Source organism: Dubosiella muris (assembly GCF_004793885.1).
GTDB classification, from domain to species: domain Bacteria; phylum Bacillota_I; class Bacilli_A; order Erysipelotrichales; family Erysipelotrichaceae; genus Dubosiella; species Dubosiella muris.
On the sequence record NZ_SRYG01000007.1, the window covers coordinates 56544 to 105600 of the forward strand.

Below are 49057 nucleotides of genomic sequence, written 5' to 3' on the forward strand. Positions count from 1 at the left end.
GTAGTTGACGCCGAGAAAATCGGGTTTGGCGCTTGCCAAAAGATCCATGTCGCCGGCTTCCATGCGGGGAACGAGTTCTTTTTCCTCCATATACGCCCACGCGATCGGGTTGTAGACGCCTTTGACGGCGACGTCCAAATACAGCCAGTTGCGGATGGCTTCCCAGTTGTCGGCGGCGACGACATCTTCGGGTTTGCACGTTTTCGGATACACGGCGATGATGTTCGGGGCCGGGCCGATTTTGCCTTCGGGCACGAGTTCATGGCATAGATTAGTCGCGATCGCGCCCGCCAAAAGCATGTGGTGGTTTTGCTGGTAAAGCTCTTTGTTCGTTGGCGTCTTGCCTGGATTCATCGCGGCGGGATGGTTGATCATGACGTTTTGCTCGTTGATGGTCAGCCAGTATTTCACTTTGTCGCCGTACTCCTGAAACAGGGTTTTGGCGTATTGCGCGAACGCGTCGATCGTTTCCCGGTTGCTCCAGCCGCCGTTTTCATACAGGGCGAGCGGCAAATCGAAGTGGTACAAGGTCACGACGGGCTCGATGCCGCTGGCGACGAGTCGGTCGATGAGCGTGTGGTAAAACGCGACGCCTTCCGGATTGATTTCCCCTTTCCCTTTTGGAAAGATCCGGCTCCACGAAATGGAGAACCGGTACGCCTTGAGGCCAAGCTCCTTCATGAGCGCCACGTCCTCCTCGACGTGGTGGTAGTGGTCGCTGGCAACCGAGAAGTCGGAAAGATCGGCGGGATGGTGCAGATCCTGGATGGATGGCCCTTTGCCGTGGCTCTCGCTGGCCCCTTCGACCTGGTAGGCGGATGTGGACGCGCCCCATAAAAAGTCGTTTGGAAATGGTTTTGGTGTGGTGTGGAACATAAACTTACCCCTTTCTTTTCAAGACGTCCTGCCCGGCTTCAACGCGGCCCTGCCCGACGAGTTCGATGTCTTCATACATAGCGGAATTGGTGACGATGACCATCGTCTGCGTATTGTATCCTTCCTGTTCAATGGCTTCGCGGTCGAAATGGACGAGCGGTTGTCCGGCTTGGACGTGTTCGCCTTGCTCGACAAACGTTTCGAAGTGTTTTCCGTTGAGTTCGACGGTGTTGATGCCGATGTGGATCAAAATTTCCATGCCGTCTTCGGCCGTGATGCCAATGGCGTGCTTGCTTGGAAACAGCGCGCTAACCATGCCGTCGACCGGTGAGAACACGTCGCCGGATTCCGGTTCGATGACGAGTCCTTTGCCGAGCGCCTCGCTGGCGAACGCTTCATCTTTGGCTTGCGAGAGCGGTTTGACAAGACCGGCTAGCGGCGCGGCGGCGACGCCGGGTTTCGTATGCGTCTGGATAGCTTCGATCGTTTTCGCTTCCTGTCCCTTTTCTGCATGGAGCGAGAAGATGTAGGTGAGCGCAGCGGAGACGACGCAGCTGATGACGATGGCGATGATGATGTTGTAGAAGAACGTCATCGTGTTGTCGCCGATGTACAAGAGCACGGCGGGCAGGCCGCTCGATCCGGTGGCGAAGCGGTGGGTGTGCGTCAGGCCGGCGTACAATCCGCCGCACGCGCCGCCGATCATGCTGGCGACAAGCGGATATTTCTTAGGCAGGTTCACACCGTAGAGGAGCGGTTCGGTGATGCCCATGTACGCGGTGATAAAGCCGGATGTGGCGATTTGTTTTTCCTTTTTGTTTTTGGTGCGTAAGGCGACGACCAGTCCCGCGGACGCCTGAGCCATGTTGGAGCAGACGCATCCGGGTCCAAAGATGGAGTCGTAGCCGAGGTTGGCCATTTGCATGACGCCTAGAGGCGCGACGCCGTTGTGGATGCCGAACATGACCATGACAGGCAGCAGCCCGCCGATGAGCAACGCGGGCGCCCAGGCGGCGTTTTCAGCCAGGTAGTTGAAGACGACGGCGAGCCACGATCCGACAATGTTGCCAAGTGGCCCAAGCACCGAGAACGCGAGCGTTCCCATGATGAGGAAGACGAGCAATGGCACGAAGACGAGGTTGATGGCTTTAGGCACGACGCGGTTGAGCCACTTTTCAACGTACGACTGCACGAAGACGATCAGCAGGATCGGGATGACGCTGTTGGCGTAGCTGACAAGCGGGAACGGGATGATTTCAAAGAAGCGCACCCCTTCCTGGGCGGTTACGAACGCGTTCCATGTCGGGTGCATGAGGATGCAGGCGACGCCGGCGGCCAGGATCGGATTGCATTTGAGCTTCTGGGCTTCGGTGAACGCGAGCAGGACCGGCAGGAAGTAGAAGATCGCGTCGGCGAACATGTTGAGCAGCGCGTACGTTTGCGACTCGTTGGAGATGAGTTTGAAGACGACGAGCAGCGCGAGCACGGCTTTGACCATACCGGCTCCGGAGAGCGCGGGGATGATGGGCTGGAACGTGCCGGCCACGAAGTCGATGATCGTGTTGACGATGCCCTTCTTTTCGACGGGCTGGCTGTCGTTTCCTTTTTTGAGGTCGACTTTCTTTTCGATTTCCTCGAAGACGTCGGCGACGTGGGTGCCGATGACGACTTGGTAGACGCCGGCGTTGATCATGACTTTGGCGACGCCGTCCATCGCTTCGAGCGCTTTCGTGTCGGCTTTCGATTCGTCTTTGAGTTTGAAGCGAAGCCGGGTCTGGCAGTGATACACATCGTTGATGTTTTCTTTTCCGCCGACTTTTTCAATGATTTGTTCGGCGAGCTGGGTGTACTTTTTCGACATAATTTTTTTCCTCTCTTTGTTGACACCCATAAAATACCAAAGGAAAACAGCGGAGAAAACAGACGAAGGAGCACTTAAAACTTTGTTTTATGAAAACGATTTCAGCGCGGTCTTTTGACGAAACTTCGCGAAAAAAAAACACCAATCATTCTTTGAGATCGGTGTTTTTGAGGCGCCCTTGTTCGAGCTGTCTTGCGCTGCGCTGGCGGTACGCGTCGTTTTTTTCGTACTGGCGTTCGAAGACGGACGCGAACAGGACGTTGAATACGTAGTTGAGCGATTCCTCGGTCGAGAAATTGGCAACTTTGGTGTAGAGGCGCTCGCGCGAGCACATGGTCAGGATCGTGTCGGTGCTTTGGCGCAGCAAGTTGTCGCCCCCGCTTGTGATGCCGATGAGCGGGACGTTGTTTTCGCGTAAATACGGCACGATGTTGAGGGGCTCGACGCTGGCGTTGTTGCCGGAATACGACACGATGATGGCGACGTCGTGCTGGTCGAGGCGCATGGCTTGCATGCCCATTTCCCGGGAATTGGAAATTTCAACGACTTTGCCGATGGAGAGCATCTTGCGGCGAAAGAGTTCGGCGACGCCGGTGTTGGGCGAGATGCCGAAGATCATGACGCGGCGGGCGCGGACGATCAAATTCGTGCAGCGAACGACCTGGTCGAGGTCGAGATGGTCGCGTGTGTCTTCGATCGTTTTGATTTGCAGGCTGGCGATCTTGGTGGCGATGTCGCTGGTCGTGTCCCCTTTTTGAAACGGATAGTTGAAGTCGACATCGGCCATTTCCTTTTCGACTTGCCCTTCCCGAATCAAATCTTTTTTGAGGTCTTTCCATCCTTCGTAGCCAAGCGTTTTGGCGAACCGGACGATGGATGCCTTGGATGTGTACGTGTGGGTGGCGATTTCCTGGATCGAATACGTGTGGATCGTGTCCATGTTTTTTAAGATAAACTCGCCAATGTTTTTGCGGCCGTCATCGTACGTGACGACGAGCTCTTCGACTTTTTGAATTAGAAACATATCTTCTTCCCCTTTATTTTTTTCTATCCCTGTTCTGATTTTAGCGGATATGGGTTGAAAAACAAGGGATTTTATCAAAGATACTTTCTAGCATTTTTTAATAACTTGTTTTTGTCTATGAATATCGCATCAGAAAAAGCGAGAATTGTCAATTAGGACTTCTTACATATTCCTCTAATCCTTGGCGTGTACTATACCTAAAGAATCTAAAGCTCTTGTGTAAGATATGTATTTTTCATTGTTTGACATTTCATCTGTAAAACTCAAAACATATTCAAATTCTAAACCTTTTTCCTCTCCATAAGTAAATTCTTCTTTATTGCTATTTATGATTTTTTGAATATTATCTCTATTTTTATAAATTAAAATGGCACATCTAGCTCGAGGATTTTAATTCCTGAGAAGAGCAGTCAAATTGATCAATCATTTCTCTATAACTCTCTCATCATTCCTCCATCGCTTCATAAAGTGCTTCCTCACATTCTTCTTCAGAATCGTAATCACTTGGGTCGATTTCATAGTCGATATACGCTGAATCATGAGAATCATACCAAGCCAATTTTTCTTCGTATAACGCCTCATCGTAATCCTCTTCCGTTTCATAATCTTCCGGATCAAGGTCGGCAAAAAAGAAGCAGTCATCTTCCCGTTCTTCGCGCCAGCCGTATTTCATTTCATAAAGCGCTTCGTTGTATTCCTCCTCCGTTTCATAATCTTTAGGGTCGATCTCATACGACCATTCATAATCGCATGTGTCCCTCCACCCATACTTCGCCTTTTCCAGAGCTTCCTCGTATTCTGCTTCGGTTTCATAATCTTCCGGATCAACATCGTAATTCAAATCAATTTCACAGTAATTTCGCCAGGCTGTTCTTTCCTCTTCTAAAGCTTCTAAAAATTCATCCTCTGTTTCATAGTCTTCTGGATCAAGATCGCAATCGCTATAATCTTCACGCCAACCATACTTTGCTTCATAAAGATCGTCCTCATAGTCTTGTTCCGTTTCATAATCATTTGGATCAAGACCATATATATCACCATCCTCGCAATTTAACCTCCATTTATATTTTTCCTCAGCTTTTCTTTTCTCAAACAGTTTATACATAAAGTAAACTTTTAACCAGGTAATGTCATTTTTTTTCCTTTCCATAAAAATTCTCCTTTTTTATAAAAACCTTCTTACAACCTCAATGCCACATAAAACTTCTGTACATAGTTATTGTCCATCGCCACCTGTAACTTCTCATGATATTTTGGATCCTTTACGATTTCTACGAGCCCCTTGTTTCTTTCTTCCAGTCTTCGAATGACTTCCTCGGAAGGGACGGAATTGCTTTTGGAAGAGTTGACCGATTTTGATGTAATGACCAAATTCCAAATGTCATCACTATACATGAAGGACCACGGTATGACATGGTCAATGGAAATGTCATTGGCTTCAAGAACTTTTCCGGTATAGAGGTCAATGATGTTTCCGTCTTCCGTTTGCGTCAACAAAATGTGCTTGAACTTCGAGAGATTGTTTCGTCGTATTTTGGCATCCGAAATTCCTTTTACCTTTAACGCGATTTTGGGCGCGCTATTGAACTTTTCAAGCAACTGGGCCCACTTGTAGTTTAAAAGCTGTGACAAAATGAACGCGTATTCTTTGATTTCTTTCACCTGCTTTCGAGTAAACATGACATGCATGTTTGACCGGTCGAGTTTGTAAATCTCGTTCTCGACAGTCTTTCCATCCTTTTTCGTGTTTTTAAACCGCCAGCACACATCCACCTTCAATGTTTTCGCGATTTGTGAAATGCGTTCCGCGTAAAAAGCAGGATTCGACATTAAGTCCTGCTGCGCCCGGTCAAACCATACTGGAATATTCGAACGTCGCAAATCCTTCACAAACTCGATGCATTTTTCCGTTTCCTGCACAAGGATCGGCCTTTTGTTTGGATTTGGACTTTGCTTTAAATTGAAAAAATATGTCTGATTCCAATAGTATTTGAGCATCTTCTCGGCAATTTGAACAAATGGAATTACCAGATCATGGTTTTCATCTTTCGATTCATAAATGATCTCGATCAATGCGCGTCCCCAAGCCAGCTTGTACGTGTTCTCGTTGTTCATGTTCTCGATAATGTCCAGCCACAAATTGATATAATCGGTCATCGTTTACTCCTCGATCACATATTCCAAAAAGATCTTCTTTTCAAACTTTCCATTCGATTTTGTCTTTTGGTTGACAAGATCTCATTTAAATCCAATCCGTAGCTTTTCTGCAACGCTTCCAACACCTCGAGCACATCGGCCATTTCCAAAATCATCGCTTCTTTTGAAGGTGCATCCCTGAGCTCATTCACTTCCTCTAACAGTTTTTGCTTGAGCGTTTTTCGATATGCCGTTTCATCCAGACTGCATATCTGGCAAGTTTTTCCATCTTTCGTGATCATTTCCGGAATCCGGTCACGCACCAGCTTGTTATAAACGATTTTCATCTTGTTTATCCTCGATCAATTATCCTGTAGAATAATGTCTCTTTGCACGATTGCCTCATATTGCCCAAGAGATTCTATTTCAACTTCCATAGATTGATGAATGGATGGAAACTTCCACATTTTCTTCATTCCCTGCTGATATTTATTTTTGTTTTTCTGAGCCATCGTTTTCTTCATTTTCACATCCTATTTCTCTCTTTATAAAAAAATAATAAGCAACAATCATCCTCTTGCGAACATCATTGCTTATTGTGAAACAAAATATCGTAATTTTTGTATTACTTTTTTTAAATATTATAGCAGGGTTTGTAAGCGCTTTAAAGAATAATTGATGATGAATTATCTTGATTGGCCTAATGATCAAGTACCCGCTATATCTTGGATCTAAATGTTGTAGTCCATCATAAATAAAAATTACTTTCCAACTACAGGAAAGAGAGGTGTTGATCATACACCTTTTACACCGTCAATCGCAGCAAACTATCATACACAAATAATTCCCTTTATTTAAAGCTGATTTACATTTTTCTAGGGGAAAGTCTAACCATATTTCACACTTTTCTAGGGGAAAATCGCGTAAAAAAAGTGGCATCCATCTTTCTTCTCCGGTTTTAAAGAAAGAAAATTTCTACCACTTTTATTCCAATTACTCTACACCTAACGCTTTGAATACCGCGTCCTTCGGATCCGTATAAAAAATTAATTGAAAATGACCAATCAGTTCTGCCGGTACTGACGCCAGATCCGCAGCCGATACGATGGGAAGCAACACTTTTTTGGCTCCGCAATCCAAACACAACTGCAACGTATGCGCGAGCTCATCCACTTTATGGAGGGTTCCGGCAATCGAAATATCGCCAAGAACAGCAGTACCGCTGATGACTGATTTTCTTAAGCCAATCGACACTAAGGAAATCGTCGCCGATAACGACAACGTATCCGTCATCCCAATGCCTTGCAAGTCTTGCACATTCAAAACAAAATCATTGTTGGCCATGGACAAGGAACGGCTCATTGTGCTGACGTTCGCTTTTAAATAGTTATAGGCTGTATTTACCGCTTCTTTCGCTTTTGAATCAAAGGTATGACCTTGTCGGACGTTTCTTAATCATTGAAAACAATCATCCTCAATTCTACCTTCAACATGTTTGGTGATGAACCGGAGTAAGTATATACTGTTCGACTCGGTTAAACTAATACATATAACAAATAATTTATTTAAAGCATCAAATTACTCTCGTGATAAGAAAAGGCTTCGTGAAATCCTTTTCTTATGAATAGAAAGTTAAAAATTTAAATATTTATTCCTCAATGTTAGCTTCAAAGATGCATTCGTCAAGATTTGTTGTTTCGCTTTTTCTATATAATCATTATCAAGTTCCTTATTCGCAAGTCCTTTTGATATTTCTTTTTTCAAATTACAAATCAACAATAGTTTCTCATAATCCCTTTCTTGAATGATTTCTTTAATTTCTAATATCTTAGATTCATATACACCCTCTATATTAAAATTTGTAATCTCCTGCAAATTGGATTTCATCCTTTCTAAAGAACTATCTTCTTCTATTTTTTGAGTGGCTAATTTCTCATCAATTGCAGTTTTGGTACTCGTTAATGCTATTCTTTCTATTTTTTTTTCTACAATAGAGAAAAACTTATTTTTAAATTCTTTTATCCTATCGCTATAGTCTTGCGGAAAAAATATCTTCAGCACACCATTTAAAACGCTATCGTCTAGTAATAGCATTTCAATTTCATTAACCGGAATAACTACTATATTATTACTTTGGGCATTCTCTATATATCCCTTCGAATGATTATCTCCATCAATTATTCCATACGCTTCAGCATTTAACCATGTCATTTTAGATAAAACGCTTCGATATCTCACAACTTCATGATGTCCTCCCACTGGAATAATAGTATATTTTTCTCCCAAAATAGCTCGGTAGATATAATAATCTAAGCTTGATTTATCATCTCCTTCGCAAAACACGATTGGTTTATTGCTACCCAATATCTCTGTCATTAATGTTTGAGGAAGTTCAAAGTTATTATCTAAAAAATCAAATTCCCATTTATTAGGGTATTCGAACTCTTTGATCCAAGCAATTTGAATTCCATTTCTTCCAAGAACAAAGTCAATTGAATGAGTAATAAAAATAAACTGGCAATCCTTCCTTTCTTCTAATAACAAATCCCATAAAGTATTCGTTAAAGAAGGATTTAAATATGTTTCAGGTTCATCTACAACAATAAAGCTATCTTTTTTAGCCATTAGAACACTCATGATATAATATAAAACTGACTTTTCTCCTTCAGAAAGTCCATTCACATGGTAATGTTTATCTCCTTTTTCACAAAATAAATGTTGGAAGGACTCTGGATTATATTTCAATTGAATATTAGGAAAAAGTGTATTAAAAATCCTTCTTGTTTTATCAAAGACAGTTTTATCATTCTCAGATTTAATTCCTTTATCATGACATTCCGTTAAATATGAAACATGATTTGCTCCCATAGCTATAATTAATTTAGTAAACTGATTATTTTGAAAACAGAAATACTCATAATCATTAAACGTTTTGCTTTTGTTAATATTATTTTCTAGCAACATTTTCTCTAAATCTAACATTCTTGTAGTCAACACATTTGAATCATTCAATGAAAAGAATAAATTTTTTTGTGCTGGAATAACCGAGATATATTGCTTATCTTCACCTTTTAAAGCATTTGCCAAACTTGTCTTTCCACTTCCGTTACCGCCGATTAAAACAATATCATTCTTATATTTCGAAAAATCTTGTAACAAAATTATACTTGCAAAGATTTTAGATAAATCCTCGTAATATAATAACTCGTAAAATATATATTGATTTCCAAATACTAACAGTTCTGAATCATTAGATGATAGAAGATTATTTTCATTTTGCATATAATCTGATTGTAAATATTGATTATACAGTAATATACATTCATCTATCAAATTATTCATATGTTTGCTCAACATATTTTCTTTTACAATATCTAAATTAATTAAAGAATTTAAGAACTCGATTTGTCTATTTACATAACCACAATCATTTTTATAGAGTTCATCAAATCTATCTTCGGAATAAATTACTGGCTTCCCATTTACATTATCCGTCGTTCTCAATTTGAAAGTGTCTAAATAAAATCCTTTTAAAATATCATAATTATCGTTCAAATACTTCTTATACGCCTCCCAATAGTATTGGATTTTATTTAATTGCTGTTTTTTATCTTCCATTTTCTTCACCTATGTATCACTTTTATAATCTATCATTTTTTGATTGATTTATTTTTATTTCCTTTTGGTCCCAGATTGCGAATAGCTTGAGCGCAAATCTCTGTTAACGGTTCGCCAATAGCTGCTTTATAATTAAATCCAAGCAATTGCATTGTTTTAAGAGTATCGACAGTTATCAACTCTTTAATTTGTTCAAAACTATTAAGTTGATCATTTTCATCAAATTCTCCAAATTTTTTAAAAATATCTAATGCTTTCGTAATTGTAGCCTGTAAATGTTTTATATCTTCTTCACTAATATTAATTCTCTCTACTTCCGATCTATACTCTTGTGCAATATGTACTGCTTCTTCTCTCTCGGTAAGTAATTCGCTGATTATTTCATCATATGCATTACGAATATCTTCAATATTTTTTTCGTTTTTTATTACTTTAACTCTTTTTCTTACAGCCGAAGCAGTCCCTTTTACAGCCATTTTTCCAAGTTCTACGCCTAATTCAGCTATATGTTGAGCATATAAATCATCCATTTTTTTCTTTCTCCTTCTTATTTATCAAAATACTCCAACTCTTTTAATGACAAGCCTTTTACTAGGATTTGCTTATCCTTTTCTTCAATTGGTTTTAATTTCTCTAGTGCTTTAAAATAATCGAGATCACCAAAAATGCTATTATTTGAAGCACTGACTAAAATCATCTTCCATTCCGTTACTCCGTCAACATGTCGGTCTTTCGGTAAGCCCGCATCTGTATCTTCGATTAGAATAAGGTCCCCTTGTTTTCCTTTTAAATAAACTCATAACATCAACACACAAACGGAATCAAATGGTATTTTACTTTCCGCTCGTACTCTTTATATCCATCTGATATTTTTTATAATATCTTCGTTTTATTCTCGATTCGCTTCACCAGAATGAGAGGATAGGTCAAAAAAATCAGAAATGAATATGAAGAACCGAGGACTAATAGCATTGATAAGAACAAGAACACGGTTATCATATACATCGGATGTCGAACAATCCCATATAACCCGGCATCAATGACTTTTTGATTTTTTTGACCTTCAATGATGGGGGATAAATATATATTCTCTCTTAATACTTCCGCATCAAAAGATACAATCCAAAGAAAAAGAGGGTTCCAAATCAAATTACCCAGTTTGGCAAAATCAACCATTGATAACGCACATTCAACCCGGCAATCGTAAAGCCAGCCACAAACATGACTCCACTCAATACGATCGTTGTTCTTTGTTCCAATTTTTCTTCTTTTACCTTCAGCCGTTTAGCAAGTAACATGGGATTTTTAACTATTATAACAAATCCTGCAATAAACATTGAGATAAACAAAACCCCTATAAATAGTTAACCATTACAATAACCGGATGTTCTGGCACATCCAAATCAAAATCCTATTACTAGAAGCACTCCAGCTACAAAACGAACTAAGCCTCTTATCAATAATTTTGTTTTCATCTTCTTATTCCACAATTGAAATTCCCGAATCAGCAAACACGCCATTCACCTGCTCATCAAGCCACTGTTTTGTAAACAACGTCGAATACTGCCGCTGCGAATGCGCCTGCGCCAGCTGTTCCGTATAGTCTTTCAACGGATAAATGTGAAAGTTCGTGTACTCCCCCTCAAAATGATTCACGATCGGAATGATTTGCGGATCCAGCACTTCCACCTGTTTTTCACCCGTCTTCTTCAACGTAAACTGCGCAATCGCGCCCACTTCGTACATATCCTGAAACGTCTCGTCGGCCCGGTCCACCAAATACGCCGAAGAAATCAAATTACCCAGCGAATAAAAGCACAACGTCTTGTTACCATTGGCCCCCGTCAACCAGGTCGCCGACTGAATCGTGTGTGGATGGTTGCCCACGATCACATCGGCTCCCGCGTCCGCGATCTGCTGCGAAAGCACGGTCTGCGCCTCGTTCAATTCATACGTAAACTCCGTGCCCCAATGCATGCACACAATGACGCAATCGCTTTGCGCCTTCGCTTTGGCGATATCGTCCATCAACACCGCGATCCTGTCGCTGTACGCGTCCCAGAAAATATTGACCCGCCAGTCCGTATCCGCCGGCTGGTTCGTCGCGTATGTCCACGAAACGACACCGATCCGGATCCCGTTCACATCCGCGAACGATACAGCGTCCCGCTCTTCCGGTGACAAAAACGCCCCCGTATGGCCAATGGACTGCGCGTCCAGATTTTGAATCGTCTTCTCCAATCCTTCCACGCTGCGATCCATCGCGTGGTTGTTGGCCAGCGTCACGTATTCAATCGAATTGTCCTTCATGTTTTTTGCCGTCTCTGCCGGCGCGTTAAAACAATAATCCGCGCCCGCCAAACCAAGCGCCTCTCCCGCGATTGGCACTTCCAGATTCGCCAGCGTCCAGTCGTCGTTGGCAAAATACGGCGAAAGATCCGCCATATAGTCGCCCCAGCCTCCATTGCCAAACGCGTTCACGAAGCCATCCTCCAGCAGCAAATCCCCCGTCACCGTGATCCGCGCCGTATCCGCCGGTTCTTCTTTTTGCTCGACCACATCCTCGTTCTTCGCCGTTGTCAAACGGGAAGAAACAAACGCGTGGACTCCCCAAACGATCCCGCCCGTCAACGCGAGCGCAACCCCCGCAACCAGCGCGATTCTTCCTTTGTGTATTTTTCTTTTTCTCTTCATGGATAAAAACCTTTCCTTATCCATTATAAGATCGGTTCCGTTTCGTTTTCAATCCTCGACTTTTCCACAATCTCCATCTCCACCACCTTCAGCAAGTCGATTTTCCGTTTCACGATATCAATACGACGTTCTTCCAGGCAAAAACGCGACACCATCCCTGTCACTTCCACAAACACATCCTCGCTTTGAAACACGACCCGCAGTACATCGCCAACCCGCACTTGCGCCAGCGTCACATCCAGCTGCTCCCGCTCATCCTCCGAAAGAACGCGCGGGGGCACGATCACTTTTTCCTGCTGCGCCAGCAAATCCCGGAAGCCAGCCAGCGCGTCAAACGACTGAAAGAGCTGCGCCCGGGCCGCGCGGTTGCCCTTATTCATGATGGCCTCCAATGAGCGTGTTTCGCGTTTTCGCTGTCGCTTTTTCCAATGCGTCCGTTCCCCGCCATATCGCGTTGCGACCATATTTCTGTTTGATCTCCACAAGAACTTCCTGCATTTTTTTCTCCTTTTCCAACGCGTCCACATCCGTGAACAAATCCCATTGCTCCATTTCTTCCTCGCAAAGATGTCCAAACGAAAGCCATAACCGGCGAATAGGACGATCCTTTTTTACGATTCGCCAAAACAAACCGACGCATTGCTCCCGCAGCACGCGGTAGGAGCTAGTCAAAACAGCCAGCGTTTGACTGCCATGGGAGGAAGAGCCGGCCCCTTTCGCATAGCCAATACCTAAAGAAAGATGCCCCGTCACCAAATGCCGTTCCGTCAGCTTCAAAACATTGTCATCCACCATTTCCTTAACAACCGTCAACGCGTCTTCCGCGTTGTATTCCTCGAATAAAATTTGCGACGCGGAAAGACTATGCGAACGGGGGACATATCGCTTGATATCCGCGATCTCCACTGGTTCGCGTCCCCACGCGTGGTCGATCAAATATTCCGCGTTGACGCCAAATTCCTTATATAAAATTTCAGGATCGCACCGCGTCACGCCATACAAATCGTAAATTCCATGCTGTTCCAGCCGTCTGGCAATGCCCCGGCCAATCATCCAAAAATCCGTCAAAGGCCGATGATGCCACAACGCCTCGCAAAACCGCCGCCGATCCAAAACACCGATTCCTTCGGGATCGTGTTTCGCCATGATATCCAGCGCGACTTTCGCCAAAAACAAATTCGTGCCAATCCCGCACGTCGCGACGATTCGTGTCGACGCGTAAATATCCGCAATCATCATTTGCGCGATTTGTTTGGCGTTCTTTCGATACATTCGCTGGTACGATGTCACATCCACAAACGCCTCGTCAATCGAATACACATGGACATCGTCGCTGGAAACATACTTTAACAAGATTTTGTAAATTCTTGCCGAATACTCCATGTAGCGCTTCATCCGCGGTCTGACCGCGATATACGGCACCGTCTTCGGAATCTCAAACAGCCTGCCCCGGCTTTTCACGCCAAAGCGCTTGATGGCCGGCGTGGCCGCCAGCGTAATCGCGCCAGGGCCTCTGGAGGCGTCCGCCACGACCAGGTTGACCGCAAACGGATCCCAGCCCCGGTCCGCGCACTCCACCGAAGCGTAAAACGATTTTAAGTCGATACATAAATACACTTTATCCATATTTCCACGATCCTTTTCTTTATATTATCAAAAAATATGGATTTTATAAATATAAATACAGAAATAATCATAAAAAGAAGGCGATTCAAAGCCTTCCTGTATTTTTCAACCCTTTCGATTTCACCGAATTGTCTTGTTCGCCTCCAAAATCGGCGGCACTTCCAATACGCTCGATACCATCCAATACGATTGTTCCATTTCCCTTCCCTTTTTTAAATGAGCCCGATTGACCCATATCTTCCGCCAGCCAAGCTTGCTTGCCGGCACGATATCCCACCAATACCCTTTGGCGATATGAAAATGCTCCCTGGTCCTCAAATCAAATTTTTGTTCGGCCATTTGAAAAAAGCGCAAATCCGGCTTGTAGCACTTTGTATTTTCCGCCACCAGCCAGTCATCAAACCAATGTTCCAGCGCTTCCACATACCAACGCATCATCTGGTGCGTCGTATTCGACAAAAGAACGAGTTCATACCCCATTTCTTTGAGGACGCGAAGGGCAGCCAGCACATCCGGGAACGGTTGAAACGTTTTATGAACCAGAATCACCCGCTCATATTGCGAAGCAAACCCATCGCAATTCATTTCCATATCGCAATACGTAAGAGCCTGCAAAAGCAATTCGTCATACTTCATAAAAGATTCCCCATACATGAGCCGATCCTCGTAGCTTGAAAAAATATGGATCGCCTTTTCGCTAGACAACCCCTGTTCTTTCGCGATCTGGCCAATCAAACCATACAAAGGGGACGGATCCAACAGCGTTCCATAGCAATCAAAAGTCAAAATTTTCTTCATAATCCACTCCCGTATTTCTCCTGATTTCATTTTACCATTAAAAAACCGAAGCTCTGCAAAACTTCGGTCAAGAGAAAAAGAAAGTAAATTCACAAAACCAGTCAACGCTCCAAAATCACGAGCACGTCGCGATGGAACGGATGCATCGGAAGCGTATCCGTATCCTCAGTAAATTCGTTGATCGAAATATAGCGCGTTTCCAAGTCGACGATCGTTTCTTTGTACCCTTTTAGCGAAATCGTCGTCTTCAACGCGATATTGTATGGAACATACAACGCGTAGCCATTGCTCGTTTTCGCCACCCGGACCCGCTCGTTTTCCTTGGCTAGTAGCGTCTCATCCGGCACCAAGTCGTACAAATCGTACAAACCGATCAAATACGCCATATAGCCATAGTCCCAGGCCCCCTGGAAATGAATCGCCTCCTGCCATGGCTTTGGCGTGGCGAATCCCTCGCCAATCGAGGAGCCAAACGTCGTTCCTGCCAAATGCCAGCTGTATATTCCGGCCGCTCCGTACGTGATGCCGGCTCCGGCGCCCGAAAGCACGCTTTCCCACGCCGCCCGGACAATATCCTCCCGGTGCCAGCGTCCGCTTTTGCCGCCCGAAAAGCCCATCTCCTCATAACAAGGCTCGCTGTTGATCAGCGGCTTGCCCGGATATTTTTCCATCATCTCCAAAGCGAGCTTGTACGGCATCGCCAAGTCGTTGTGGTTGTGGCCGCTTTGATACCACAGAAGATCCAGATTTTGCTCCAGTTCTTTCGGAATGTACGTGTAGCGGCCTTTGATATGCGTCGTATACAGACAATCCGGCGCGAGCTGCCGCAAACGGTTCGCCGCCTCGACATAATACGATTCGCAAAGCGGCGTGTTGAAATCTGTATCCCCGCTAATCACGTAAATCGGATCGAACTTCGTAAACGTTTCATGCACTTTGTCGACATAGGACTCGATCGCCTCAAACGGCATCGTCCCTTTGGCGTAAAATTTGCTCGCCCACGTGTCGGGCACATAGTTGCACCACAAGACGACAAGCGCCAGTTCAAACCCGTATTCCTTCGCGACGGCGCACAACTTGGCCGCATGGTCGAAATACGCGTCGTTCAAATGAAAGTAGTCCCACTTGCCATCCACTTCCAAAAACGGATCATACCGAAGAGAAGTCGGCGAGGCGTCCCACTGCGGCAAAATATTGATTTGCAGCGCGTTGAACCCTTGCTCCTTTCGCTTTCGCAAATAATAGATCCAGTCCTCGTCGGTAATGTTCGTAAACGCCGACCAGCACGTGTCCGCCAAGTAGAAGAACGGCTTTCCATCTTTTAAAAGATTGGTCTTTGTCGCTTTCAGCATCTTACTCTCCTCTCAATACGGCATCCATCGCCGCGTCTTGCGTATCGTAATAATCCGATTTCAAATCCGGAATGAATTTCAGCGCTTCGTGCAGCACCGGCAGCACGTCGGCATGCACGCCCACGCAATGGTGGATATACGGGCCTTCCACGATCTTCGCTTCGAGTTTTTTCAAATTTTCCACCTCGATCCAAACGTATGTGCCCTGGTTTTTCGGTCCGTCGATACCTTTGGCGTGCCCCATCAGCAAGCGGTACTCCCCGTTGTCGCCATCAAAGCGGACAATGCTCATGTCGCCGCCTCGAATCTCGCCATGCAGCGCCCCCGGATGGGAATAGTTAAACGCGAACGGCGCGCCAAATCTCGGCTTCTCCTTCATAAGCGAAGCCGGCCACGGCCCGCAATGCTGGAGCAACTCCCCGTTTTCGTTGGTCGGATGCGGCACCGTCCAGTCCGCGAAAAACGGCACTTGCTCTCCCCGTGTGGCCGCCTGCACGATCAGCGACGTGATCGCCCCGTGGATATCCGTCTCGCAAACGACCGGATAGCCCTCGTCGTTGAGCAGCGAGTTGGCTACGCAAGGAAACAAGCCGATATGCCCTTGCAGCGCGTTCCAGCACTGGATGGCCGCCGCCTTGCAGCCAAACCGGTCCATGAGCCGCTTCATCGCGCATTTCAGCGCCGCCGTGGAACGAACCGCCGTTTCCGGCACGTCGATGTGCATCGTTTCGCGCATCGTCTGCGCGACCGCGTCGATTTCCGCTTCGCCCACCTGCTCCATTTCCTCTTTCAGTTCCGGCAGCGACACCGGATGGACCCGCACATTGAAACGCTCGATCAGCTCTCCTTCGTTGACCATGACCGTCCAGAAGCCGGCCGGCCGCGTTCCGATTTGTAAAATGGTCATGCCGTCGAGTTCCTTGACGACTTGCGCGGCCCGCAAAAAGTTGTCCAGACGCCACGCGAAATACGGATCGTCCAGACGACACATATTCATATAGGAAAACGGAACCTTGAACCGGCGCAAGATCTTCCCGGTCGCGAACAGCCCGCATTGCGAATCCCGCAAACGCGCTCCATTGGCCAGCGGCGCCTCGTCTTTCGGTCCCCACAAAAGAACCGGCTTGCCTACCGCTTTCGCGACTTTAGCGACCAAATCTTCCGTGCCAAAGTTGCAGTGCGGAAAAAAGAGCGCATCCACTTTTTCGTGTTTCAAAAAATCGACGATCGCGTCGACGTCCTTTTCGTCAAACAGCAGCCCTTCCTCGTTGATATGGATAATGTCGACAAAATCGACTTCCAGTTCGTTCAGCCGTTCCAAAATCATCCCGTTGTATTTCAAAGCGTCTTCCTTGCTGAAAATATCCCTTCTCGTGCCGACGACGCCTAGTTTTAAATCGTATTTTCGTTCCATGGTTCCCTTTCTCCTTTCTTCACGTTCGCCATCATGAGCGCGCAATCAATCGCCCGATGATAGCGCGCCAGCCACGCTTCCCGAACCGGCAGCGCCATCTTCGGCTCGAAAACGATCGTTTCCCGCGCAAAATCCTTCTTTTTCGAACTAGCCAGCCATGCGCCCATCGCCGACAAGTCCGGATGATGGCTGACCTCGATTATCCGACCCGATAAATCGGCCAGCAGCTGCATGATGTGCGGGTTTTTCGACAACCCGCCATCGACATGGATCGGCTTGCTCGTTGGCTCGAAGCAGGCCAGCGCGTCGCAAAGCTGGCACACGACGCCGCGAATCACGCCCAGCAAAAAATCACGTGGCTCGCTTTGGCGGTCGACGCCGACAAACATCCCTTTCGCCATCGGGTTCCAGTACGGGATGGAAAGACCTGTCAGCGCGGGAACAAACAGCACTTCTGTCTTTCGTTCAAACAGCGCGTCGTCCAGCTCGCCATAGCTTTCAAACCAGTCCATATCCTCACAAGCCCAGTTCAAACTCTCGCCGTTGCAGTTGACAATCCCCTCCACGCCATAGGCGCGCTCGTCTTTTAAACAATAGGCCAACACGTTTACCAGTCCGTTGATTTGCGGCTGAAGCGTGGACACGTTCATCATGATCGAGCTGCCCGTCCCCAATGTCATTTTCATATCGTATTCATTCGTGCAGCGCTGGGCGAAAAACGCCGCCTGGCTATCGCCCATCACCCCGCGAATCGGCACCGGATCGGCGAGAATGCCATCCACATCGCTCATGCCGAACACTTCATCCGAGCATCGGATTTCCGGCAGCCATTGCCGGTCGATCCCAAACAGCGCGCACAGCTCGTCGTCCCATGCGTTCGTGCTTACATTGTACAGCAATGTTCTCGAAGCGTTCGTATGGTCGGTTGCGTGGATTGCGCCTTTTGTCAGTTTGTAAAGAAGCCAGCTGTCCATCGTGCCAAAATGAAGACAATCCGTATCGCAATCCACATGGTCAACAATCCACTTCATTTTCGTCGCCGAAAAGTACGGGTCGATTTTCAATCCCGTCTTCGCGACAACCATCGGCTCGTGGCCCTGGCGAATCATCGCCTTGCACAGCGCGTTGGAACGCGCGCATTGCCACACGATCGCGCGGTAGAAAGGCATTCCTTCGCGATCCCAGGCGACGACCGTTTCCCGCTGGTTCGTAAGGCAAATCGAGTCGACCGCCACCTCGTTTCGATGCCGGTCCATCAAATCCCGGACACACGTCTTGACGTTGTCCCATATCTCGACGGGATCGTGTTCCACCCAACCCGGCTGCGGATAGTATTTGCGATGCGCCTTGCTGGATTCATCCACAAGGCCCCCTGTCTCGTCGATCAAATACACTTTGGTTGTCGTCGTGCTTTGATCCACCGCAATCGTGACCCGCTTCATCGGCTTACTCCAGCAGGGCACGCGCCTGGGCCGCGATGGCTTCCGGCACGAGTCCATAGTATGCGAACAGCTGCGCGCTCTCGCCTGTAATGAGCGACTCGTCCGGCAGTCCGAGCGCCTTCACTTTACATGGCGCGTATTCGCACACGACCTTCGCCACCATGGCGCCCAACCCGTTCGTGACGTTGTGTTCTTCGAGCGTGATGATCTTTCCTGTTTCTTTGGCGGCCGAAACGATCGCCTCTTCGTCGAGCGGTTTGATCGTATGCATATCAAGCACCCGCGCCTCAACGCCTTCCTTCTTCAGCAAGTCGGCGGTGTCGCATGCCGTCCTGACCATTTCGCCCGTCGCGATGATCGTCAGGTCGCTGCCGCAACGCAGCTCGATCGCTTTGCCGATTTCCAGATCGAAGTCGTCGTTTTCGTGCACTTCCTCGACCGGATTGCGGCCGACCCGGATATACGTAGGGATGGAATCGTCCATGATTGCTTCCATCATCTTTTTCGTTTCATGAAAGTCGGCGGGAACGAGCACGCGCATGTTCGGAATGGCCGACAGCACCGCCAGGTCCTGCAGCGAGTGATGGGACATGCCCAGCGCCCCGTAGCTGACGCCCGCGCTGATCCCAATGAGTTTGACGTTGATGTTGGAGTACGCGACGTCGACTTTGATTTGCTCGATGGCGCGCATCGTCAAAAAGCTGGCGGGCGAAGCGGCAAACGGCTTCTTTCCCGCGCTGCCCAGACCGGCTGCGATACCGACCAGATCCTGCTCGGCGATGCCGACTTCCACCGTGCGTTCGGGATACGCGTTGGCAAACGGCGTCAGCGAGGCGGATCCTCTCGAATCCGAAACGATGATAACGATGTCTTTGTCCGTTTTCGCTTTTTCCATCAAGGCGTCGCAAATGGCGACGCGGTTCGCTTTTTTCATACCGCTTCCTCCAGTTCCTTGATTGCCTGCTCGTATTGGGCTTCGCCAAGCACCCCGTGATGCCACGACGCGATGTTTTCCATAAACGACACGCCTTTGCCTTTGGTCGTGTTGGCCAAAATCAAGGTCGGCTTTCCTTTCGTATGGCGGGCGATCGTAAACGCGCTGATCAAATCGTCGTAGTCGTTGCCGTCGATTTCAACCACGTTGAATCCAAACGCCTCGTATTTTAAGTGGATGTCTTTGAGCGCCATGACGTCCTCGGTCGTGCCGGAAATCTGCAAACCGTTGCGGTCGAGAATGAGACACAGGTTGTCGAGTCCGTAATGAGCGGCTGCCATGGCCGCTTCCCACACGCTGCCTTCGGCTTGCTCCCCGTCGCCCATCAGGCAGTACACGCGCCAGTCTTTGTCGTCCATTTTGCCGGCGATCGCCATGCCGACGGCAACGCACACCCCGTGTCCCAGGGCGCCCGTGTTCATTTCGATGCCGTCGATTTTATTGTTGGGATGCCCGATGAGGCGGGAGCCAAATTGCGAAAACGTGGCGAGCTCCTCTTTTTCCAAATAGCCTTGCTGCGCGAGTACGGCGAACAACGACTCGGCAACGTGGCCTTTGCTTAAGACGAAACGGTCGCGCTCCGGCCAGTCCGGTTCGTCGGGCCGGTGGTTCATTTCCACGTTGTACAGCGTGTTCAAGATGTCGATGGAAGACAGCGAGCCGCCGACATGACCGGCTTTGGACGCGTAACACATCGTGACGATGTCCTGACGCAGTGCGTTTCCGCTTTGAATCAGTTCCCTCATTTCCATATATTCTCCTTTGCTCTAAATCAATCTTTCATAAAATCGGGATTGAACGGCAGCTCGCCGTACATGCCTTCGGCGACGTCGATATAGTTGGACAGCCATTCCTCGCACAGTTCGAACCAGTGGTACACGTGCGGATTTTTGTGCGAATCCTTGCGCGCCGTCGTCCGGTCCGCCAAAGCCAGCCCGTGCTCTCCTTTTTCAAAAATGTGCAGTTCAAACGGAATGTCGTGTTTTTTCAAATTCCACGCCAGCTCGATCGAGTTTCCCACATCGACAAGCTGGTCCTCGTATGTGTGCCAGATAAACATGGGTGGCGTGTGCTCGTCGACCTTGTTGAGGCAGTTGTACGCCTCGACTTGCTCGTCGGTTGGATCGTCGCTGCCAAAGAATCGCATGTTGCCGGTTTGTTTCGGACGCATCATGAGCGGCCCGCTCTCACCGACTGGCATTTTTTCCGCTTTGCCGGCCGCGTAGCACGGTATGGCTAAATTGACTTTGAGACATTCGGGATCGCACCCTAGTTTTTTAGCGATCCAATCCTCGTGCCACATCGTCGCGCATTCGATGGCCAGATGCCCGCCAGCCGAAAAGCCGCACACGATGATTTGGTCGGTATGGACGAGATATTCGTCTGCGTGTTCCCGCACCCATCGTATAGCCATCATCGCTTCTTCAAACGCGTTGCGCGGCACGTTGGGTACGAGGTCGCGGGTCGTGTACCAGAGCACGCCGGCGTGACAGCCGATCGAGTTGAAGCGCAGCGCGATGGGCTCCGCCTCCCGGTCGGACGTGAAGGCGTACGCCCCGCCTGGCAAAACCAGGACGAAGGGGCGTTTTTTACCTACGTTGTATTCGTTGGAGTTGTTTAAAAAGTATGTGTCGAAGTGCGCTGTTTCATTGAGCGGAATCGTTTTACAGATCATGGCAAGTCCTTTCTACGCTTCCTGCACCTTTTGTGCTTTTTCCTCGTATTCCTCGGCGATTTCCTCCATGGACTCGCCCATTTCCTCTTTGTACATCTGGGCGTCGGAAATCTTGAAGAACGGGAACCAGATGAGGCAGCCGACAGCGATGTCGATAATTTGCATCAGGGCCGCGGTCCAGCCGCCTCCCATGAAGCCGTTGATGACAACCGGCAGTCCAAATGGAACTTGCACACCGGTCAATGGCGGAATGAGTCCCATCACGGTCGCGAAGTACGGAATGAGAAGCTGCACGATTGGCGTTAAAATAAACGGAATCGCCATGATTGGATTCAGGATGAGCGGATAGCCAAAGACGATCGGCTCGTTGATCACGAACAGGCCCGGGATGCCGGCCAGTTTCGCCAGCTCTTTGTTTTGTTTCGCTTTCGCGAACAGGAACATGACGATGAGCAGCGACAGCGTTCCTCCCGCGCCGCCGATCCCGGCGTACAAACTATAGAAGGTGTTGCCTAAAATGTGCGGCAGTTCGCTTGCTGGCGTTCCAGCCGCGTACAGTTCCATGTTTTCAAGCGCCATTGGCATGTAGACCGCGCTGACAACCGTTCCGACAACGAGCGATCCGTGGATTCCAAAGAACCACAAAATCATTTGTACCAGAACGATCAGCACGAGCGACCAGATGCTTCCGCCCACGTTCATCAATGGCGTGGCGACGATCGAGTAAATCATTTCCGCGAACGATCCCCAAGGGGTGTACGAGAAGATGACAGCGATGGCGATGAAGATCAAGCCGACCAGGATCGCTGGGATCATCGTCGAGAAGGTCGCAGCGATCATGCCTGGCACGCTTGGCGGCATTTTGATTTTGAGCGCGTCGCATTTCATGAGCGCGGCGTAAATACGAGTCGCCAGCAGCGAGGCGATCAAAGCGGTAAACAAGCCTTGCGCGCCCATGTAGCTCATCGTCAGCGCACCTTCGGTCAGCGGCGTGGCGATAAAGAACGCGAATAAGGAAATCAATCCGCCCGGGATCTCGTCGACTTGCAAGTGGTGCGCGAGGCGGTACCCGATCAAAAACGCGGCGTAAATCGACAGGCAGCTTGTCGTCACTGTGGAGGCGGCGAGCAGGTAAGGCGTGACGCCGATGCTGGCGATAAAGTTGGTCCAAGGTTCGATTGGCAGGACGGCGAGCAGCAGCGCGATCGAGCCGATCATCGTAATAGGCAGTGTTCCCATCAATCCTTTTGAGATGGAATCAAGATAGATGTTGGCCTGAAACTTGGCAGCGAATTCCAGGACCCGGTCAATGGTTTTGTTGTTGTCCATAATCTCCTCCTAACGGTTTGTAACCGTTTTCTTGCTTTCATTTTAGCGCAAAAAAAGCTGAATACAAGCGATTCAGCTAAAATTTATCTATAATTAAACTAAATGTTTTTCGATTTTATTTAGTTGATTCCCGTTCCACCACACTGGTGTTCACGAGAAGTTTCATCGACTGCTCCCCGTTTTCGAATTTGGAAATCAGCCGTTTCACGGCGATCTTTCCCAAATCCTCTTTGTTGACGCGCACCGTCGTCAAGGACGGCTCGCTGTACCGCGCCATTTCGATGTCGTCGAATCCCGCGATCGGAATAAAACATCCTTCTTCTTTCATCGCGCGCAAAGCGCCCAGGGCGATGTAGTCGTTCATGGCGACAAACGCGTCCGGCAAGGGCAGATCGAGTTCCTTTTGCTGGCGCAAATACGCGTGAAAATCGCTCTTTCCCGCTTCGATGTGCGGCTCGACGAACACTTCGTAGTCGCCGTTGAATTCCAGATCGTTGTCGGAAAGCGCCTGCAAAAAGCCAAGCTTCCTTTCTTTGAAATTGTTGATCATGCGCAGCGAGTTGATGAGTCCAATCGTTCGATACCCACGGTCGATGAGCAGCTTCGTCACCTCGTACATGCCATCTTTGTTGTTGATGGCGACAAAGTCGCAGTTTTCCATAATATAGGCGTTGTCCACGATGACAAACGGAATTTTAAAATGACGGAACTTCTCCACGTCTTTGAAGTGCATTTCCGTTCCCATAATGAGCAGACCGTCGCTTTCGCTAATGTTGTCGAGCGCCAAAATTCCCTTGTCGTCCTGACTGCTCACCTTGCGGATGCGCAGCTGGTAGTCGTTTTGATAGCAGCCTTCCTCCATGCCACGGATCAAAGCCGAGAAAAACGGTTGTTCCGACTGCACGATCGTTTCTCCCCCGTCATAAAGAACCAAGGTTATAATCCCGGTTCGTTTTCCTTTTTTAAAATAGCCGAGCTCTTCGGCGACTTGAATGATATGTTCTCTTTTTTTCTCGCTGACCGCTCCTTTGCGGTTGTTGAGCGCGTTGCTGACCGATCCGGGCGATACCCCGGCCGCCTTGGCGATTTGCGCGATTGTCACTTTCATGATATAAAACCTCCACTAAAACTTTTGCGATATATTTAGTTACTTTATTTTAGCTATAAATCCGGTTTCAATGCAATAAAAAAAGACGAAAATTGCCATGAATTCCGTCCTTTTGTCTTACATTAAGCCAAGATGCTTCCCGACCTGGCGCGCTTCGCTTGGTGATAATTTCTCTTTCTGGGTTTCGTATACTTGTTGGATTGGAATGCCAAAATCCTGTGAAATCCCGCGAATGATTTTGACCGACGCTTGCACGGCGCCTTCTTTTCGCCCTTGCGCTCGTCCTTCATTTCGTCCTTCCTCTCTTCCTTTTTCAATCAATCCCTGGCTCAAGTTGCACATTTTCCTCACCCTCCTTTGGTCTTCTTCCATTGTGAATCCATACGCTCTCAATTTCTCGTTGGCTTTCTTTTCCTCTTCGCACTTAAACAAATAATGCAGCACTTTCAGTGAATCCTTGTCGTCTTCCCGGATCTCGTTTCCGATTTTGAATGTCGCCAGGTTCATCATGCCCTCCTTTGGCTCGTTTCTTGTCACCTGGCTACCTTCTGTTTTCTCGATCCATTCCTTTTTGATTTCCAGCTCGCTTTTTTTGATCCGGAAATCGTTGACGACCCACATCGAATACACCGGCCGCAACGCGTTGTAGTCCACTTTCTTTCCCACCTGGTTGCACACCATCGCGGCCACATACAAGTTCTTTCGTGATTCCAAATCGTACGCTTTGGGCATGTCCTTTTGAAAATCCGCGTTGCCGTACGCCTGCCACGATTTCTTTTTCATGCCAAACAACAGGTCAGGCTCGACGTAGGCGCCCGAGCTAAACGCGATCTCGCCCGACGCGTACGGGATTTGATCGGTGTCGGTTTCGATATAGCCGCGAATGGCTTCGATGGGGTCCGAAGCCAGAGGCGGCACGCCGTCTTTGATCAAATACGACAAAAGCCGGGTGTCCCGAAGCCATTGTTTCGCCATACGGTCGTACGCCCGTTGCTGCCGGCGCAGGCTTTTCCGTTCTTTTTTATTTTTATCTTTCATATCTATTATATACGACAAAGAGAGGACAAAAGGGACATTATTTCTTAAAAAAGTTTATTTTCTTTCTAATCTATCAGTTATATTGATAAAAACTTTTTTGTGTGTTTTAACCTTTATAGCAATAAATATCCACCGGCTAAGCCGGTGGTTTTTCAGATGCGGGCATAGCCCTGCTCTCAAAGCTGCGCGTCAACGCGCTTTCATGGTCTGCCCATTGCACTTATTTTCGTTTTCCCGTAAACGGATCTTCAAATTCCAATTCCAGTTGCTCGGCTACTTGATCCTCTTTCAACTGATTTTGAATATATTCCTGAATCTTCTTTGTATTCTTTCCTGCCGTGTCCACGTAGTAGCCTCGACACCAAAAACTTCGGTTCCGATATTTATATCTTGCGTTTGACCATTTTTCATAAATCATTTGGCTACTCTTTCCTTTCAAATACCCCATGAATCCAGATACGCTCATTTTTGGCGGTATTTCTATGAGCATGTGGATATGATCACAACATACTTCCGCTTCTATTATGTTCACTCCTTTCCATTCACATAGATTCCTTAATATCTTTCCTATTTCCAATCGTCTTGCATCATAGAATGCTTTTCTTCTATACTTTGGCGCAAACACGATATGGTACTTACAATTCCATTTTGTGTGTGATAAACTGTGTAAGTCATTGGACATATTCTTTGTGTTCATTGCATAAAGCCCTCCTGGTTTCTTCTTTCGTAGTTGGCAGACCACGTTTTTAGTTTAAACCAGGAGGGCCTTTCATGATCACTCCGCTTAAGCTTTTTGGACCCCCAGACAATCTGGGGGGGTTGGGTTACAAAAAACGAGTCGATTTCGCTTCGACTCGTTTTTCAATTATTCTTCCTCGTCTGTGACTTCCTCTGTCCGGTAAATGAAACGAACCGTGGAATCCGCGCCCTTTGGAGCGCCGGTAAACGTCGAGTTCTCCTCGTTGAGATCCTGGATCTGCTCGACAATATCCATCAATGTCTTGACTTCGCCCGTCGTCAAATCCAGCTTTTCCTTCAACTGACCCATGCCTTGCGCCTGGAACTGATCGCTGCCTTCCGCCAGCTTCTTGGCGCCGGCATCAAGCTCGTCAACACCCGAACGCAAATCGTTCAAGCCCGATTTCAGCTCGTTCAGTTTGCCCTTCTGGTCGTACAGTTGCTTCGTTCCATCGACGATTTGTGCCGATCCATCTTTCAACACCGCCGAGTTTTGATTCAAAGCGTTCGTTCCCGACGCCAGCTGGCTGGCCCCAGAATTCAACTGATCCACGCCGTTTTGCAAAGCGCCCAAGCCTTGCTTCAACTCGTTGATCTTGTCTTTTTGACCTGCAAGCTGACTCGTGCCCGAAGCGAGCTGCGCCGCGCCTTCATTCAAAGCCGCGCTCTGGTCAACCAGCTGCTGACTGCCCGCGTTCAACTGATCAAACGCCGCTTTGGATTGCGTCTGCAAATCGTCCAGTCCCTGGTCAAGACGGGCCACGCCGTTGCTAACCTGGCTCGCGCCTGTATCCAGCTGATTCAATCCGCCCTTTAGCTGCGCGATCGCCGCCTTGAGCTGATCGACGTTTTGCGGCAAGTTGGCGCTGTTGAGCATCGACTCCATTTGCGCAAGAATCGCCTGCGCGCTCTGAATGTCCGCGCTCATCGAATCCAGCGCCGCGTTCGCGTTGGTCACAACCTTCGCCATGCCTTCCAGGCCTTGCTTCATTTGCGCGAAATCCGCGTTCAGCTGCGTTGGATCCAGCGAAACAAGCGCTTCCAGATCAGCCGGAGTCTGGGCGCTCTGCAACGCCGCCTTCTGGCTGTCGAGCGCCGCGATCTGGCTTGAGAAGTCGACCGTCACCGTCTTCGTCTGGTATGTCACTTCCTCATGCGTCGTTCCATCCGGGTTCGTCACAGTCGTCGTCACCGGCACCTGATACGTCTCGTTGACCTGGTTTGCCTGCAACGCCGCGATCGCCGCGTCGATTTGCGCGATATACTCGTTTCTTGTCGATTCAAACGATGCGGCAGCCGCGTGGCTGGACGCGTTGTACGCGTCGATCTTCTGATTGTTGCCGGCAATGATCTGATTCATTTTTCCGGCTTCCACATTGACGTCCTTCACGAGCGCTTCCATGCCACCCAGGCTTTGTTTAGCCGAATCAATCGTCTGCTCCATTTGACCAAGCGTTTGCTGGTCTTCCGCGACAAGGCCGCCAAGTTTCGTCAACCCTTGCTGGGCTCCCTGCACGTTTTGAATGAGCGCGTCGATTTGCGCCTCGTCCAGCTGCGAAACTTGCGCGTTCATTTGCGACAAGCCATCCGCCACGTCCTGGCTGCCTTTCACCAGCGCGCTTCGGCCCTGCTTCGTATCGCTCAACGCCTTGTCCACGCCATACAGCTGTTTGTTGCCCTCGTTCAGTTTCGCCACGCCATCCGTGTATTGCTTCAAGCCGGCCTGCAACCGTGCGGTGCCCTGGTCAAGCTGATCGGCGCCTTCCATGAGCTGATCGATTTTCGGATACGCGCTTTCCAGCGGCGCCAGCCCGGCTTTTAACTGCGACGTTCCTTCTTGCAGCTTCGCGGCCCCCGTGTCGACTTGTGCCACGCCATCCGTGTAGTCGACGATGCCTTGATTCAGTTTCCGGCTGCCTTCATACAGCTGCGTCGCGCCATCCGACAACTGATCCATTTGCGGACCTACCGTCGACAACGGGGCGATGCCCTCCTTCAGTTTTCCGGTACCATCCGCGAGCTGATGCGTGCCTTCGTTGATTTGCTCGCTGGCCGCCATCAATTCGTTGATACCACCCGTCAAATCGGATACCGAGTCGATGCCTTCGATGTCCTCGGCGTTGATCTCGTTGGTCGCGACCATCATGATCTCGCTTTGCTTGTAGTCTTTCACATCCGCCTTGATCGTGATCGTGTCGCTTAAGTCAAGCTTTTTATTCACCGTTTCCAGTCCGGCCTCATCGAGCGTCTGAGAAAGGCCGGGAATCGTGGCGAACGCCAAAATCTCGTTCGAGCCGTCGTTGACGATCTTGCCTTGCTTGCATGTGACGTTTTTGAACACGTCCGTGTCCAGGTCCATCATGCCACCCGCCAAATACGATGGATGGATCGTGACGGTTTTACCGTTGGCGTTGATTTGTTTTGAAATGTTGTTCGTAAAAGTAATTTGCATTTCGAGCTTGCCGCTCTTGCCTTCCAAATCCTTGGCGTCGATTTTCTTTCCGTCAAGTTTGTACTCGATTTGAATGGAAACCGGCAGTTTCTTTGTCGTTTTTCCCTGATAGTAGACGTCGTTGCCTTTCACGTTCCATGTGTAGTTTTTGCCGGACACTTTCGGTTTTTCGTCCCCTTTGATATTTTCGACATTCGTCAAATCGAGCGTTTCCTCGATGTTTTGGATGCCATCGGCGTCGTGCAGCCAGTTGGATACGATCGTGTTATTGACCGTGCCATCCGGATCCATGACGGCGTACACGGTTTCGGTTTTCGTTGTCGGATCATCGGCTTCTTCGGCAAACAGCGGGAAATTGATCATCGAGCAACCCATGACGGTCGCGAGAATGGAACATCCTATATTTCTAATTGTTTTATTCATTGTTTACTCTCCTTTGGCGACTGGCCAGTTTTTCGTAGTTTTTTGAATGAGTTTCTGACTTACGATCAGCATTGACGGCAAAACAACCAAAATGACAATGACCGAAATCAAGGCGCCGCGGCCAAGCAGCTGACAAAGTGCGGCAATCATATCCATCTTGGCGATCATCGCCACACCCGAGCACGCCGCGAAAAACGACAACCCGCTCGTGATAATGGATGGCGATGTCATTCGAATCGACGTGGCGACCGCCTCTTTCACGCCCAGTCCGTTTTGCAGTTCCTCTTTAAAACGCGTCGTCATCAAGATCGCGTAGTCGATGCAGGCGCCCAGCTGAATCGTGCCAATGACGATACCGGCGATAAACGGCAGCTGCGTATGCGTCAGGAACGGGATACCCATGTTGACGCAAATCGCGAACTCGATCGCCAGCACGAGAATGAACGGCAGCGAGAACGATTTGAACGTGATCGCGATGATGAGCAGGATCGCTACGATGGAAACGACATTGACCATTTGGAAGTCGATGTTTGTGACTTGGATCAAATCTCTTGTCAAAGCGCCTTCGCCGGCGATCTTCGCGTCCTTGTCGTATTCATGAATGATGTTGTCGATCTCGTCAAGCTGGGCGTTTTCCTGATCCGTCGCCGCCCGGTAATCCGAGTTGACGACGATCAGCCGCTTGCCCCCGTTGTGCAAAATTTCCTGCACCGCTTTTGGCTCGAACGTGCTTGGCACGCCCGGACCGATGTATTTTTCATAGCCAAGAACATTCGTCACGCCTTTGACGTTCTCGATGCGGTCGATGATCGTTTGAATGTCCTTGGTTGGCACTTTATCGTCCAAAACAACAAAGTGCGTCGTTGTCATGTTGAATTTTTCCTTGAGCTGACTCGTTCCCTCCACGCTTGGCAGCTCGGCTGGCAGCGTCTGCGTCAAGTCATAGTACTGACCGACGTTGGCCTGGCAGTAAATCGCCGGAATGAAGAGGAGCACAAACGCGATCAAAATCGCCTTGTAGTGCTTGCTGACAAATTTTGGCGTCCGCTTCAGCGGTTTGATCAAAACCGGATGCGTGTACTTCTCGATGCTTTTGTCAAACGCCATCAACAAGCTTGGCAAGACGAGCACGGTACAAACGACGCCAAGGATGACGCCTTTCGCCATGACGATTCCAATGTCGCGGCCTAACGTCAGCTGCATCGCGCACAGCGCCAGGAATCCGGCAATCGTCGTGACAGACGAGGATGTGATGGACACGAACGTCGCGTGAATCGCTTTGGACATCGCGTCCTCTTTCGTATCGGTTTTCGTTTTTTCCTCCTGATAGCGATGCAGCAGGAAGATGGAGTAGTCCATCGTGACCGCCAGCTGCAAGATCAAAGCCAGCGCCTGCGTAATGTATGAAATCTGCCCGAGGAACACGTTCGTTCCCATGTTATAGATGATCGGGAACATGATTCCAATCAGGAAGACGATTGGCGCCACCCACGATTTCAAGCCGAGGCAAAGCACGACAAGGCAAAGCAGGACGGCGATAAGCGAATAAATCGGCGTTTCCTGGTTGACGAGGTCTTTCGTATCCTCGGTAATGGCGGAGAAGCCAGCCAGATAGCAGTCCATCTGCGCGTATTTTTTAATTTGCGCGATCGCGTTCATCGTCGTGTCGGACGCGGTCGGCTCCTTGAAGGTGATGATAAGCATCGTGGAATCGCCGCTATACAGCATTTTTTGAATGTTTTCCGGAATGGCTTCCTTCGGAACGCTGATGTCGGTGGCGTCGTCGCGCCATATGACTTTGTCCACGCCCTTGATGTCCTGAATTTCCTTTTTCAGTTTCAGGACGTCTTTGTCCTTCATGCCGTTGACGACAAGCATATCGACACTGGACAAGTTGAAATCGTCATTTAAGATGTCCTGCGCCTGCATTGACTCGGAGTCAGCCGGCAAATACGACAAAATATCGTAGTTGACTTTCGTGTTCAAATACCCGAAAACGCTCGGTATTAAAAGCACGATGGATAGGATCAGGATAATTTTTCGATACCTGACAATGAATTTCGATAGTTTTTCCATACAATTCTTCAATTCCTCTCACGCAGAATAAGATACTCTTTTAATGACTAATAGTCAATTTTTTAACCCAAAAACTTTTAAATTCCATTTTTTGCCTGTTTTTAGGTGAACTATTGGTCATTTTAGTCTTTTTTCAAATGTTTTATGGTATAGTAAGACCATGAAATCGAAAATCTTGGAAAACAAACGCATAAAAAAAGAGCGTCTCATCGACGCCGCCTATTCCCTTTTTTCCCACAACGACTTGAAAAACGTCAGCATTCAGGACATCGTCACCAAAGCCGGCGTCGCGAAAGGAACCTTTTATTTGTATTTCAAAGACAAATATATGCTGCGCGACCATCTCATTGGACGCGAGGTATCCGAGCTTTTTAAAAACGCCGAAGCGGCGCTGAAGGAAAACGACATCCGCAATTTCGAGGATAGCGTCATTTTTATTATCAACCACGTGCTCATGTCGCTGGAAAACAACCCCGTCGTCCTGACGTTTATCAAAAACAACCTTTCTGTCGGCGTGTTTCACGAACAGCTGCACAACGCACTGGACAACGAGGAGTCGTTCAACTTGACGGAAGCGTTTTTGAATCTCGTCAGCAAGTACCACTACCAGTACAAGGATCCGACGATCATCTTGTATTTGATCATCGAGATGGTCGGCAGCTGCTGCTATACGAGCATCACCCAAAACAAGCCGCTGCCCATCCGGGAGCTGAAACCGTTTTTATTCGACTCGATCCGCGCCATCCTGCATCAGGGCGCGCCAAACGACTAAAAAAAACTTGAGAAGGATTCGTTCCTCTCAAGTTTTTTTGTTTTAGCCTACGCTCATGACATAGATCTGGCAAGGGTTCCATTCATCCCACAATGCCGGCATGACTTCAAACTCCTTGAAACCAAGCTTTTGATAAAAGCGGTTGGTGCGATCGTACGATTCGTAAACGCCCATCCGCACCGTTTTCACCTGCATAAAGGAATAGCCGTTTTCCTTCGCCCACACCCTGGCACGCTCAACCAGCCGCGAACCGACGCCTTGACCATGATAAGCGCGCCACACACCCATGACCGCTAGTTCCACCGTGTCTTTTCCGGTTGGCCGCAAACAAACAAATCCAATCGGCCGCTCCTTTTGGAAGGCGGCAAACACGACTTGTTCTCCGCTTTGCTCGATGTATTGCTCGCGGGCGGTTTCGTCCTCGAACCATTCCGTCAGCGTTTCCAGAACGGTCCGCGTGACGACGCGAATCGTGGGCGGGTCCTGTAGCCGAACGATCCTCATCCGTTCTTAAAACGGGATTTCATGCAGCGGCCGCTTGCGCTCCACCTTTTTTGGACGCGGTTTTTTCTTCGGGCGTTTTTTGGGAAGCGGCTTTTTGACGGTGGGCTCTTCCTGCTGCTCGGCTTCCGTTTTCCATTTCGTGATCGCCGCGCACACTTTTTCCGGATCCTGGTTCGGCTTGACGGTTTCGATTGGCACGCCGCACGCGAACGGCACCCACACGTTGGCGTATGGATCGTACTCGATCCACAAATTCGAGCCGCCCCGGTACATTTGCCGGTACTTGCGGAATTGTTTTTTCTGGGCGTTTTTTTGCGCGCGCCGGTAGGCGTCGAAATCGTCGCAACGCGCGAAAAGACCCGGATCGTAAATGATTTCCTCCAGCGGTTTGGTTTCCACGCTTTCCGGCCGTTTTGGTTCCGGCTGCGCGGCAGCCGGCTCCGGTTTTTCCTCCGGCTGGTCTTTGACATCGCCAGTCAACTGGCCGATGTATTCGTCCAGCGAGCAGCAGACGCGATTTAGATCCACGCCGTACGACTGCCGAAGCAGATGGATCGGGTAATCGTATCCTTTATCGTTGGACAGCACGACATATTTCCGCTTTTTCCCGTGCTTGGCGATGGCGATGCTTAGCTGCGTCACGAGCGCGAGATCCATCTCGTTTTTCGTTTTCGTCGCCCGCGTCGCCAGGTCGATAAGCTTGATTCGTTTATGCATGCAGCTTGGATACACCTTCGGGAGGATGTTTTTGTCCTTGATATAAAAATACGCTTTCATCGTTTTCGGGATTTTGGTCGGCATGGCGTGGCCGACGTTTTCCGTATCCACAAAAACAAAAGTTTTTCCTTTTGACATATTGTTCCTTCTTTCAACGGTTCAATTATAGCAAATTCCGATTTGCTTTGAAAATGTTCCTCTTTTTTCGCCCTTGTTTCTTCGTTTTTCTCCCGATATGATAAGAAAAGAAGAAAGGAAATGGAAATATGGATTTAAAAGAAATGGAATGGACAAGAACGCCGGCCGGTTTTCGAATCGACGAAAACCGGATCGAGATCACTACGGCGCCCGGCACCGACCTTTGGCAAAAAACCTACTACCACTTTGCCAACGACAACGCGCCCGTCCTGCAATGGACGACGGAAGAGCGTTTTTTCAGCTTTGTCGTCAAAACCGAATTTCACACGACGCACCGCTTCGACCAATGCGGCATCGTCGTTTATTTGGACAGCGAGAACTGGCTCAAAGCGTCGGTCGAATACGAAAACGAGGTCTTTGGACATTTAGGAAGCGTCGTCACGAATCAAGGCTTTTCCGATTGGGCCACGACGGAAATCTCCGCCGCCATCCACTCGGTATGGTACCGGCTCAGCCGGCGCAAAGACGACTTTCGCATCGAATGCTCGTTCGATGGCGTCACGTTTTCGCAAATGCGCGTATGCCACCTCGCGAACGCCACGGACACGATTCGTTTTGGCATTTACGCCTGCTCGCCGGAAGACTCTTCTTTTACAGCGCGGTTTACGGATTTTTCGATCCTGCCATGCCAGTGGGACGCGCACGACGGACAACAGCCGGACTAGAAAGGAATTTTTATGACAGAAATCGAAAAAATGGAGCAAGGTCTTTGGTACGACGCCAACTTTGATCCGGAAATCTTAAAGCAAAGACTGCGCGCCGAACACTTAAGCTTCGCCTACAACCAGACGGATCCGCTTGACGCCAAAAAGAAAGAGGAAATTTTATGCCAGTTGATTCCTCATCATGGCAATGACGTGACGATCCTGTCGCCGGTCTTTGTCGATTATGGCACGAAAACGTCGATTGGTTCCGGAACCTTCGTCAACCACAACGCCTACTTCATGGACGGTGGAACAATCACGATTGGAAAGCACGTGTTTATTGGCCCCAACTGCGGGATGTACACCGCCAACCATCCCCTCGATGCCAGCGAGCGCAACGCGGGACTGGAAATCGCCTTGCCAATCCGAATCGGCGACAATGTCTGGCTTGGCGGCGATGTGACGATTTTGCCCGGGGTGACGATTGGCGAAAACGCCGTCATCGGCGCGAAAAGTCTTGTAAACAAAGACATTCCCGCCAACGTCCTTGCCGTGGGCAACCCTTGCCACGTTTTGCGCCCTCTTACAGAAGCCGATCGAATCTTTCACCAATCTGAAAAAAATCCAGTACAATGAAGCCAAAAGGAGAATCTGAAATGGCTGATCAAAACGAAAATCCGGTTTGGACATTGACCGGAAAAACCAACGTTCCCGTCAGCGTCGAAGCGATTTTGGCGGATGGCGAACGTGTCCTTGGCGCGTACAAGACGATACGCGACGCGCTGGTTCTCACTGACCGCCGGCTCGTTTTATACGACGTCGAAGGCTTGATGGGCGCTAGCCAGACGATTCGAACGATTCCTTATCGCGCGATTGAATCGTTTTCGATCCAAAACAAAGGAATCGGAAAAGAGGGACTTGAAATTCTCACCCGCTCGCAAACGATTTCATTGAAAGTCGACCGCAGCTGCGATATCGACGAAATGGCGAAAATCCTGGCAAAAAGCTGTGTCTAATTCCGGATCGCGCCTTTTCATAAAAAAAGAAGACATTTGTTTTTGTCTTCTTTTTTCTTACTCTTCGTGATGGCAGCCGCAGCCGTGCCCATGCCCGCCACAGCATCCTTCGCCATGATCGTGGTCATGCCCGCAGCACTCGTGCTCCTCGTCATGATGGCAGCTGCAGCCGCCTTCCATTTCCGGCGCCATGACGACCAGTTCGCCATTGACCAGGTCGATCACGATTTTTTCAGCCAGTTCTTTTTGTTCTTCCGGAATGAGAACCGAAATGCCGTCGATCGTTTCCGGTTTGTCGTTTTCATCGAATACGACGATGGCGAACACCGGTGACTTTCCACAGCAGGTTTCGTGGATTTCCATCATCAAGCCGTCCGCTTTTTTCTCTTTCAGCAGCTGCGCTAAAACAGGGCTTGCCTCGTTTGTGATTTTCATAGTTGTCGCTCTCTTTTCTTTTTATTAAAATACCAGATTTCTTGGTGTTCTTGGGTATGGCTGCACGTCGCGGATGTTTTGAATGCCGGACAAGTACATGAGCATCCGGTCAAATCCAAGTCCAAATCCGGAATGCTTGCAGCCGCCAAACCGGCGAAGATCCAAATACCACTGCAGGCTCTCGGTTTCCATACCCATTTCTTTCATCCGCTCCACAAGGACGTCGTAGCGTTCCTCGCGCTGGCTGCCGCCAACGAGCTCGCCCACGTACGGCACGAGCAAGTCGCAAGCCGCCACGGTTTTGCCGTCTTCGTTGACCCGCATATAAAACGCTTTGATGTCTTTTGGATAATCGGTCAGGAACACCGGTCCCTGCACCACTTGTTCGCACAAGTAGCGTTCATGCTCCGACTGCAAATCCATTCCCCAGAAAATATCCTTGTTTTCAAAGCGGTCTTTCGCTTTTTCCAAATGGTCGATCGCTTCCGTGTACGTCATCCGCTTGAAGTGCGAGTTCGCCACCTGGGTCACCCGGTCAATGCAGTCTTTGTCGATCATTTTCTGGAAGAAAGCCATTTCCTCGCTGGCATGCTCCAGACAATAGTTGATGCAGTATTTGATCATCTCTTCGATGCAGTCCATGTCGTCACCAAGATCGGCGAACGCCAGCTCCGGCTCAATCATCCAAAACTCGCTGGCATGGCGCGTCGTATTCGAGTTTTCCGCCCGGAAGGTCGGTCCGAACGTATAGACGTTGCGGTACGTCAACGCGAACGGCTCGACGTGAAGCTGTCCCGAAACGGTCAGCTGCGCGTGTTTCGAAAAGAAATCGTCCCCGTACTTGTCGTCTTTTCTTGTCGTGACCGTAAAGCACTCGCCCGCGCCCTCGGCGTCGTTGCCCGTGATTTCCGGCGTGTGGACGTAGACGAAGCCGCGATCCTGGAAAAAGGTGTGGATCGCCATGCTCAGCACGGAACGCAGACGGAAAATGGCGTAATACGTGTTCGCTCTTGGACGCACATGCGGAATCTCGCGCATGTATTCAAACGAATGGCGCTTCTTTTGGAGCGGATAGTCGTGATCCGCCAGCCCCAGCACCTCGACCTGGTCTGCATGGATCTCGAATGGCTGTTTTCCTTCCGGCGTCACGACGACCGTTCCTTTGACGCCGATCGCGCTGCCGAGCGTGATCTTGCTCGTTTCGGCAAAGTTTGGCAGTCCGTCCTCGTATACGATTTGGGTGTTGGAGAACGTCGAACCATCATTGAGCTCGATGAAGCCGATCTTCTTCGAGTTCCGGTTCGTGCGCACCCATCCTTGCAGTTCCACAAGCTGTCCATCGTATTGTGCCGGATCTTCTTTTAGTTTTTTCAAAAGCATACTCTCTTTTTCCTCCCTCAACAAAAAAAAGACCGTTCCAAAAAAGGAACGATCTATCACCGCGGTACCATCCAGATTTGCGTTTTCACGCACACTCTTGGCTTAACGCGCCTTCCTCGGGACCGTCTACTGTCATTTCTCCGGTCCAACTCCGCAGTTGTTGTCCAAATGCCGTCCACACCGCTTTCACCAGCCGCGGATTCTCTTTGCTGTCGGGCATTTTTCCTACTGTTTCTTCGTCTTTTCATCAAATGAATTTGTTTGAAAAACAAGTTCCTGAATTGATGATACCACATCAACAACTTTTATGACAACACCTTTTGGCACTTTGAAATGCTGATGAGTAAAGTCGACGATTCCCTTGATTCCGCACGCCACCAGCCGGTCCACCGTTTCCTGGACGTCGTGGGAAATCGTCAAAATCGCGATTCGGCACCCGTCCGGAATCTTTTGCTCCAGTTGTTCCATCGGATACACTTCCACCCCGAACTTTTCGCCGCATTTGTCCGGATCCACATCGAACGCGCACGCGATCTCCCCTACCACATAGTCCCACTTGTTGTAGTTGATCAAGGCGCGGCCAAGGTTTCCGGCCCCTACTAAAATTATTTTTTCATCAAAATCGACGCCGAGCTGAGCGTTAAAGATCTCGATCAGCCGATCCACATCGTATCCATATCCTTGTTTGCCTAAATTGCCCAAAAAAGAAAAATCACGCCGTATCGTCGTCGGCTCGATGTCGACTAAGTTGGCAAGCTCTTTGGACATGACGCGCTCGACGCCGTTTTTCTGCAACCGGCGCAACGCTTTCAAATAAATTGGATACCGATGCAGTGTCGCTTTCGGTACATCTATATTCCGCATCGTTCATCACCATAGCCATTTTACCATCATTTTTCCAATTTGTGAAATTTTTTACAAATTGCTTGATTCCGGTCCTTTTTTCGTTTTGCCAAACAAATGCACTGCCGCGCTGTTTTTCCGGCTTACCTCCAACTCCTGCATAAGCGGATCCAGCAAGTCCAAATCCCGTTCCAGCTCGTCCGCGACTTGCTCGTCGAGCACACGGAAGTAAAAGTAGGCGTAAAGACTGGCGAAAAACATCAAAGAAAGGAGCACGCTGCCAAAAATCGAAAAATGCAAGCCATACACGAAGAGCGACAGCAGCAAAACATACAACGCGACATCGAACCACAAAAACCGCTTGATTTTCGCCGCCTCGATACCTTGCAACAGCGAGCTTCGCCGCTCGGAAAACGAATGAAAGTCGCCGCGCAGCGGATTGTTGAAGTTGACTTCCTTAAACCGGCCCCGCTTGTACGGATGCTTTTTGGCGTCCACAAGCATTTGCATTTTAATCAGGCAATAGCGCTTCGCCTTTTTCCGGTCCATCTTGTCGTATTTGTAAAAATTCATTTGCAGCAGTTTCAAGTAGTCGTTATCCGAAATCCGGTCGTAGCTCATCGCCTGCGTCAAGACGTCGAGCTTGAGTGAGCTCGACGACAAAAAGCTGATTTCGTGTTCGGCTTCCTGCTCGATGCGACACAACGAAAAATAGTATGGATCAATCGAATTCGCCATTTTGATACCTGCTTAAAATTCTCGCCATTTGATCCGGGCACGATGTTCGTTTCTTCTTGCAGTCAATTCCCGCGCAGCGCTCGATAAACTCCTCGACGCGCATGCCGTGCGCCAAAGCGCAAATCCCGCGCGAGCTACCTTCGCATCCATTCACCGTTTCAATGGAATGAATACGGTCCCCTTCGATCTCAAACACCATCTTCGTCGCGCAAACGCCCGTTGGTTTTTGCTCAAATCGTTTCATCGAATCAACCTTCCTTTCATTCGTCTCAAAATCTGTCCCGCCAGCAAGGCGATACATAGACCCGCCACAATCGAAAGCGCCAGCAAAACCGGCAAAAACAACTGCATAAAATACTGCTGGTAAACAAACGTGATCGCCAGCACCTGCCCCACGTTGTGAAAACAGGCGCCCAGCACGCTCACACCATAAATCGAAAACCACGGCAAACGATACGCCACGATCATCGCCAGCATGGACAGGATCCCACCCGTAAACGACAACGCGAACGAAACAGAAAACAGCGTGCCTTGCAGCAGCGCGGCCAAAAAGATTCGTCCCAGGCACACGACGCAAAGATCTTTCGGTCCATACGCGTACAGCGCGAACAGTCCCACGATGTTGGCGATTCCGATTTTATAGCCCGGCACGATCATCACGACGGGAAAAAAGCTTTCAACCAGCTGAAAGATAATGCCCAGCGCGATCAAGAACGCCAAAATGACACTCTTTTTCACATTCATTGAATTTGCACATCCTCTCCAGCCTGCTCCCCTTCAATCGTAATGACCGTTTCGTTTGGCAGGCAGACGATCGGCGTATTCGGACTGTCGACAAATCCTTGCCGGGAACAGTAATGGTGGGGCGAGTTTTCCTGTTCGACCCGGACCGCCCCGTCTTTGACCTCGATATGCACTTTGCCAAGCGTTCCATCCACGGCATATTTGCCATCTTTGAGCAAACTGATCCGCAGCTGCTCCTCGTTTCTCACTTGCACGACGGCGACCGTGGAGTCGGGCGCCATAAAAAAGATCGGAACGATCAACCCAATCGCGACAAGCATAATGCAGACGATCAGGATGCGGTCGCCTTTGGTCATCGTCAGCTTTCTATCCATGGACGATCACCTTGATCGGCTGTTCGATCTTGTTGCCGTAACGATCCGTGATTTTCACGACAATGTCCTGCTCCCCCACCGCGTCCGTGATGCCCAGCGGCGCCTCGTAGCTGACGCCCGACAAGTCGTTGGCCTCGAACACGCTGTCCCAGTCGATCACGGATCCTGCCGCCACACTCGTTTCCTTGGGCGTGTTCGTCAAGGTAGGCGGCTGTGTATCCTTGATCTTGATCCGGAACGGGATTTCCTGCGAGCCGTTTTTGATTTTAAAATCGTATTCTCCGACGACGAGATACTCCTTCCCTAACGAGATAAAGCGGTTTTCCTTTTTCGCGATGCCGCGCGACACCGACACGACGCTCATATCCTCGGTATGGTAGTTTTTGCCGTCTTTGACATACAAAGCCGGATTGGCGTAGACGTCTTTGCCCAATTCGATCGTAAACGTCTGCTTTTGCAGCTCGACCGGCGCGGCGCATCCCCAAAGCAAAAGCAGCCCCAGCGCCCAGCTAATCTTTTTTTTCATCCATTGTCCTCCATGGCGCCGCCAGCGTCCGGATCTTGGAAAGCCGGTGCTTCATGCCCGATTTGGAAATCGTCTCGCCAAACTCCTTGTACACTTCGTCGCACAACTCGTTGACGCTTGCTTCCGGATGGCGTTTGCGCACCTCCATGACCCGCGTGATTTTTTCGGGAATCGTCAGCTTGGCGGCGTTTTCCTCCAATATGCGAATGCATTCGATTTGCTCTTTGGCGGCTTTAAACGTCTTCATCTCGTTGGCGACTTCGCAGTTATCCAGACGCGTGAGCTGATTGTAAAAGTCGCGCTGGATCCGGTTGTCCTCAAAAGCGAAGAGCGCGTTGCTCGCGTTGCAAAGCCGCAAAAAATCCGCGATCTTGTCGCCGGCCTTGATATAGACGACGTACACGTTTTTTCGCTCGATCAGACGCGCCGGCAGAAAAAAGCGTTCCATCACCTTTTGGATGCCGGCCGCGAGCTGTTCATTGGATGTCGTGATCTCGCAATGGTAGTTGGTTGTCTTGGGCGAGTTGATCGAACCGCTCGCCAAAAAGCACCCCTGCAAATACGCCCGGGCGTTTTTTTCGGAACGCGTCCATTTATACGGTGGCGCGCTGTGCAGTCCCGTTTCGTTCAAAATCATCAAGTCGTCAAGAATCTCGCTCGCCTTCTCATAAATTTGCAGTCGGTAAATGTTGTTTTTTTTCAACTGCATCTTTTTGAGCACCGACAGTCGTCCCTCGACGTGGTACAACCGCTTGACCAGTCCGTAAATGTGCTTGATGATTCCCGCGTTTTCCATTTGAAACGCCACGTACATTCCTTGCCAGTTCATGTGCAGCGTCGCCTTCACCTGCATGAGGGCGCAAAGCTGCGCCTTCGCCTCGTATATGTCGAGCGCGTCCAGACAGATCTCGCCTTTCACATCACTTGTAAACGACATTACACACGCTCCAAAATCTCTTCGACCGTTTGCTTCACGGCGTCCGGATTGTGACGGATCCGGCCCTTTTCATCCAAATAAATCAAATTGCGTTTGATGATGTCGTACGGATGGCTCTCCTTGCCTAGACGAACAGGAAAAGAGCCTTCCTTTCCGTAGTTTTCCTTGACGAAATCCGGAATCACGCTTTCGTTGAAGACGGCGATATCGACCGGATTTTTAAACGAGTGCTTCTCCAAAGCCCGAATGTGGTCTTCCAGCGTGTAGCCGTCCGTTTCTCCCGGCTGGGTCATCGCGTTGCAAAAATAAATTTTCGGGCACGGATTTTCGTAGATCGCCTGCGAGATTTCGCGAATGATCAAATTCGGAATGACCGAAGTGTACAGCGAACCGATGCCGTAAATGATCAAATCGGCTTCCTCGATGGCGTCGATCGCTTTTTGATACGGCGTGATCGTTTGCTGGTAAAACACCTTGTCAATGTGGTTGGCGACCGTCGGAATGTTCTTTTCACCGCGCACAAGCGTTCCATCCTGCATCAAGGCGTACAGCGTCACCACATCGAGGGTGCTCGGCAGGATTTGTCCTTTGACGTTCAAAATGCGTGAAATCGACTGGATGGCGCCCATAAAGGAACCCGTCGTGTCCATGAGCGCCAAAAAAATCAAATTGCCCAAACTGTGTCCGCCGATATCCTCCTCGCCCTCGAAACGATAATTCATCAAATCTGTAAACAGCGACTCGTTTTCCTCTAGCGACATCGCGCACAACACATGACGGATATCGCCCATGGCCGGCACATGGTACACGTCGCGGATGCGCCCCGTGCTGCCGCCGTCGTCGGCGACCGTCACGATGGCGGTCAAATTGACGTCCTTGATTTTTTTCATTCCCATCATCATGCTGGACAACCCGGTTCCTCCACCGATCACGACGATATTTTTCATTGGAAATCACCGTTCCTTTCGCTTTCGGCGTTGTCCTCGATGTCGCGGTGGCTTTTAAAACAGCGGTACGTGTCTTTGTAGCGGTCGAACAAGTAGTTGCAAATGCTGACCGAGCGATGCTGGCCGCCCGTGCAGCCGATGGCGACGATCATATGGGACTTGTTTTGACGGTCGTACGAGGCAAACGTGAAATCAAGATAGTCCGTCAGCTTTTTGACGAACTCCCGCGTTTCGTCCGCCGTCATGACATAGTTGTACACTTCCTCCTGGTTGCCCGTTTTATCACGCAGGCTTGGCTCGTAAAACGGATTGGGCAAAAACCGCACGTCGATGATCTCGTCGGCATCCATCGGGACGCCGTGCTTGAAGCCAAACGACTGGAACGTAATGGTGAACTCCGTCTTTTCGTTGGTCCGGAACCGGTGGCGTATGCGGTTGGCCAGCGCCTGGGTCGTCAGCTTCGTCGTGTCGACGTGGAACGTGTTTTGCGCGTTTTCCTGCAAGTGGTCGAAGTAGTCGCGTTCCATTTCAATGGCGTCTTCCAGCGTGGACGCCCGGTTCGAGGCGATCATCGGATGCTGGCGGCGGGTAAAACGGTAGCGCAAAAGCAGCTCGTCGTCGTTGCAGTCCAAAAAGATGATTTGGATTCGATTCGTGTTGTTGTCGAAGTATTTCACAAAGTACACATAGTCGATTGCCGATACCGACAAGGCGACGGATTTATATTTCGCGCTTTTTTTCTCCAGCAGCTCTTCCAAATTCGGAAGCAGCTCTTTGGGAAAGTTGTCAATGCAGTAGTAGCCTAAATCTTCGAGCGCGTTCATCGCGCTGCTTTTCCCCGCTCCCGACATGCCGGTCACAAGGACGATGTTTTCATTCATAGCAGTACCTCCCGGATATTTTCTTTTCATATTTTGACGCGTTTTTCGCGCAGTGTTCGATTGAATGGCGAACGCGCCTCGCGGCGCATTCATAATGATTATATCACCATCTTCGCGAAATCCGTCCTTCAACAAAAAAAAGAGCGAAGAATTTTGTTTCTTCTACTCTTTCTCAAACCGCTCGATGGATTCGATTCGTCCCATGACGACAATGCCGTCGCCAAATTCAAAAACGTACTCCGGATCAATGTTCGTGATGGTCTGGTCGCCGTGTTCGATGGCGATAATGTTCAACCCGTAGCGGGCGCGCAAGTCCGTTTCGATGATCGTCTTGCCGACAAGCTTGTCCGGAACCATCATTTCATAAATCTCGGTGTCGTCGTTCAGCGAGAAAAAATCAATGAGATGGTTGGACAGCAGCCGTTTTCCAAGCCGGATTCCCATATCGTGCTCCGGATAGACGACTTCGGCGCCAAGCTTTTCCAAAATTTGCCCTTGCTCCCGGGTCGTCGCTTTGGCAATGACGCGCGGAACCCCCAGGTTGATTAAGTGCAAAGTCGCCAAAATGCTCGATTCGATCGCGTTGCCGATGCAAACGATGCCGACTTCGCAGTTGCGCACGCCAATCTCGTCAAGCGCCTCTTTTGTGATGTGCTCCACCACAAACGCGTACGGCGTCAAATCGCGCAGCTCCTTGACTCTTTCGGGGTCGCGGTCGCAAATAATGATTTGATGGCCGGCCAAAGCGAGCGTCGTCGCCAGCGCGCTGCCAAAGCGTCCGACGCCGATAATGGCGTACGTCGCCGGTTCTTTCGATTTTCTAGACATAATTTCCATTCTCCTTGTTTATCCTATCATGACGCCTTCCTCGGTATAGGAAGCCTCGTTAAATCCTTTCAGCACCCACAACGTGGCGATCGTTACCGGACCGAGCCGGCCGATAAACATGCAAAGGATGAGCGTGATCTTGCTCGCCGTGCACAAATGGGGCGTGATGCCGACGGTCGAGCCGACGGTGGCGAACGCCGAAGTCACTTCGACCAGCGCCTCGTACAACCGCACATCCGGCTCGAAAACGAGCAGCAGGAACGTGCCGACAAAGACGACCGCCAAGCCAAAAAACATAACGGTCAGCGCTTTTTGAAAAATCAGCCGCGGAATTTTGCGGTGAAAAATCTCGTCGCGGTTGTTTTGAACCGTGCTGGAAATCGCTTTGAACGCGACCATGAAAAACGTCGTCGTCTTGATTCCGCCACCCGTCGATCCAGGCGAAGCGCCGATAAACATCAGGATGCAAAAAATCAGGATCGCCGCCTGGGAAAAATTGGCGAGCGGATACGTGTTGAATCCCGCGGTACGGGCGATTACGCTTTGAAACCACGCTTCCAGCCACGTTTGTCCGGATGTGAGCTTCAGCAAAATCGTTCCGCCGACAAGCAAAGTCACCGTCATGACCGTGACGACTTTTGTGTTGAGGCGCAGCGGTTTCCAGACAAACCGGTTTTGGATCAAATCGAATATAGCCAAAAAGCCGAAGCCGCCAATGATGACCAGCGCGGTCGTAATCAAATTCATCGGCACATTGTCGGCGTAATTGAGCAGCGAGTCGAATCCGCCTAAAATATCGAAGCCCGCGTTGTTAAAAGCCGAAACGGAATGGAACATGCCGTACCCGATCGCGGTTGGAACGTTGTAGTCCGGCAAAAAAACGAGTGTGGACAGCACGGCGCCGACGGCTTCCACGATAAATGTCAGCTTTAAAAAAAACTTGACCGTCTGTATCAACCCGCCGTATCCCGAAAAGTTCATGGCCTCCACGACGAGCTGCCGGGTCTTCAAGCCGATTTTTCGTCCAATCAGCAACGTAAACAACACCCCGACCGTCGCGACGCCCAAACCGCCGATTTGAATCAAAATCGCGATCACCGTGTATCCGATGGGCGTGAACGTGTCGCCGACCGGCACTGTCGTCAGTCCCGTCACGCAGACGGCGCTTGTCGAAACGAATAGCGCGTCGATAAAGCGAACCGGCGTTCCCGCCTTGTGCGAAAACGGCAGCATGAGTACCAGCGCCCCAATCAAAATCACCGCGGCGAATCCCATGGAAAGCAGGCGGGCGGGCGATTGCCTGTTGAGCCAGAATAAGATTTTTTTCATCACAATTCCACCTTATTATAATTCTTTCCTCATTTTACTAGAAAATGGGCTTTTAGACAAAATTTTAGCTTGAACTTCTCCTGATTTCAAGTTTGCAACCTCATGAATGTGGTGTATGATGAAAACAAGAACAAAAAGGATTTAATTATGAAAGCCATTATTTTTTTAGATATCGACGGCGTCCTGGCGCCAAAAAAAATGTTTTCGCCCTACGAGCCGGATCCTTTTTTAAAGGAGCGCCTTGTGAAAGCGAAAAACGATCCCGGCATCGGCCGGCTTCCGGATACACTGGTCAACCAGATCTTTCACCATTTCGACCCGGAAAGCTGCGGTTTGATTCGCATGCTTTGCCAGGCTTACGACGCCAAGCTGGTCATCACGAGTTCGTGGCGTTTGTTTTACAACGAGGAGCAGCTTCGGGCGATCATCAACATTTTTGACTTGGGCGCCTACATGATTGGCGCGACCCGACCGGGACTGCCCCGCTATCAAGTCATTCGGGAATACATCGACGAGCACGACGTGAAGCGCTATGTCGTCGTGGACGACCTCAATATGTCCCGCCAGTTTCCAAATCATTTCGTCCTCGCTTCGTACCGGTTTGAATCCGAGCAGTACGAGCAGACGAAGAGGCTGTTGTCATGGCAGCGATGACGCGCTCTCAGCGTGTGTTCCTCGCCTTGTCGCTGGGGTTGATGCTCGCGATCTTTTTGTTTTCATCGCAACCTGGCGACGAGTCGTCGTCCGTTAGTTTCTGGTTCGCCCGCTGGCTAGCGAAATGGATTGGCGAGGATGGGGCGCAGTTTCTTGTCCGCAAGGGCGCGCATTTTACGATTTACGCCTTGCTTGGCTTCTGTTTGCTGCAATCGTTTGGCTCCCGGCCGAAATCCTTTTTTTGGGTGGTGGCGTTTTGCGTCCTTTTTGCGGCGCTGGACGAGTTCCACCAGTCGTTCGTGCCGGGCCGAAGCGCCCAGCTGCGCGATGTGCTGTTGGATGGCTGCGGAAGCGCAACCGGGGCCGCAATTAGCCGCTTCTTTTTAAAACATAAATAAAAACTTATATCGTTTTAGAGAGATTTACTTTTAGAAAAAACAAAAAAACGTGTTTAATCGTTTCGATGTATATGATTTATAGACAAATTTCCGGTTTTTTTCTGAGATTTGTCTTTTTTAATAAATATGGTACACTTAAACTGGTGATAAATATGAACGAACGCGTAAAACGGATCGTTCATCTTGTGCTGGTCGCGGATTGCGTCATCCTGCTCATTTATGCATCATTCACGTATTTTATTCCGTTCTTAAATTCAGTCGTCCACCCTTCGCGGTATATTAAAACGAACGATTCGGTTTTGAACGTGTCCCTTTTATCCTTCGACCATGGCGAAGCGGCTTCGAAAACCATTTCCTTGCCGCGCGGGACCAAGGTCCAGCTTCAGGAATCCAGCGACACGACTTCGAAAGTCGAATACGACGGGGCGATCTTCGCGGTCGATAATGCGAATCTGGCCACTTCATTAACGGAATGCGTCGATACAGAATATGTATATCCTCGACGGATGATCAATTTATTCGACCAAAAAGATGGAGAGCTTACGGATGCTGTCGCTGACAAAGGGGAACAATTGGAAGTCGTGTCTGTAAGTCCGGACGATCTGGATGTTTCTACGGGGGTAGTAAAGTGGTATGAAGTCACCAAAAATGACAAAACGTATTGGGTCCCCGGCGCTTATGTGGAATCGCAAAAAGCGCTGGCGGATAAAAACTATGGATCCAACATTCAATATTTAACGTACTGGGACGAATATTACGGCAGCGGTTATTCCAAAGACGCCTATATCGACCAGATCGACTACAAGCCGATGATCAAGCAGCAATACGAGGACAACGTCATGCCGGATGTCGTGAACGCCTATCACGTTTCGCTTTCGAATCTCATCAACCATGAGCAGGAGCTGTTAAAGCTGAAAGACAAAAGCGCGATCAATGCGTTCGTGGTAGAAATCAAAAACGACGATGGAACGATTTTCTACGATTCGCAAGTGGCGAAAAAGTTTTTGAAAAATCCGCAGGAGGCCGTCGATGATTCCGTATCGCTTGAACAGCTGGACGCGCTGTTCACCCGCTTCGAGGACGCCGGGTATTATATGATCGCCCGCATCGTCACATTCAAGGATCCGGTATTCGCCAAACAAAATCCAAAAGAGGCGTACACCGACCAAAGCGGCAATCTGATCATGCACGACGGCTACTACTGGCCTTCGGCTTTCTCGCGCAAAGCGTGGCGCTACAACGTGGCGCTCGCCATGGAAATCGCGCCGTTTGTCAACGAGATCCAGTTCGACTATGTGCGGTTCCCGGATGGCACGCTGCAAAATTCTCTGGACGGGACGGGCGACTTTCACAACAAGTACGACGAAAGCAAAGTGGCGGCTCTTCAGGGCTTCCTCTCGTACGCCCACACGCTGCTGGCCGACCAGCATGTCTACGTCGGCGCGGACGTGTTCGCGTGGCCGGTCGTGTCCAAAGACGACCAGGATATCGGGCAGTTTCTGCCCGCTCTGGCCAACGTGGTGGATGTCGTTTCGCCGATGCCTTATCTCGACCATTTCTCGTACGGGGCGATGGGAATCGCCGATCCGATGAGCGCGCCGCAGGAAACGCTGTACAAGTTTTCGTCAATCACGAAGACCCAGCTCGACAATCTAGAATATCCGGCCCGCTATCGAACCTGGGTTCAAGGCTACAACGTGGACGCCCAGGGAATGCGGGCGCAAATCGACGGCATTCAGGACGCCGGGTATGACGGCTATATGATTTGGGCCGGCAACGGCGATATGGAGATTTTGGAAACGATTCTTCCAGGTCTTCAGGATCCAGCGCAGTAAAACAGGAAAAACCAGTTCAATCGCGAACTGGTTTTCTTTTATTTGTTGAAATGGTACGTGCGGTTGACAAATTTTTCCGCGTTGACCAGCACCCGCTCATGCGAGCCTTCTCCAATCAAATCGTCCCCCTGGAACGCCTGCACCCAGAAGGAAAATTTCTTGTCGTTTTCCACGTTGGTAATCGTGGCCACGATTCGAATCGTCGCGCCCAGCGGCGAAGCCTTGACATGGGAAACGTCGATTTTGGTGCCGACACTTGTGATGTCCTCGTCCAGTTTCAAACAAAGGCAGGCCGCCTCTTCCATCCAGGCCACCATTTGCGGCGTCGCCAGCACTTCCAAAGAGCCCGATTTCATGGAGGAAGCCAGACCCGACTCTTCCACGACGCGTTCGATTTCTGCTTTCATATTCATCATGTTGCTTATCCTCTTTTCATAAAAATTTTATCGAATCGACGACCACAAATCAAGAAAGACCATCCGTTCACACGACAAATCCGGTTTCAACCGGACATTTTTTCCTTCTACGCGAAAAAAGCGCGGTCCATCTTTTCCAGATTTCTCCATTCGTGGTATAATTTTTTTCATGAACGATGCAATGATCTTGAATAAATCAAAAAACCGCGTCCTCGCGCATTTGATCTTTTACTTTATTTTCATTTGCGCCTACGACGTGATGACTTACTACGTTTTAACACTCGACTTTTTCGCGAACACCGGCTTCGCCTACGTGTATTTGGGCCTCGCGCTGGCGCAAGTCCTGATCTTTTTGATCGCTTTCGGCTTGCTGGCGACCGGTCAAAAATGGACCCGGATCGTTTACTGGTTCGCCTACCTGGCCAATCTGGCCTTGTTTTACGTGCCCATTCACGCCTTGCTTCAAAACCTGTCGCAGTTTTTGACGCTGGGCACCTGCCTCGCCCTCCTGTTTGTCGAGGCACTCATCTTGTTTCGAATCGGCATGTATTTCCACCACAATCCGTATTGCCGGATTTTCTACGACCATATTTTGTCCGAGGAAATCGAGCAAAAATTCATGGCCGCCGCGCCTAAGGAGCGAAAACTCGTTTTCGACCAAACCACGACCGCGTCGACGCCTGGCGTTGCGCCGGTTCAGGAAATCGTCGAGGAGGAAGTGGAAGAGGAAGTCAAAGAGCCTCTCACCTATCCGCAAATGGCGTTCCGCCTGGGGCTTTGCGTGTATGGCGAGTTGATTGTGTTTCCGATTTTGTGCACGCTGTTTTCCAGCTTTTTCGCCAGTTTCGATTTGCAGCAAGTGTTCGCGGTCCGGGAAATGTTCATGCTTTGTATTTTCTCGGCGTTTATTTGGACGATTCCCGTCTTTTACTTGTATTACGATCAGCCGCGTTCCAAAACCATCGTCTGGGGCTGTCTGGCGGTCGAAGCGCTGCTTTTGATTTGGACAGGAAGCCGTTTGTACGGCTACTGGGCCTCTGATCTTTATCCGCTTCGCGCCATTGTTTTGTTTGGCTTGCTGGATCTGGTTCGACTGGGCATTCTCGTCTATTTTGCCAAGCCGGTCCTGACGACGCCGCACCGGCCCGAACCCATTCACCTGCCCTAAAAGAAAAGACCGTTGACAAAGGAAGGGTTCTTACAAGAAGTTTATTACGGAATCCATTGAACGGAAGGAAAATTTATGATCCTTCCGTTTTTTTGTGCA

At 49.3% G+C, this 49057-nt stretch carries 52 protein-coding genes and 1 pseudogene (1 of these 53 running past the window's edge); 8 read left to right on the plus strand and 45 right to left on the minus strand.

Annotated elements, in window-relative coordinates:
- From E5336_RS04655 to E5336_RS04780, 29 genes and pseudogenes are all read right to left on the minus strand, one after another.
- On the minus strand, positions 1-876 hold the 5' portion of the coding sequence (locus E5336_RS04655; protein ID WP_135979909.1) for a glycoside hydrolase family 1 protein. The gene continues 525 nt to the left of window position 1, outside the view; the window shows 876 of its 1401 coding nt (coding positions 1-876); the start codon lies at positions 874-876; its stop codon lies off the left edge, out of view.
- A gap of 4 nt (positions 877-880) precedes the next feature.
- Complete coding sequence (locus E5336_RS04660) at positions 881-2737, minus strand: beta-glucoside-specific PTS transporter subunit IIABC (protein ID WP_135979910.1); 1857 nt, start codon at positions 2735-2737, stop codon at positions 881-883.
- 145 nt (positions 2738-2882) lie between these two features.
- Complete coding sequence (locus E5336_RS04665; RefSeq protein WP_135979911.1) at positions 2883-3761, minus strand: MurR/RpiR family transcriptional regulator; 879 nt, start codon at positions 3759-3761, stop codon at positions 2883-2885.
- A 445-nt stretch (positions 3762-4206) separates the two neighbouring features.
- Positions 4207-4911 carry a hypothetical protein gene (locus E5336_RS04670; protein ID WP_135979912.1) on the minus strand — a complete coding sequence of 235 codons (705 nt, stop codon included), beginning with the start codon at positions 4909-4911 and terminating at the stop codon, positions 4207-4209.
- 29 nt (positions 4912-4940) lie between these two features.
- On the minus strand, positions 4941-5918 hold the full coding sequence (locus E5336_RS04675) for an HNH endonuclease domain-containing protein (protein ID WP_135979913.1): 978 nt from the start codon (positions 5916-5918) through the stop codon (positions 4941-4943).
- A gap of 14 nt (positions 5919-5932) precedes the next feature.
- Positions 5933-6244: a nucleoside triphosphate pyrophosphohydrolase gene (locus E5336_RS04680; protein ID WP_135979914.1), complete on the minus strand. Its 312-nt coding sequence runs from the start codon at positions 6242-6244 to the stop codon at positions 5933-5935.
- 15 nt (positions 6245-6259) lie between these two features.
- The gene (locus E5336_RS12365; RefSeq protein WP_168353551.1) at positions 6260-6421 is read right to left on the minus strand and encodes a hypothetical protein; all 162 of its coding nucleotides are present in this window, start codon (positions 6419-6421) and stop codon (positions 6260-6262) included.
- 469 nt (positions 6422-6890) lie between these two features.
- Positions 6891-7301 (minus strand): annotated as a pseudogene (locus E5336_RS04685) (protease Lon-related BREX system protein BrxL); the annotation flags it as partial.
- Between the two features lie 228 nt (positions 7302-7529).
- On the minus strand, positions 7530-9515 hold the full coding sequence (locus tag E5336_RS04690) for an AAA family ATPase (RefSeq protein ID WP_135979915.1): 1986 nt from the start codon (positions 9513-9515) through the stop codon (positions 7530-7532).
- A 32-nt stretch (positions 9516-9547) separates the two neighbouring features.
- Entirely contained in the window at positions 9548-10045 is a 498-nt protein-coding gene (locus E5336_RS04695) for a hypothetical protein (protein ID WP_135979916.1), read from the minus strand.
- Positions 10046-10062: 17 nt separating this feature from the next.
- Positions 10063-10212, minus strand: a complete 150-nt coding sequence (locus E5336_RS12370; protein WP_168353552.1) for a hypothetical protein — start codon at positions 10210-10212, stop codon at positions 10063-10065.
- Positions 10213-10388: 176 nt separating this feature from the next.
- Positions 10389-10691 (minus strand): isoprenylcysteine carboxylmethyltransferase family protein, encoded by a 303-nt coding sequence (locus E5336_RS12700; protein ID WP_353885358.1) that lies wholly within the window; start codon positions 10689-10691, stop codon positions 10389-10391.
- Complete coding sequence (locus tag E5336_RS12705; protein WP_289123077.1) at positions 10661-10852, minus strand: hypothetical protein; 192 nt, start codon at positions 10850-10852, stop codon at positions 10661-10663. Before E5336_RS12705 ends, E5336_RS12700 begins: the two co-directional genes overlap by 31 nt.
- Before the next feature lie 142 nt (positions 10853-10994).
- Positions 10995-12209, minus strand: a complete 1215-nt coding sequence (locus E5336_RS04705) for a CapA family protein (RefSeq protein WP_168353553.1) — start codon at positions 12207-12209, stop codon at positions 10995-10997.
- Positions 12210-12232: 23 nt separating this feature from the next.
- Entirely contained in the window at positions 12233-12589 is a 357-nt protein-coding gene (locus E5336_RS04710) for a hypothetical protein (protein ID WP_135979918.1), read from the minus strand.
- A complete protein-coding gene (locus E5336_RS04715) occupies positions 12582-13835 on the minus strand; it encodes a Y-family DNA polymerase (RefSeq protein ID WP_135979919.1) in 1254 nt (417 codons plus the stop codon). Before E5336_RS04715 ends, E5336_RS04710 begins: the two co-directional genes overlap by 8 nt.
- A 120-nt stretch (positions 13836-13955) precedes the next feature.
- Entirely contained in the window at positions 13956-14633 is a 678-nt protein-coding gene (locus tag E5336_RS04720; RefSeq protein ID WP_135979920.1) for an HAD family hydrolase, read from the minus strand.
- 101 nt (positions 14634-14734) lie between these two features.
- Positions 14735-15985, minus strand: coding sequence for a glycoside hydrolase family 140 protein (locus tag E5336_RS04725; protein ID WP_135979921.1), 1251 nt, complete (start codon positions 15983-15985; stop codon positions 14735-14737).
- 1 nt (position 15986) lies between these two features.
- Entirely contained in the window at positions 15987-17399 is a 1413-nt protein-coding gene (locus E5336_RS04730) for an L-fucose/L-arabinose isomerase family protein (RefSeq protein WP_135979922.1), read from the minus strand.
- Entirely contained in the window at positions 17378-18841 is a 1464-nt protein-coding gene (locus E5336_RS04735) for an FGGY-family carbohydrate kinase (protein WP_168353554.1), read from the minus strand. Before E5336_RS04735 ends, E5336_RS04730 begins: the two co-directional genes overlap by 22 nt.
- 4 nt (positions 18842-18845) lie before the next feature.
- The gene (locus E5336_RS04740) at positions 18846-19775 is read right to left on the minus strand and encodes a transketolase family protein (RefSeq protein WP_135979924.1); all 930 of its coding nucleotides are present in this window, start codon (positions 19773-19775) and stop codon (positions 18846-18848) included.
- Positions 19772-20581 carry a transketolase gene (locus E5336_RS04745; RefSeq protein WP_338400916.1) on the minus strand — a complete coding sequence of 270 codons (810 nt, stop codon included), beginning with the start codon at positions 20579-20581 and terminating at the stop codon, positions 19772-19774. The genes E5336_RS04740 and E5336_RS04745 overlap by 4 nt, the downstream gene beginning before the upstream one ends.
- A 26-nt stretch (positions 20582-20607) precedes the next feature.
- Positions 20608-21510 (minus strand): alpha/beta hydrolase, encoded by a 903-nt coding sequence (locus E5336_RS04750; protein ID WP_135979926.1) that lies wholly within the window; start codon positions 21508-21510, stop codon positions 20608-20610.
- A 12-nt stretch (positions 21511-21522) separates the two neighbouring features.
- Complete coding sequence (locus E5336_RS04755; RefSeq protein WP_135979927.1) at positions 21523-22839, minus strand: PTS sugar transporter subunit IIC; 1317 nt, start codon at positions 22837-22839, stop codon at positions 21523-21525.
- Between the two features lie 115 nt (positions 22840-22954).
- A complete protein-coding gene (locus E5336_RS04760) occupies positions 22955-23947 on the minus strand; it encodes a LacI family DNA-binding transcriptional regulator (RefSeq protein ID WP_135979928.1) in 993 nt (330 codons plus the stop codon).
- A 117-nt stretch (positions 23948-24064) separates the two neighbouring features.
- A complete protein-coding gene (locus tag E5336_RS04765; protein WP_135979929.1) occupies positions 24065-24985 on the minus strand; it encodes a hypothetical protein in 921 nt (306 codons plus the stop codon).
- Positions 24986-25205: 220 nt separating this feature from the next.
- Positions 25206-25667 carry an IS200/IS605 family transposase gene (gene tnpA / locus E5336_RS04770; protein ID WP_135979959.1) on the minus strand — a complete coding sequence of 154 codons (462 nt, stop codon included), beginning with the start codon at positions 25665-25667 and terminating at the stop codon, positions 25206-25208.
- Between the two features lie 183 nt (positions 25668-25850).
- Positions 25851-28598, minus strand: a complete 2748-nt coding sequence (locus E5336_RS04775; RefSeq protein ID WP_135979930.1) for a coiled-coil domain-containing protein — start codon at positions 28596-28598, stop codon at positions 25851-25853.
- A 3-nt stretch (positions 28599-28601) separates the two neighbouring features.
- Positions 28602-30674, minus strand: a complete 2073-nt coding sequence (locus tag E5336_RS04780) for an efflux RND transporter permease subunit (RefSeq protein WP_135979931.1) — start codon at positions 30672-30674, stop codon at positions 28602-28604.
- 160 nt (positions 30675-30834) lie between these two features.
- On the opposite strand from E5336_RS04780, the gene E5336_RS04785 reads away from it, so the two are divergent.
- Entirely contained in the window at positions 30835-31446 is a 612-nt protein-coding gene (locus E5336_RS04785) for a TetR/AcrR family transcriptional regulator (protein ID WP_135979932.1), read from the plus strand.
- Between the two features lie 42 nt (positions 31447-31488).
- Here E5336_RS04785 and E5336_RS04790 read toward each other — a convergent pair whose 3' ends face one another.
- Both E5336_RS04790 and E5336_RS04795 read right to left on the minus strand, forming a co-directional pair.
- The gene (locus E5336_RS04790) at positions 31489-31950 is read right to left on the minus strand and encodes a GNAT family N-acetyltransferase (protein WP_135979933.1); all 462 of its coding nucleotides are present in this window, start codon (positions 31948-31950) and stop codon (positions 31489-31491) included.
- A 6-nt stretch (positions 31951-31956) separates the two neighbouring features.
- Positions 31957-32805, minus strand: a complete 849-nt coding sequence (locus E5336_RS04795; RefSeq protein ID WP_135979934.1) for a PIN domain-containing protein — start codon at positions 32803-32805, stop codon at positions 31957-31959.
- Between the two features lie 128 nt (positions 32806-32933).
- On the opposite strand from E5336_RS04795, the gene E5336_RS04800 reads away from it, so the two are divergent.
- Genes E5336_RS04800 through E5336_RS04810 form a run of 3 tightly spaced genes read left to right on the plus strand, consistent with a single transcriptional unit; the run spans position 32934 to position 34525 of the window.
- Positions 32934-33530: a DUF1349 domain-containing protein gene (locus E5336_RS04800; RefSeq protein ID WP_135979935.1), complete on the plus strand. Its 597-nt coding sequence runs from the start codon at positions 32934-32936 to the stop codon at positions 33528-33530.
- Between the two features lie 12 nt (positions 33531-33542).
- Entirely contained in the window at positions 33543-34145 is a 603-nt protein-coding gene (locus E5336_RS04805) for a sugar O-acetyltransferase (RefSeq protein WP_135979936.1), read from the plus strand.
- Positions 34146-34165: 20 nt separating this feature from the next.
- Positions 34166-34525: a PH domain-containing protein gene (locus E5336_RS04810; RefSeq protein WP_168353555.1), complete on the plus strand. Its 360-nt coding sequence runs from the start codon at positions 34166-34168 to the stop codon at positions 34523-34525.
- A gap of 57 nt (positions 34526-34582) precedes the next feature.
- On the opposite strand, the gene E5336_RS04815 is transcribed toward E5336_RS04810, so the two are convergent.
- The 13 genes from E5336_RS04815 to E5336_RS04875 form a co-directional block, all read right to left on the minus strand.
- A complete protein-coding gene (locus tag E5336_RS04815) occupies positions 34583-34960 on the minus strand; it encodes a hypothetical protein (protein WP_135979938.1) in 378 nt (125 codons plus the stop codon).
- 24 nt (positions 34961-34984) lie between these two features.
- Positions 34985-36340, minus strand: coding sequence for an asparagine--tRNA ligase (gene asnS, locus E5336_RS04820; protein WP_135979939.1), 1356 nt, complete (start codon positions 36338-36340; stop codon positions 34985-34987).
- 225 nt (positions 36341-36565) lie between these two features.
- A complete protein-coding gene (locus E5336_RS04825; RefSeq protein ID WP_135979940.1) occupies positions 36566-37204 on the minus strand; it encodes a redox-sensing transcriptional repressor Rex in 639 nt (212 codons plus the stop codon).
- A gap of 51 nt (positions 37205-37255) precedes the next feature.
- Positions 37256-37921, minus strand: coding sequence for a hypothetical protein (locus E5336_RS04830; RefSeq protein WP_135979941.1), 666 nt, complete (start codon positions 37919-37921; stop codon positions 37256-37258).
- On the minus strand, positions 37905-38165 hold the full coding sequence (locus tag E5336_RS04835) for a TIGR03905 family TSCPD domain-containing protein (protein WP_135979942.1): 261 nt from the start codon (positions 38163-38165) through the stop codon (positions 37905-37907). The genes E5336_RS04830 and E5336_RS04835 overlap by 17 nt, the downstream gene beginning before the upstream one ends.
- Positions 38162-38665 carry a Gx transporter family protein gene (locus tag E5336_RS04840; protein ID WP_135979943.1) on the minus strand — a complete coding sequence of 168 codons (504 nt, stop codon included), beginning with the start codon at positions 38663-38665 and terminating at the stop codon, positions 38162-38164. The genes E5336_RS04835 and E5336_RS04840 overlap by 4 nt, the downstream gene beginning before the upstream one ends.
- The gene (locus tag E5336_RS04845; RefSeq protein WP_277820786.1) at positions 38662-39039 is read right to left on the minus strand and encodes a NusG domain II-containing protein; all 378 of its coding nucleotides are present in this window, start codon (positions 39037-39039) and stop codon (positions 38662-38664) included. The genes E5336_RS04840 and E5336_RS04845 overlap by 4 nt, the downstream gene beginning before the upstream one ends.
- Entirely contained in the window at positions 39032-39565 is a 534-nt protein-coding gene (locus tag E5336_RS04850; protein WP_135979944.1) for a hypothetical protein, read from the minus strand. The genes E5336_RS04845 and E5336_RS04850 overlap by 8 nt, the downstream gene beginning before the upstream one ends.
- A complete protein-coding gene (gene whiA, locus E5336_RS04855; RefSeq protein ID WP_135979945.1) occupies positions 39549-40502 on the minus strand; it encodes a DNA-binding protein WhiA in 954 nt (317 codons plus the stop codon). The genes E5336_RS04850 and whiA overlap by 17 nt, the downstream gene beginning before the upstream one ends.
- On the minus strand, positions 40502-41449 hold the full coding sequence (locus E5336_RS04860; RefSeq protein ID WP_135979946.1) for a gluconeogenesis factor YvcK family protein: 948 nt from the start codon (positions 41447-41449) through the stop codon (positions 40502-40504). Before E5336_RS04860 ends, whiA begins: the two co-directional genes overlap by 1 nt.
- Entirely contained in the window at positions 41446-42330 is an 885-nt protein-coding gene (rapZ, locus tag E5336_RS04865) for an RNase adapter RapZ (RefSeq protein WP_135979947.1), read from the minus strand. Before rapZ ends, E5336_RS04860 begins: the two co-directional genes overlap by 4 nt.
- Before the next feature lie 162 nt (positions 42331-42492).
- Positions 42493-43158, minus strand: a complete 666-nt coding sequence (locus tag E5336_RS04870) for a potassium channel family protein (RefSeq protein ID WP_135979948.1) — start codon at positions 43156-43158, stop codon at positions 42493-42495.
- Between the two features lie 18 nt (positions 43159-43176).
- Positions 43177-44487, minus strand: coding sequence for a TrkH family potassium uptake protein (locus E5336_RS04875; protein WP_135979949.1), 1311 nt, complete (start codon positions 44485-44487; stop codon positions 43177-43179).
- Between the two features lie 147 nt (positions 44488-44634).
- On the opposite strand from E5336_RS04875, the gene E5336_RS04880 reads away from it, so the two are divergent.
- The 3 genes from E5336_RS04880 (at position 44635) to E5336_RS04890 (ending at position 47374) form a co-directional block, all read left to right on the plus strand.
- Positions 44635-45141, plus strand: a complete 507-nt coding sequence (locus tag E5336_RS04880; RefSeq protein WP_135979950.1) for an HAD domain-containing protein — start codon at positions 44635-44637, stop codon at positions 45139-45141.
- A complete protein-coding gene (locus tag E5336_RS04885) occupies positions 45129-45539 on the plus strand; it encodes a VanZ family protein (RefSeq protein WP_135979951.1) in 411 nt (136 codons plus the stop codon). Before E5336_RS04880 ends, E5336_RS04885 begins: the two co-directional genes overlap by 13 nt.
- Positions 45540-45691: 152 nt before the next feature.
- Positions 45692-47374: a putative glycoside hydrolase gene (locus E5336_RS04890; RefSeq protein WP_168353556.1), complete on the plus strand. Its 1683-nt coding sequence runs from the start codon at positions 45692-45694 to the stop codon at positions 47372-47374.
- A 38-nt stretch (positions 47375-47412) separates the two neighbouring features.
- Here the strand turns inward: E5336_RS04890 and E5336_RS04895 are convergent, their stop codons facing one another.
- Positions 47413-47790, minus strand: a complete 378-nt coding sequence (locus E5336_RS04895; RefSeq protein ID WP_135979953.1) for a thioesterase family protein — start codon at positions 47788-47790, stop codon at positions 47413-47415.
- Positions 47791-47959: 169 nt separating this feature from the next.
- On the opposite strand from E5336_RS04895, the gene E5336_RS04900 reads away from it, so the two are divergent.
- Positions 47960-48958 (plus strand): hypothetical protein, encoded by a 999-nt coding sequence (locus E5336_RS04900; RefSeq protein ID WP_135979954.1) that lies wholly within the window; start codon positions 47960-47962, stop codon positions 48956-48958.
- The last annotated feature ends 99 nt before the right edge of the window (positions 48959-49057 follow it).

Coding starts and splice junctions, on each gene's coding strand:
- E5336_RS04660 (WP_135979910.1), bottom strand. CDS start 2,737: ATGTCGAAAAAGTACACCCAGCTCGCCGAACAAATCATTGAAAAAGTC.
- E5336_RS04665 (WP_135979911.1), bottom strand. CDS start 3,761: ATGTTTCTAATTCAAAAAGTCGAAGAGCTCGTCGTCACGTACGATGAC.
- E5336_RS04670 (WP_135979912.1), bottom strand. CDS start 4,911: ATGGAAAGGAAAAAAAATGACATTACCTGGTTAAAAGTTTACTTTATG.
- E5336_RS04675 (WP_135979913.1), bottom strand. CDS start 5,918: ATGACCGATTATATCAATTTGTGGCTGGACATTATCGAGAACATGAAC.
- E5336_RS04680 (WP_135979914.1), bottom strand. CDS start 6,244: ATGAAAATCGTTTATAACAAGCTGGTGCGTGACCGGATTCCGGAAATG.
- E5336_RS12365 (WP_168353551.1), bottom strand. CDS start 6,421: ATGAAGAAAACGATGGCTCAGAAAAACAAAAATAAATATCAGCAGGGA.
- E5336_RS04690 (WP_135979915.1), bottom strand. CDS start 9,515: ATGGAAGATAAAAAACAGCAATTAAATAAAATCCAATACTATTGGGAG.
- E5336_RS04695 (WP_135979916.1), bottom strand. CDS start 10,045: ATGGATGATTTATATGCTCAACATATAGCTGAATTAGGCGTAGAACTT.
- E5336_RS12370 (WP_168353552.1), bottom strand. CDS start 10,212: ATGATTTTAGTCAGTGCTTCAAATAATAGCATTTTTGGTGATCTCGAT.
- E5336_RS12700 (WP_353885358.1), bottom strand. CDS start 10,691: ATGGTTGATTTTGCCAAACTGGGTAATTTGATTTGGAACCCTCTTTTT.
- E5336_RS12705 (WP_289123077.1), bottom strand. CDS start 10,852: ATGTTTATTGCAGGATTTGTTATAATAGTTAAAAATCCCATGTTACTT.
- E5336_RS04705 (WP_168353553.1), bottom strand. CDS start 12,209: ATGAAGAGAAAAAGAAAAATACACAAAGGAAGAATCGCGCTGGTTGCG.
- E5336_RS04710 (WP_135979918.1), bottom strand. CDS start 12,589: ATGAATAAGGGCAACCGCGCGGCCCGGGCGCAGCTCTTTCAGTCGTTT.
- E5336_RS04715 (WP_135979919.1), bottom strand. CDS start 13,835: ATGGATAAAGTGTATTTATGTATCGACTTAAAATCGTTTTACGCTTCG.
- E5336_RS04720 (WP_135979920.1), bottom strand. CDS start 14,633: ATGAAGAAAATTTTGACTTTTGATTGCTATGGAACGCTGTTGGATCCG.
- E5336_RS04725 (WP_135979921.1), bottom strand. CDS start 15,985: ATGCTGAAAGCGACAAAGACCAATCTTTTAAAAGATGGAAAGCCGTTC.
- E5336_RS04730 (WP_135979922.1), bottom strand. CDS start 17,399: ATGGAACGAAAATACGATTTAAAACTAGGCGTCGTCGGCACGAGAAGG.
- E5336_RS04735 (WP_168353554.1), bottom strand. CDS start 18,841: ATGAAGCGGGTCACGATTGCGGTGGATCAAAGCACGACGACAACCAAA.
- E5336_RS04740 (WP_135979924.1), bottom strand. CDS start 19,775: ATGAAAAAAGCGAACCGCGTCGCCATTTGCGACGCCTTGATGGAAAAA.
- E5336_RS04745 (WP_338400916.1), bottom strand. CDS start 20,581: ATGAGGGAACTGATTCAAAGCGGAAACGCACTGCGTCAGGACATCGTC.
- E5336_RS04750 (WP_135979926.1), bottom strand. CDS start 21,510: ATGATCTGTAAAACGATTCCGCTCAATGAAACAGCGCACTTCGACACA.
- E5336_RS04755 (WP_135979927.1), bottom strand. CDS start 22,839: ATGGACAACAACAAAACCATTGACCGGGTCCTGGAATTCGCTGCCAAG.
- E5336_RS04760 (WP_135979928.1), bottom strand. CDS start 23,947: ATGAAAGTGACAATCGCGCAAATCGCCAAGGCGGCCGGGGTATCGCCC.
- E5336_RS04765 (WP_135979929.1), bottom strand. CDS start 24,985: ATGAAAGATAAAAATAAAAAAGAACGGAAAAGCCTGCGCCGGCAGCAA.
- tnpA (WP_135979959.1), bottom strand. CDS start 25,667: ATGTCCAATGACTTACACAGTTTATCACACACAAAATGGAATTGTAAG.
- E5336_RS04775 (WP_135979930.1), bottom strand. CDS start 28,598: ATGAATAAAACAATTAGAAATATAGGATGTTCCATTCTCGCGACCGTC.
- E5336_RS04780 (WP_135979931.1), bottom strand. CDS start 30,674: ATGGAAAAACTATCGAAATTCATTGTCAGGTATCGAAAAATTATCCTG.
- E5336_RS04785 (WP_135979932.1), top strand. CDS start 30,835: ATGAAATCGAAAATCTTGGAAAACAAACGCATAAAAAAAGAGCGTCTC.
- E5336_RS04790 (WP_135979933.1), bottom strand. CDS start 31,950: ATGAGGATCGTTCGGCTACAGGACCCGCCCACGATTCGCGTCGTCACG.
- E5336_RS04795 (WP_135979934.1), bottom strand. CDS start 32,805: ATGTCAAAAGGAAAAACTTTTGTTTTTGTGGATACGGAAAACGTCGGC.
- E5336_RS04800 (WP_135979935.1), top strand. CDS start 32,934: ATGGATTTAAAAGAAATGGAATGGACAAGAACGCCGGCCGGTTTTCGA.
- E5336_RS04805 (WP_135979936.1), top strand. CDS start 33,543: ATGACAGAAATCGAAAAAATGGAGCAAGGTCTTTGGTACGACGCCAAC.
- E5336_RS04810 (WP_168353555.1), top strand. CDS start 34,166: ATGGCTGATCAAAACGAAAATCCGGTTTGGACATTGACCGGAAAAACC.
- E5336_RS04815 (WP_135979938.1), bottom strand. CDS start 34,960: ATGAAAATCACAAACGAGGCAAGCCCTGTTTTAGCGCAGCTGCTGAAA.
- asnS (WP_135979939.1), bottom strand. CDS start 36,340: ATGCTTTTGAAAAAACTAAAAGAAGATCCGGCACAATACGATGGACAG.
- E5336_RS04825 (WP_135979940.1), bottom strand. CDS start 37,204: ATGCGGAATATAGATGTACCGAAAGCGACACTGCATCGGTATCCAATT.
- E5336_RS04830 (WP_135979941.1), bottom strand. CDS start 37,921: ATGGCGAATTCGATTGATCCATACTATTTTTCGTTGTGTCGCATCGAG.
- E5336_RS04835 (WP_135979942.1), bottom strand. CDS start 38,165: ATGAAACGATTTGAGCAAAAACCAACGGGCGTTTGCGCGACGAAGATG.
- E5336_RS04840 (WP_135979943.1), bottom strand. CDS start 38,665: ATGAATGTGAAAAAGAGTGTCATTTTGGCGTTCTTGATCGCGCTGGGC.
- E5336_RS04845 (WP_277820786.1), bottom strand. CDS start 39,039: ATGGATAGAAAGCTGACGATGACCAAAGGCGACCGCATCCTGATCGTC.
- E5336_RS04850 (WP_135979944.1), bottom strand. CDS start 39,565: ATGAAAAAAAAGATTAGCTGGGCGCTGGGGCTGCTTTTGCTTTGGGGA.
- whiA (WP_135979945.1), bottom strand. CDS start 40,502: ATGTCGTTTACAAGTGATGTGAAAGGCGAGATCTGTCTGGACGCGCTC.
- E5336_RS04860 (WP_135979946.1), bottom strand. CDS start 41,449: ATGAAAAATATCGTCGTGATCGGTGGAGGAACCGGGTTGTCCAGCATG.
- rapZ (WP_135979947.1), bottom strand. CDS start 42,330: ATGAATGAAAACATCGTCCTTGTGACCGGCATGTCGGGAGCGGGGAAA.
- E5336_RS04870 (WP_135979948.1), bottom strand. CDS start 43,158: ATGTCTAGAAAATCGAAAGAACCGGCGACGTACGCCATTATCGGCGTC.
- E5336_RS04875 (WP_135979949.1), bottom strand. CDS start 44,487: ATGAAAAAAATCTTATTCTGGCTCAACAGGCAATCGCCCGCCCGCCTG.
- E5336_RS04880 (WP_135979950.1), top strand. CDS start 44,635: ATGAAAGCCATTATTTTTTTAGATATCGACGGCGTCCTGGCGCCAAAA.
- E5336_RS04885 (WP_135979951.1), top strand. CDS start 45,129: ATGGCAGCGATGACGCGCTCTCAGCGTGTGTTCCTCGCCTTGTCGCTG.
- E5336_RS04890 (WP_168353556.1), top strand. CDS start 45,692: ATGAACGAACGCGTAAAACGGATCGTTCATCTTGTGCTGGTCGCGGAT.
- E5336_RS04895 (WP_135979953.1), bottom strand. CDS start 47,790: ATGATGAATATGAAAGCAGAAATCGAACGCGTCGTGGAAGAGTCGGGT.
- E5336_RS04900 (WP_135979954.1), top strand. CDS start 47,960: ATGAACGATGCAATGATCTTGAATAAATCAAAAAACCGCGTCCTCGCG.